The organism is Planomonospora antibiotica, from assembly GCF_014647955.1.
GTDB classification, from domain to species: domain Bacteria; phylum Actinomycetota; class Actinomycetes; order Streptosporangiales; family Streptosporangiaceae; genus Planomonospora; species Planomonospora parontospora.
Genome location: NZ_BMQE01000002.1, coordinates 226,675 through 282,377 on the forward strand (window position 1 = coordinate 226,675; position 55,703 = coordinate 282,377).

At 69.8% G+C, this 55,703-nt stretch carries 58 protein-coding genes and 1 tRNA gene (1 of these 59 running past the window's edge); 8 read left to right on the forward strand and 51 right to left on the reverse strand.

Annotated features, from left to right (window positions below):
* Positions 1-9: 9 nt before the first annotated feature.
* The 38 genes from rplO to IEZ06_RS03020 form a co-directional block, all read right to left on the reverse strand.
* Complete coding sequence (gene rplO, locus IEZ06_RS02835; RefSeq protein ID WP_068896550.1) at positions 10-465, reverse strand: 50S ribosomal protein L15; 456 nt, start codon at positions 463-465, stop codon at positions 10-12.
* 1 nt (position 466) lies between these two features.
* Positions 467-649, reverse strand: coding sequence for a 50S ribosomal protein L30 (rpmD, locus tag IEZ06_RS02840; RefSeq protein ID WP_068896549.1), 183 nt, complete (start codon positions 647-649; stop codon positions 467-469).
* Between the two features lie 3 nt (positions 650-652).
* On the reverse strand, positions 653-1,285 hold the full coding sequence (gene rpsE / locus IEZ06_RS02845; RefSeq protein WP_068896548.1) for a 30S ribosomal protein S5: 633 nt from the start codon (positions 1,283-1,285) through the stop codon (positions 653-655).
* Between the two features lie 61 nt (positions 1,286-1,346).
* Positions 1,347-1,730 carry a 50S ribosomal protein L18 gene (rplR, locus tag IEZ06_RS02850; protein WP_189235071.1) on the reverse strand — a complete coding sequence of 128 codons (384 nt, stop codon included), beginning with the start codon at positions 1,728-1,730 and terminating at the stop codon, positions 1,347-1,349.
* Positions 1,731-1,732: 2 nt separating this feature from the next.
* Positions 1,733-2,275, reverse strand: coding sequence for a 50S ribosomal protein L6 (gene rplF, locus IEZ06_RS02855; protein ID WP_068896546.1), 543 nt, complete (start codon positions 2,273-2,275; stop codon positions 1,733-1,735).
* A gap of 16 nt (positions 2,276-2,291) precedes the next feature.
* On the reverse strand, positions 2,292-2,690 hold the full coding sequence (rpsH, locus tag IEZ06_RS02860; RefSeq protein WP_068896545.1) for a 30S ribosomal protein S8: 399 nt from the start codon (positions 2,688-2,690) through the stop codon (positions 2,292-2,294).
* A 147-nt stretch (positions 2,691-2,837) separates the two neighbouring features.
* Positions 2,838-3,023, reverse strand: a complete 186-nt coding sequence (locus IEZ06_RS02865) for a type Z 30S ribosomal protein S14 (RefSeq protein ID WP_012887844.1) — start codon at positions 3,021-3,023, stop codon at positions 2,838-2,840.
* Between the two features lie 2 nt (positions 3,024-3,025).
* Entirely contained in the window at positions 3,026-3,595 is a 570-nt protein-coding gene (rplE, locus tag IEZ06_RS02870) for a 50S ribosomal protein L5 (RefSeq protein ID WP_068896543.1), read from the reverse strand.
* Entirely contained in the window at positions 3,595-3,885 is a 291-nt protein-coding gene (gene rplX, locus IEZ06_RS02875; RefSeq protein ID WP_196467823.1) for a 50S ribosomal protein L24, read from the reverse strand. The genes rplE and rplX overlap by 1 nt, the downstream gene beginning before the upstream one ends.
* Positions 3,886-3,894: 9 nt before the next feature.
* Entirely contained in the window at positions 3,895-4,263 is a 369-nt protein-coding gene (gene rplN, locus IEZ06_RS02880) for a 50S ribosomal protein L14 (protein ID WP_068896541.1), read from the reverse strand.
* A 265-nt stretch (positions 4,264-4,528) separates the two neighbouring features.
* Positions 4,529-4,810: a 30S ribosomal protein S17 gene (gene rpsQ, locus IEZ06_RS02885; RefSeq protein WP_068896540.1), complete on the reverse strand. Its 282-nt coding sequence runs from the start codon at positions 4,808-4,810 to the stop codon at positions 4,529-4,531.
* The gene (gene rpmC, locus IEZ06_RS02890) at positions 4,803-5,039 is read right to left on the reverse strand and encodes a 50S ribosomal protein L29 (protein WP_026214152.1); all 237 of its coding nucleotides are present in this window, start codon (positions 5,037-5,039) and stop codon (positions 4,803-4,805) included. The genes rpsQ and rpmC overlap by 8 nt, the downstream gene beginning before the upstream one ends.
* Positions 5,039-5,458 (reverse strand): 50S ribosomal protein L16, encoded by a 420-nt coding sequence (gene rplP, locus IEZ06_RS02895; RefSeq protein ID WP_068896539.1) that lies wholly within the window; start codon positions 5,456-5,458, stop codon positions 5,039-5,041. The genes rpmC and rplP overlap by 1 nt, the downstream gene beginning before the upstream one ends.
* A gap of 2 nt (positions 5,459-5,460) precedes the next feature.
* Positions 5,461-6,321, reverse strand: coding sequence for a 30S ribosomal protein S3 (rpsC, locus tag IEZ06_RS02900; protein WP_068896538.1), 861 nt, complete (start codon positions 6,319-6,321; stop codon positions 5,461-5,463).
* Positions 6,321-6,674: a 50S ribosomal protein L22 gene (gene rplV / locus IEZ06_RS02905; protein WP_068896537.1), complete on the reverse strand. Its 354-nt coding sequence runs from the start codon at positions 6,672-6,674 to the stop codon at positions 6,321-6,323. Before rplV ends, rpsC begins: the two co-directional genes overlap by 1 nt.
* A gap of 114 nt (positions 6,675-6,788) precedes the next feature.
* Positions 6,789-7,067 carry a 30S ribosomal protein S19 gene (gene rpsS, locus IEZ06_RS02910; RefSeq protein ID WP_068896536.1) on the reverse strand — a complete coding sequence of 93 codons (279 nt, stop codon included), beginning with the start codon at positions 7,065-7,067 and terminating at the stop codon, positions 6,789-6,791.
* An 11-nt stretch (positions 7,068-7,078) separates the two neighbouring features.
* Positions 7,079-7,915 carry a 50S ribosomal protein L2 gene (gene rplB, locus IEZ06_RS02915; RefSeq protein ID WP_068896535.1) on the reverse strand — a complete coding sequence of 279 codons (837 nt, stop codon included), beginning with the start codon at positions 7,913-7,915 and terminating at the stop codon, positions 7,079-7,081.
* Positions 7,916-8,004: 89 nt separating this feature from the next.
* A complete protein-coding gene (rplW, locus tag IEZ06_RS02920) occupies positions 8,005-8,304 on the reverse strand; it encodes a 50S ribosomal protein L23 (protein WP_189235072.1) in 300 nt (99 codons plus the stop codon).
* Positions 8,304-8,951, reverse strand: coding sequence for a 50S ribosomal protein L4 (gene rplD, locus IEZ06_RS02925; RefSeq protein ID WP_189235073.1), 648 nt, complete (start codon positions 8,949-8,951; stop codon positions 8,304-8,306). The genes rplW and rplD overlap by 1 nt, the downstream gene beginning before the upstream one ends.
* A complete protein-coding gene (gene rplC, locus IEZ06_RS02930; RefSeq protein WP_189235074.1) occupies positions 8,948-9,601 on the reverse strand; it encodes a 50S ribosomal protein L3 in 654 nt (217 codons plus the stop codon). Before rplC ends, rplD begins: the two co-directional genes overlap by 4 nt.
* A 14-nt stretch (positions 9,602-9,615) precedes the next feature.
* On the reverse strand, positions 9,616-9,924 hold the full coding sequence (gene rpsJ / locus IEZ06_RS02935; protein ID WP_030912931.1) for a 30S ribosomal protein S10: 309 nt from the start codon (positions 9,922-9,924) through the stop codon (positions 9,616-9,618).
* A 292-nt stretch (positions 9,925-10,216) separates the two neighbouring features.
* Positions 10,217-11,410, reverse strand: coding sequence for an elongation factor Tu (gene tuf, locus IEZ06_RS02940; protein WP_068896531.1), 1,194 nt, complete (start codon positions 11,408-11,410; stop codon positions 10,217-10,219).
* 93 nt (positions 11,411-11,503) lie between these two features.
* A complete protein-coding gene (gene fusA / locus IEZ06_RS02945) occupies positions 11,504-13,552 on the reverse strand; it encodes an elongation factor G (protein ID WP_229797745.1) in 2,049 nt (682 codons plus the stop codon).
* Positions 13,553-13,639: 87 nt separating this feature from the next.
* Entirely contained in the window at positions 13,640-14,110 is a 471-nt protein-coding gene (gene rpsG / locus IEZ06_RS02950) for a 30S ribosomal protein S7 (RefSeq protein ID WP_189235076.1), read from the reverse strand.
* 2 nt (positions 14,111-14,112) lie between these two features.
* On the reverse strand, positions 14,113-14,484 hold the full coding sequence (gene rpsL / locus IEZ06_RS02955) for a 30S ribosomal protein S12 (protein ID WP_012887826.1): 372 nt from the start codon (positions 14,482-14,484) through the stop codon (positions 14,113-14,115).
* A gap of 523 nt (positions 14,485-15,007) precedes the next feature.
* Complete coding sequence (locus tag IEZ06_RS02960; RefSeq protein ID WP_189235077.1) at positions 15,008-18,895, reverse strand: DNA-directed RNA polymerase subunit beta'; 3,888 nt, start codon at positions 18,893-18,895, stop codon at positions 15,008-15,010.
* Between the two features lie 26 nt (positions 18,896-18,921).
* Positions 18,922-22,392: a DNA-directed RNA polymerase subunit beta gene (gene rpoB / locus IEZ06_RS02965; protein WP_189235078.1), complete on the reverse strand. Its 3,471-nt coding sequence runs from the start codon at positions 22,390-22,392 to the stop codon at positions 18,922-18,924.
* 454 nt (positions 22,393-22,846) lie between these two features.
* On the reverse strand, positions 22,847-23,362 hold the full coding sequence (locus IEZ06_RS02970; protein ID WP_189235079.1) for a hypothetical protein: 516 nt from the start codon (positions 23,360-23,362) through the stop codon (positions 22,847-22,849).
* Complete coding sequence (locus IEZ06_RS02975; RefSeq protein WP_189235080.1) at positions 23,359-23,868, reverse strand: Rv1363c family protein; 510 nt, start codon at positions 23,866-23,868, stop codon at positions 23,359-23,361. The genes IEZ06_RS02970 and IEZ06_RS02975 overlap by 4 nt, the downstream gene beginning before the upstream one ends.
* Positions 23,869-24,107: 239 nt before the next feature.
* Positions 24,108-25,109 carry an ABC transporter ATP-binding protein gene (locus IEZ06_RS02980; RefSeq protein WP_189235081.1) on the reverse strand — a complete coding sequence of 334 codons (1,002 nt, stop codon included), beginning with the start codon at positions 25,107-25,109 and terminating at the stop codon, positions 24,108-24,110.
* A gap of 336 nt (positions 25,110-25,445) precedes the next feature.
* Entirely contained in the window at positions 25,446-25,838 is a 393-nt protein-coding gene (gene rplL / locus IEZ06_RS02985; RefSeq protein WP_068896524.1) for a 50S ribosomal protein L7/L12, read from the reverse strand.
* Between the two features lie 82 nt (positions 25,839-25,920).
* The gene (rplJ, locus tag IEZ06_RS02990; protein WP_189235082.1) at positions 25,921-26,445 is read right to left on the reverse strand and encodes a 50S ribosomal protein L10; all 525 of its coding nucleotides are present in this window, start codon (positions 26,443-26,445) and stop codon (positions 25,921-25,923) included.
* A 340-nt stretch (positions 26,446-26,785) separates the two neighbouring features.
* The gene (locus IEZ06_RS02995; RefSeq protein WP_189235083.1) at positions 26,786-27,640 is read right to left on the reverse strand and encodes an SCO4651 family lipoprotein; all 855 of its coding nucleotides are present in this window, start codon (positions 27,638-27,640) and stop codon (positions 26,786-26,788) included.
* Positions 27,641-27,788: 148 nt separating this feature from the next.
* The gene (gene rplA / locus IEZ06_RS03000) at positions 27,789-28,502 is read right to left on the reverse strand and encodes a 50S ribosomal protein L1 (RefSeq protein ID WP_189235084.1); all 714 of its coding nucleotides are present in this window, start codon (positions 28,500-28,502) and stop codon (positions 27,789-27,791) included.
* A gap of 86 nt (positions 28,503-28,588) precedes the next feature.
* Positions 28,589-29,020: a 50S ribosomal protein L11 gene (gene rplK, locus IEZ06_RS03005; RefSeq protein WP_068896520.1), complete on the reverse strand. Its 432-nt coding sequence runs from the start codon at positions 29,018-29,020 to the stop codon at positions 28,589-28,591.
* A gap of 115 nt (positions 29,021-29,135) precedes the next feature.
* Entirely contained in the window at positions 29,136-29,957 is an 822-nt protein-coding gene (gene nusG, locus IEZ06_RS03010) for a transcription termination/antitermination protein NusG (protein WP_189235085.1), read from the reverse strand.
* 85 nt (positions 29,958-30,042) lie between these two features.
* Complete coding sequence (secE, locus tag IEZ06_RS03015; RefSeq protein ID WP_068896718.1) at positions 30,043-30,291, reverse strand: preprotein translocase subunit SecE; 249 nt, start codon at positions 30,289-30,291, stop codon at positions 30,043-30,045.
* 75 nt (positions 30,292-30,366) lie between these two features.
* A tRNA-Trp gene (locus IEZ06_RS03020) sits at positions 30,367-30,439 on the reverse strand.
* A gap of 268 nt (positions 30,440-30,707) precedes the next feature.
* On the opposite strand from IEZ06_RS03020, the gene IEZ06_RS03025 reads away from it, so the two are divergent.
* Complete coding sequence (locus tag IEZ06_RS03025) at positions 30,708-31,913, forward strand: pyridoxal phosphate-dependent aminotransferase (RefSeq protein WP_189235086.1); 1,206 nt, start codon at positions 30,708-30,710, stop codon at positions 31,911-31,913.
* A gap of 154 nt (positions 31,914-32,067) precedes the next feature.
* Here the strand turns inward: IEZ06_RS03025 and IEZ06_RS03030 are convergent, their stop codons facing one another.
* Positions 32,068-34,023 carry an ATP-binding protein gene (locus tag IEZ06_RS03030; protein WP_189235087.1) on the reverse strand — a complete coding sequence of 652 codons (1,956 nt, stop codon included), beginning with the start codon at positions 34,021-34,023 and terminating at the stop codon, positions 32,068-32,070.
* A 115-nt stretch (positions 34,024-34,138) separates the two neighbouring features.
* Positions 34,139-34,447 (reverse strand): RNA polymerase sigma factor, encoded by a 309-nt coding sequence (locus IEZ06_RS03035; RefSeq protein ID WP_189235088.1) that lies wholly within the window; start codon positions 34,445-34,447, stop codon positions 34,139-34,141.
* 97 nt (positions 34,448-34,544) lie between these two features.
* Between IEZ06_RS03035 and IEZ06_RS03040 the strand changes: the two genes are divergently transcribed.
* Positions 34,545-35,579 (forward strand): adenosine deaminase, encoded by a 1,035-nt coding sequence (locus IEZ06_RS03040; protein ID WP_189235089.1) that lies wholly within the window; start codon positions 34,545-34,547, stop codon positions 35,577-35,579.
* An 84-nt stretch (positions 35,580-35,663) separates the two neighbouring features.
* On the opposite strand, the gene IEZ06_RS03045 is transcribed toward IEZ06_RS03040, so the two are convergent.
* Positions 35,664-37,751 carry an ATP-binding protein gene (locus tag IEZ06_RS03045; RefSeq protein ID WP_189235090.1) on the reverse strand — a complete coding sequence of 696 codons (2,088 nt, stop codon included), beginning with the start codon at positions 37,749-37,751 and terminating at the stop codon, positions 35,664-35,666.
* A gap of 423 nt (positions 37,752-38,174) precedes the next feature.
* Here IEZ06_RS03045 and IEZ06_RS03050 point away from each other — a divergent pair, with 423 nt between their 5' ends.
* From IEZ06_RS03050 to IEZ06_RS03060, 3 genes are all read left to right on the forward strand, one after another.
* Positions 38,175-38,885 (forward strand): class I SAM-dependent methyltransferase, encoded by a 711-nt coding sequence (locus IEZ06_RS03050; protein WP_229797735.1) that lies wholly within the window; start codon positions 38,175-38,177, stop codon positions 38,883-38,885.
* A gap of 105 nt (positions 38,886-38,990) precedes the next feature.
* Positions 38,991-40,868: an acyl-CoA dehydrogenase family protein gene (locus IEZ06_RS03055; RefSeq protein WP_189235092.1), complete on the forward strand. Its 1,878-nt coding sequence runs from the start codon at positions 38,991-38,993 to the stop codon at positions 40,866-40,868.
* A gap of 361 nt (positions 40,869-41,229) precedes the next feature.
* Complete coding sequence (locus tag IEZ06_RS03060) at positions 41,230-41,400, forward strand: hypothetical protein (RefSeq protein ID WP_189235093.1); 171 nt, start codon at positions 41,230-41,232, stop codon at positions 41,398-41,400.
* Between the two features lie 92 nt (positions 41,401-41,492).
* Here IEZ06_RS03060 and IEZ06_RS03065 read toward each other — a convergent pair whose 3' ends face one another.
* From IEZ06_RS03065 to IEZ06_RS03085, 5 genes are all read right to left on the reverse strand, one after another.
* On the reverse strand, positions 41,493-42,638 hold the full coding sequence (locus IEZ06_RS03065; protein WP_189235094.1) for an acetyl-CoA C-acetyltransferase: 1,146 nt from the start codon (positions 42,636-42,638) through the stop codon (positions 41,493-41,495).
* A gap of 133 nt (positions 42,639-42,771) precedes the next feature.
* Positions 42,772-45,111, reverse strand: a complete 2,340-nt coding sequence (locus tag IEZ06_RS03070) for a rhamnogalacturonan lyase family protein (protein ID WP_203871776.1) — start codon at positions 45,109-45,111, stop codon at positions 42,772-42,774.
* Between the two features lie 495 nt (positions 45,112-45,606).
* Positions 45,607-47,190: a DUF2079 domain-containing protein gene (locus tag IEZ06_RS03075; protein WP_229797736.1), complete on the reverse strand. Its 1,584-nt coding sequence runs from the start codon at positions 47,188-47,190 to the stop codon at positions 45,607-45,609.
* Entirely contained in the window at positions 47,187-48,167 is a 981-nt protein-coding gene (locus tag IEZ06_RS03080) for a class F sortase (protein ID WP_189235096.1), read from the reverse strand. Before IEZ06_RS03080 ends, IEZ06_RS03075 begins: the two co-directional genes overlap by 4 nt.
* Before the next feature lie 13 nt (positions 48,168-48,180).
* Positions 48,181-49,083 (reverse strand): hypothetical protein, encoded by a 903-nt coding sequence (locus IEZ06_RS03085; RefSeq protein WP_189235097.1) that lies wholly within the window; start codon positions 49,081-49,083, stop codon positions 48,181-48,183.
* 168 nt (positions 49,084-49,251) lie between these two features.
* On the opposite strand from IEZ06_RS03085, the gene IEZ06_RS03090 reads away from it, so the two are divergent.
* Positions 49,252-49,731: a hypothetical protein gene (locus IEZ06_RS03090; RefSeq protein WP_189235098.1), complete on the forward strand. Its 480-nt coding sequence runs from the start codon at positions 49,252-49,254 to the stop codon at positions 49,729-49,731.
* A gap of 180 nt (positions 49,732-49,911) precedes the next feature.
* On the opposite strand, the gene IEZ06_RS03095 is transcribed toward IEZ06_RS03090, so the two are convergent.
* Both IEZ06_RS03095 and IEZ06_RS03100 read right to left on the reverse strand, forming a co-directional pair.
* Positions 49,912-50,820 carry a class F sortase gene (locus tag IEZ06_RS03095; RefSeq protein WP_189235099.1) on the reverse strand — a complete coding sequence of 303 codons (909 nt, stop codon included), beginning with the start codon at positions 50,818-50,820 and terminating at the stop codon, positions 49,912-49,914.
* Positions 50,821-50,822: 2 nt separating this feature from the next.
* Positions 50,823-52,292 (reverse strand): hypothetical protein, encoded by a 1,470-nt coding sequence (locus IEZ06_RS03100; RefSeq protein WP_189235100.1) that lies wholly within the window; start codon positions 52,290-52,292, stop codon positions 50,823-50,825.
* Positions 52,293-52,571: 279 nt separating this feature from the next.
* Between IEZ06_RS03100 and IEZ06_RS03105 the strand changes: the two genes are divergently transcribed.
* The gene (locus tag IEZ06_RS03105; protein ID WP_189235101.1) at positions 52,572-53,717 is read left to right on the forward strand and encodes an acyl-CoA dehydrogenase family protein; all 1,146 of its coding nucleotides are present in this window, start codon (positions 52,572-52,574) and stop codon (positions 53,715-53,717) included.
* Between the two features lie 165 nt (positions 53,718-53,882).
* Here the strand turns inward: IEZ06_RS03105 and IEZ06_RS03110 are convergent, their stop codons facing one another.
* A complete protein-coding gene (locus IEZ06_RS03110; protein WP_189235102.1) occupies positions 53,883-54,410 on the reverse strand; it encodes a hypothetical protein in 528 nt (175 codons plus the stop codon).
* A gap of 150 nt (positions 54,411-54,560) precedes the next feature.
* Between IEZ06_RS03110 and IEZ06_RS03115 the strand changes: the two genes are divergently transcribed.
* Complete coding sequence (locus IEZ06_RS03115; protein ID WP_189235103.1) at positions 54,561-54,722, forward strand: hypothetical protein; 162 nt, start codon at positions 54,561-54,563, stop codon at positions 54,720-54,722.
* 72 nt (positions 54,723-54,794) lie between these two features.
* Here IEZ06_RS03115 and IEZ06_RS03120 read toward each other — a convergent pair whose 3' ends face one another.
* Positions 54,795-55,571, reverse strand: coding sequence for an alpha/beta fold hydrolase (locus tag IEZ06_RS03120; protein ID WP_189235104.1), 777 nt, complete (start codon positions 55,569-55,571; stop codon positions 54,795-54,797).
* A 68-nt stretch (positions 55,572-55,639) separates the two neighbouring features.
* On the reverse strand, positions 55,640-55,703 hold the 3' portion of the coding sequence (locus IEZ06_RS03125) for an ATP-binding SpoIIE family protein phosphatase (protein WP_189235105.1). It continues 2,177 nt past the right edge of the window; the window shows 64 of its 2,241 coding nt (coding positions 2,178-2,241); its start codon lies beyond the right edge, outside the window; it ends in the stop codon at positions 55,640-55,642.

The window sequence follows — 55,703 nt, forward strand, 5'->3', positions numbered from 1 at the left end:
GATTGATGCCTACAGCTCGGAGGCGGAGCCCCCGGCAGCGGCGATCTTCTCCTTGGCGCTGGCGGAGAAGGCGTGCGCCTGCACGTTCAACGCCACGGAGATCTCGCCGGTTCCCAGAACCTTCACGAGCTGGTTCTTGCGGACCGCACCCCGGGCGACCATGGCCTCGACGGTGACGTCGCCACCCTCGGGGAACAGCTCGCCGAGCCGGTCCAGGTTGACGACCTGGTAGGTCGTCTTGAACAGGGCGTTGGAGAAGCCCTTGTACTTGGGCAGACGGCGCTGGAGCGGGACCTGGCCGCCCTCGAAGCCGAGGGGGACCGTGTTCCGGGACCGCGTGCCCTTGGTGCCACGACCGGCGGTCTTGCCCTTGGACGCCTCGCCGCGGCCCTTGCGGACCTTCGACTTGTTGGCGCCCGGAGCCGGCCGCAGGTGGTGGATGCGGAGCGGAGTGTTCTCTGCCATGTCAGTCGACCTCTTCCACGGTGACCAGGTGCGTCACCACGGAGACCATGCCGCGGATCTCCGGGCGGTCCTCCTTGACGACGACGTCGCCGATGCGCTTCAGACCCAGCGAGCGCAGCGAGTCGCGCTGGTTCTGCTTGCCGCCGATCTTCGAGCGGACCTGAGTGATCTTCAGGCGTGCCATCGACTAGCTCACCGCCTTCGCCGCCGCGGCCTCTGCGATGCCCTCGGCGCGAGCCTTGAGCATCGCCTTGGGAGCGACGTCCTCGATCGGCAGGCCGCGACGGGCCGCGATCTCCTCGGGGCGGCTGAGGCCCTTCAGAGCGGCCACCGTGGCGTGCACGATGTTGATCGGGTTGTCCGAGCCGAGCGACTTGGACAGGACGTCGTGGATACCGGCGCACTCCAGCACGGCGCGCACCGGACCACCGGCGATGACACCGGTACCCGGCGAGGCCGGACGCAGGAAGACGACGCCGGCGGCCTCTTCACCCTGCACGATGTGCGGGATGGTGCCCTGGATGCGGGGCACCCGGAAGAAGTGCTTCTTCGCCTCTTCGACGCCCTTGGCGATGGCCGCGGGGACTTCCTTGGCCTTGCCGTAACCGACACCGACCATGCCGTTACCGTCACCGACGATAACCAGGGCGGTGAAGCTGAAGCGACGACCACCCTTCACGACCTTGGCCACTCGGTTGATCTTCACGACGCGCTCGATGTACGAGACGCCCTTGTCAGCGCTGCCACCGCGGCGGTCGTCACGACGACCGTCACGCCGCTCGCCACCGGCGGCGCCACCGCGACGCGGAGCTCCGGCCATCAGTGGTTCCTCTTCTCATTCGTCATACGGGCCATCAGGTGCGATCCTCGGGACGGAGTCATCAGAACTCCAGCCCGCCTTCGCGTGCGCTGTCCGCGAGGGCCGCGAGGCGGCCTGCGTAGCGGTTGCCACCGCGGTCGAACACGACCGCGGAGATACCGGCAGCCTTGGCCCGCTGAGCGATGAGCTCGCCGACCTGCTTCGCCTTGTCGGTCTTGGCGCCCTCGGCCGCGCGCAGCGAGCTCTCCATGGTGGAGGCGCTCACCAGCGTGTGGCCCTGGGTGTCGTCGACGATCTGCACGAACAGGTGTCGGGTGGAGCGGTTGACGACCAGGCGCGGACGCGCGGCCGTGCCGACCACCTTCTTGCGGACTCGGCCGTGGCGGCGGGCCCGCGAGACGGCGCGGGCGGCCGTGTGCTTGCCGAACGCAGTCTTGCCAGCCATGCCTACTTACCAGCCTTTCCGACCTTGCGGCGGATAACTTCACCCTGGTAGCGCACGCCCTTGCCCTTGTACGGGTCGGGCTTGCGCAGCTTGCGGATGTTCGCGGCGATCTCGCCGACCTTCTGCTTGTCGATGCCGTCCACGTGGAACAGCGTCGGCTTCTCGACGCGGAAGGTGACGCCCTCGGGGGCGTCCACGATCACCGGGTGACTGAAACCGAGGGCGAACTCGAGCTGAGTCGGGCCCTTGGCCTGGACGCGGTAACCGACGCCCACGATCTCCAGGGTCTTGGAGAATCCCTGGGTCACGCCCGTCACCATGTTGGCGATCAGCGTGCGGGACAGACCGTGGAGCGCACGGACCTTGTTCTCGTCGCTGGGACGCGTGACGGCGACAGTGCCGTCCTCCGCCCGAGCGACCTCGATCGGCTCCGCCACCGTGTGCGAGAGCGTGCCCTTGGGGCCCTTGACCGTGACATCCCGACCGTCGATGGTGACGTCGACGCCGCTCGGTACAGGGATGGGCAGCCGTCCGATTCTCGACATGCTGTATGCCTCCCTTCTACCAAACGTAGGCGAGGACTTCCCCGCCCACACCACGCTTGCCGGCCTGCTTGTCGGTCATGAGGCCACCGGACGTCGAGATGATCGCGACGCCCAGTCCGCCCAGGACTCGAGGCAGGTTGTCCTTCTTTGCATAGACCCGCAGGCCGGGCTTGGAAACCCGGCGCAGGCCCGCGAGCGAACGCTCACGGTTCGGCCCGAACTTGAGCTCCACCACGAGGTTCTTTCCGACCTTGGCGTCCTCGACGCTCCAGGCCTGGATGTAACCCTCCTGCTGGAGGATCTCGGCGATGTGCGCCTTGATCTTCGAGTACGGCATGGCCACGGTGTCGTGGTACGCCGAGTTCGCGTTTCGCAGACGCGTCAGCATGTCTGCGATCGGGTCGGTCATCGTCATGGCCGGTGGCCTTCCTCACCGCGGTTTCCCCAGGGGACCTACGGTGCGGTCATGGGCGCTTTCTTCGAACAGCGCCCGGTGAATATGACTTCTCTGGTACGGCCGGCGCCGCGCGGCCCCGCGACGGATCGCGGGGACCGCACGCGGCTACCAGCTCGACTTGGTGATGCCGGGCAGCTCGCCCCGGTGCGCCATCTCACGGAAGCAGATGCGGCACAGGCCGAACTTCCTGTACACGGCGCGGGGACGGCCACAGCGCGAGCACCGGGTGTAGGCCCGGACCTCGAACTTGGCCTTGCGAGCAGCCTTGACCTTGAGCGACGTCTTCGCCATGATCAGGCCTCCTTGAAGGGGAAGCCGAGGTGCTTCAGCAGCGCCCGGCCCTGGTCGTCGGTCTTGGCGGTGGTCACGACCGTGATGTCCATGCCACGCTGCCGGTCGACCTTGTCCTGGTCGATCTCGTGGAACATGACCTGCTCGGTGAGACCGAAGGTGTAGTTGCCGTTGCCGTCGAACTGCTTCGGCGACAGGCCGCGGAAGTCGCGGATACGGGGAAGCGCCAGGGACAGCAGACGGTCCAGGAACTCCCACATGCGGTCGCCGCGCAGCGTGACGTGCGCACCGATCGGCATGCCCTCGCGCAGCTTGAACTGGGCGATGGACTTGCGGGCCCGCACGACGGCCGGCTTCTGACCGGTGATGACCGTGAGGTCGCGGACGGCGCCCTCGATCAGCTTGGAGTCGCGGGCCGCCTCACCGACACCCATGTTCACCTTGATCTTGGTGATCGTGGGGATCAGCATGACGTTCTCGAACCCGAACTCCTCCTGCAGCTTCGCGGCGATCTCCTCGCGGTAACGCTGCTTGAGGCGAGGGAGCGTGCGCTCTTCAGAGGTGGCAGTCATCAGTTGTCCTCACCCGACTCGTCGGCCTTCTTGTCGGCCTTCTTGGCGGGCTTCTCGTCATCCTTGAGCTTCTTGACGTTGCTCACGTGGATGGGAGCCTCCATGGTCTGCACGCCGCCGGTCTTGGCGCCGCGCGGGCCCTGCAGGCTCTCCTTGGCGTGCTTCTTGATCATGTTGACGCCTTCGACCACCACGCGGTCCTCGCGCGGGAGGGCGGCGATCACACGACCCTTGGCACCCTTGTCCTTGCCGGCGATGACCTGGACCAGGTCACCCTTCTTCACATGCAGCTTCGACATTTACAACACCTCCGGCGCGAGCGAGATGATGCGCATGAACTTCTTGTCACGCAGCTCGCGGCCGACGGGACCGAAGATACGCGTGCCGCGAGGGTCACCGCTGTCCTTGATGATGACGGCGGCGTTCTCGTCGAAGCGGATGTAGGAGCCGTCGGGCCGGCGGCGCTCCTTGACAGTGCGGACGACGACGGCCTTGACCACGTCGCCCTTCTTCACGGTGCCGCCGGGAATGGCGTCCTTGACAGTGGCGACGATGATGTCGCCGATACCGGCGTAGCGCCGACCCGAGCCGCCGAGCACCCGGATGCAGAGGACTTCCTTCGCACCCGTGTTGTCGGCGACCTTGAGTCGCGACTCCTGCTGGATCACGTCTACTCCTGTTTGTCTCGCCGGTTCTCGCCTCAGGCGGGCGAGCCTTGCGGAACCTACTGTGGTCTTTTTCCCCCGGCGACAGTCCGTCCGCCCAGATCCGCCGCACCCCGCACCGCAGCCGGTCCGTCGTGTGACGCACCGGCCCGTCCGAGGCCCGGTCTCCCTGGCCGGCGACCGCCGCCGCAGGCGGTGCGGGGGCTGGCCCCACACCCTTGGACGCCGTCGTGGGGGGTGGACCTGCCACCCCCCACGAGGCGCGTTGCTACTTGGCCTTCTCGAGGATCTCGACGACCCGCCAGCGCTTGCTGGCCGACAGCGGCCGGGTCTCCATCAGGAGGACGCGGTCGCCGACGCCGCAGCTGTTGGCCTCGTCGTGCGCCTTGTACTTGGTCGTCCTGCGGATGACCTTGCCGTACAGGCGGTGCTTGACGCGGTCCTCGACGGCGACGACGACAGTCTTGTCCATCTTGTCGCTGACGACCAGACCCTCGCGGGTCTTGCGGTAGTTCCGCGCCTCGGTCGTGCTCTCAGTTGCTTCAGCCATCGCTCGACTCCTTCTCAACCGTCACAATGCCGAGCTCCCGCTCGCGCATCACGGTGTAGATACGGGCGATCTCGCGGCGGACGGCGCGCAGCCGCCCGTGGCTCTCCAACTGGCCGGTCGCGGCCTGGAAGCGGAGGTTGAACAGCTCCTCCTTGGCTTCCTTCAGCTTCTGGACCAGGGTGTCCTGGTCCTCCACCCGCAGCTCACCGGCGGTCAGGCCCTTAGCCATCACGCCTCACCCACTTCACGCTTAACGACCTTGCACTTCATCGGGAGCTTGTGGATCGCCCGCTTCAGCGCCTCACGGGCCACCGGCTCGGCGACACCGGAGAGCTCGAACATGACGCGACCGGGCTTGACGTTGGCGATCCACCACTCCGGCGAACCCTTACCGGAACCCATGCGGGTCTCGGCCGGCTTCTTGGTGAGCGGACGGTCCGGGTAGATGTTGATCCAGACCTTGCCGCCACGCTTGATGTGGCGGGTCATCGCGATACGAGCCGACTCGATCTGGCGGTTGGTCACGTAGGAGTGCTCAAGCGCCTGAATGCCGTACTCGCCGAACACGACGCGCGTGCCGCCCTTGGCGGCGCCGCTGCGGTCGGGCCGGTGCTGCTTGCGGTGCTTGACCCTGCGCGGGATCAGCATGGTCAGCTCCCTTCAGCACCCGGCTGCGCAGCCGGGCCGGTCTCGGGGGCGGCCTGCGAAGCCGCCTCGGTCCTGGGTGCACGGTCGCCGCGGCCGCCGCCACGACGGGGACGGTCGCCACCGGCGCCGCCGCCACGACGGGGACGGTCGCCACCGGCGCCGCCGCCACGACGGTCGTCACGCTCGCGACGCTGGCCCGCACGGGCGCCGGCGGCAGCCGCCTCACGCTCGGCGCGGCTGGTCGGAGCCTCACCCTTGTAGATCCATACCTTCACGCCGATGCGGCCGAAGGTGGTACGGGCCTCGTACAGGCCGTAGTCGATGTCCGCGCGGAGCGTGTGCAGGGGCACGCGGCCCTCGCGGTAGAACTCCGAGCGGGACATCTCGGCGCCGCCCAGACGACCGGAGCACTGCACCCGGATGCCCTTGGCGCCGCTCTTCATGGCCGACTGCATGGCCTTGCGCATGGCCCGCCGGAACGAGACACGGCTGGACAGCTGCTCGGCCACGCCCTGGGCGACGAGCTGGGCGTCGATCTCAGGGTTCTTGACCTCGAGGATGTTCAGCTGGACCTGCTTCTTGGTCAGCTTCTCGAGGTCGCCCCGGATCCGGTCCGCCTCGGCGCCGCGGCGGCCGATGACGATGCCCGGGCGGGCGGTGTGGATGTCGACCTGAACCCGGTCGGTGGTCCGCTCGATCTCGACCTTGGAAATGCCGGCCCGCTCCATGCCCTTCTTCAGCATGCGGCGGATCGCCACGTCCTCGGCCACGTACGACTTGTAGAGCTTGTCGGCGTACCACCGGCTCTTGAAGTCGGTCGTGATGCCGAGGCGGAACCCGTGCGGGTTGACCTTCTGACCCACTAGCGGGTCCTCCCCTTCGGCTCGCGGGACTCCACGATCACGGTGATGTGGCTGGTCCGCTTGTTGATCCGATAGGCACGACCCTGGGCGCGGGGACGGAACCGCTTCAGGGTGGGGCCCTCGTCGACCCAGGCACGGCTCACGACGAGCGTGTCACGGTCGAGGTTGAAGTTGTGCTCCGCGTTCGCAATGGCGCTGGACAGCACCTTGTACACGGTCTCGCTCGCCGACTGGGGAGCGAACTGCAGCACGGCCTGCGCCTCCGAAGCGGGCAGCCCGCGAATGAGGTCCACCACGCGGCGGGCCTTCATGGGCGTGTGGCGCGCGAATCGCACCTGAGCCCTGGCTTCCATCGCTTACTCCTCTTACCTTCTGCTTCGTATGGGGCGAGTCCGCCTCGCCTTGCCCCGACCGGTACGGCTCTCGCCCCCCGGCCGTTCCCGGCTCGGCTTCCTCTCCCCAGGCGCTTATCGCCGGCTGCGGCGGTCTTCCTTGACGTGGCTGCGGAAGGTCCGCGTGGGCGCGAACTCACCGAGCTTGTGACCGATCATCGCCTCGGTGACGAACACCGGGACGTGCTTGCGGCCGTCGTGGACGGCGATCGTGTGACCGATCATGTCGGGCACGATCATGGAGCGCCGCGACCACGTCTTGATGACGTTCTTGGTGCCCTTCTCGTTCTGAGCGTCCACCTTCTTCTGAAGGTGGTCGTCCACGAAGGGACCCTTCTTAAGGCTACGTGGCATTTCGGCTGCTCCTACCGCTTCTTCCGCTTGGTCCGACGACGGATGATCAGGCGGTCGCTGGCCTTGTTCGCCGCACGGGTCCGTCCCTCGGGCTTGCCCTTGGGGTTGACCGGGTGACGACCGCCGGACGTCTTGCCCTCACCACCACCGTGCGGGTGGTCGACCGGGTTCATCGCGACACCGCGGACGGTGGGGCGCTTGCCCTTCCACCGCATACGGCCGGCCTTACCCCAGTTGATGTTGCCCTGCTCGGCGTTGCCGACCTGGCCGATGGAGGCCCGGCAGCGCACGTCGACCTGGCGCATTTCGCCGGAGGGCATACGCAGCGTGGCGTACTGGCCCTCCTTGGCGAGCAGCTGGATCTGCGCACCGGCGGACCGGCCCAGCTTGGCGCCGCCACCCGGACGGAGCTCCACCGCGTGGATGAAGGTACCGGTCGGGATGTTGCGCAGCGGGAGGCAGTTACCCGGCTTGATGTCGGCCGCAGGGCCGTTCTCGATCTTGTCGCCCTGCTTGAGGCCGGTCGGGCAGAGGATGTAGCGCTTCTCCCCGTCGGCGTAGTGCAGCAGCGCGATCCGGGAGGTGCGGTTCGGGTCGTACTCGATGTGAGCGACCTTGGCCGGGATCCCGTCCTTGTCGTGGCGCCGGAAGTCGATGATCCGGTAGGCGCGCTTGTGACCGCCGCCCTGGTGGCGGGTGGTGACCCGGCCGTGGACGTTGCGGCCGCCCTTGCTGTGCAGCGGGGCGAGCAGCGACTTCTCGGGCGTGCTGCGGGTGATCTCGGCGAAGTCCGAGACACTCGAGCCGCGGCGACCCGGGGTCGTCGGCTTGTACTTACGGATGCCCATCTTTTTCGTTCATCCTTTGTCGGTTGATCCGGCCGAATGCCCCCGCCTCCCGGCGGGGGCGCTCGGCGCGTCACTTACTGGCGAGCGGTTCAGCCCTGACCGAAGATGTCGATCCGGTCGCCCTCGGCCAGGCTCACGATCGCACGCTTGGTGCTCGGGCGCTGACCGTAGCCGAACTTGGTCCGCTTGCGCTTGCCCTGGCGGTTGATGGTGTTGACGCTCGCCACCTTGACGCCGAAGATCTGCTCAATGGCGATCTTGACCTGCGTCTTGTTGGCCGTCTTCCGCACCAGGAACGTGTACTTGTTGTGCTCGTCGATCAGGCCGTAGCTCTTCTCGGAGACAACCGGCTTGATGATGATGTCGCGCGGGTCGGCGATCTTCTCCATCAGGCGTCTTCCTTCCCGCTCTTGCTCAGCCGCGTGACGACCTGGTCGTACGCCGCCTGAGTGAAAACGACGTCGTCGTAGCAGAGCACGTCGTACGTGTTGAGCTGCCCGGCGTCCAGCAGGTGGACCTCCGGGGCGTTGCGCAGGCTCATCCAGGTGAGCTCGTCGCCCTCGTCGACGACGACCAGGACGCTACGAGCCTGCGTGATCTTCCGCAGCGACTCGAGGGCCGCCTTGGTCTTGGGGGTCTCGCTGGAGACCAGGCCGCTGACCACGTGGACGCGGCCGCCGTTCGCCCTGTCGGAGAGGGCGCCGCGCAGCGCGGCGGCCTTCATCTTCTTGGGGGTCCGCTGCGAGTAGTCGCGCGGGACCGGGCCGTGGACGGTGCCGCCGCCGGTGAACTGCGGGGCGCGGGTCGAACCCTGGCGGGCGCGGCCGGTGCCCTTCTGGCGGTACGGCTTCTTGCCGCCACCGCTGACCTCACCGCGGGTCTTGGCCTTGTGGGTGCCCTGCCGGCGAGCGGCGAGCTGGGCCACGACCACCTGGTGGATCAGCGGGACGTTGACCTTGGCCCCGAAGATGTCCTCGGGCAGGTCGACCGAGCCGGCCTTCGTGCCGCTGGCGTCGAGGACGTCAATGGTGCTCACTTGGCAGCCCCCTTCTTGGCAGCGGTGCGGATGAGGACCAGGCTGCCGTTGGCGCCGGGAACCGCACCCTTGATGAGGATGAGGCCCTTCTCAGCGTCCACGGCGTGGACCTTCAGGCTCTGGACGGTGGTGCGGACGTTGCCCATCCGACCGGCCATGCGCAGGCCCTTGAAGACGCGGCCCGGGGTGGCGCAGCCACCGATGGAGCCCGGCGAGCGGTGCTTGCGCTGGGTACCGTGCGAGGCGCCCAGACCGCCGAAGCCGTGGCGCTTCATGACACCGGCGAAGCCCTTGCCCTTGCTCTTGCCCGTCACGTCGACGAACTGGCCGGCCTCGAAGGCGTCGGCCGAGATCTCCTGGCCGATGGTGTAGTCGGCCGCGTCGTCCGTACGGATCTCCGTGAAGTAACGGCGCGGGGTGATGTCGTGCTTGCGCAGGTAGTCGCCGAGCGGCTTGTTGACCTTCCGCGGGTCGACCTGTCCGAAGCCGAGCTGGACGGCGGAGTAGCCGTCCTTCTCGGGGGTGCGGACGCGGGTCACGACGCACGGACCGGCCTCGACCACGGTCACCGGGACCATGCGGTTGTCCGCGTCGAAGACCTGGGTCATGCCGAGCTTCTTGCCCAGGACGCCCTTGATCTGCTTAGCCATGTCAGTGCGTTCCCTCAGAGCTTGATCGAGATGTCAACGCCGGCGGGGAGGTCGAGTCGCATGAGCGAGTCGACCGTCTTCGGCGTCGGGTCGATGATGTCAATCAGCCGCTTGTGCGTGCGCATCTCGAAGTGCTCGCGGCTGTCCTTGTACTTGTGCGGCGAGCGGATGACGCAGTACACGTTCTTCTCCGTCGGCAGCGGAACCGGGCCCGCGACCTTAGCGCCAGTCCGCGTCACCGTCTCGACGATCTTCTTGGCCGAAACGTCGATGACCTCGTGGTCATAGGCCTTGAGCCGAATGCGGATCTTCTGTCCCGCCATAATGGCCTCGGTGTCCTTCGCTGTCGTCTGAAAAAGTTACATGCGGCCGGCGGCCGCTATATGCGGATCCGGGCCCGTCGCGCCTTCCGGCGGTCCGGCCCGTCTCCTGTCCCCACGTAGCAGACGTTCGAGATCTGCGCTTTCTTCCGTGATCTGGCAGTCGCTTCGGTCACATCCGGCCGAAGCAGCTGCGAGATCACGGTTCGTGGGTTGCGTGCGGGGCCACGGGAGCCCCGCGCGGCGCGGCGACCGGCTCGTTCTCGCGAGAGCCGGCCGCCGCCCCGTGGTCGTACTACTTGAGGATCTTGGTGACGTTGCCCGCACCGACGGTGCGGCCACCCTCACGGATCGCGAACTTGAGGCCTTCCTCCATCGCGATCGGCTGGATGAGCTGGACGGTCATCTCGGTGTTGTCACCGGGCATGACCATCTCGGTGCCCTCGGGGAGGTTCACGACACCGGTCACGTCAGTCGTACGGAAGTAGAACTGCGGACGGTAGTTGTTGAAGAACGGCGTGTGGCGGCCGCCCTCGTCCTTGGCCAGGATGTAGACCTGGGCCTCGAACTCGGTGTGCGGGGTGGTCGTGCCCGGCTTGATGATGCACTGGCCGCGCTCGACGTCCTCACGCTTGATGCCGCGCAGGAGCAGACCGACGTTGTCACCGGCCTGGCCCTCGTCGAGCAGCTTGCGGAACATCTCGACGCCGGTGACCGTGGTGGTGGTCTTCTCCTGCTTGATGCCGATGATGTCGACGGTCTCGTTGACCTTGACGATGCCGCGCTCGATACGGCCGGTCACGACGGTGCCGCGGCCGGTGATCGAGAAGACGTCCTCGATCGGCATCAGGAACGGCTTGTCGACGTCACGGGTCGGCTCGGGCACGTTCTCGTCGACGGCGGTCATCAGCTCGATGATGCTGTCGCCCCACTTCTGGTCGCCCTCGAGGGCCTTCAGAGCGGAGACGCGCACGACCGGCAGGTCGTCGCCCGGGAACTCCTGAGCCGAGAGCAGCTCGCGGACCTCGAGCTCGACGAGCTCCAGGATCTCCTCGTCGTCGACCATGTCGGCCTTGTTGAGGGCCACGACGATGTAGGGGACGCCGACCTGGCGGGCCAGGAGGACGTGCTCCTTCGTCTGCGGCATCGGACCGTCGGTGGCGGCGACCACGAGGATCGCGCCGTCCATCTGGGCCGCACCGGTGATCATGTTCTTGACGTAGTCGGCGTGACCGGGGCAGTCCACGTGGGCGTAGTGGCGCTTCTCGGTCTGGTACTCGACGTGGGCGATGGAGATCGTGATACCACGAGCCTTCTCCTCGGGCGCCTTGTCGATCTTGTCGAACGGGGTCGCCTCGTTGAGCTCAGGGAAACGCTCGTGGAGCACCTTGGTGATCGCCGCGGTCAGAGTGGTCTTGCCGTGGTCGATGTGCCCAATGGTGCCGATGTTTACGTGCGGCTTGGTCCGCTCGAACTTGGCCTTGGCCACTGGTCTGTCTCCTTAGAGATTCTGACTTGACTTTCGTCTTTTCACTCGGGTTCGGGGAGGCCGGCCTCCTTCGGAGACCGGCCTGGCAGGCAACTACTCGCCCCGGACCTTCGCGACGATCTCCTTGGCGATGTGCTGGGGCACTTCCGCGTAGGAGTCGAACTGCATGCTGAAGCTCGCACGTCCCTGCGTCTTGCTACGGAGGTCGCCCACGTAGCCGAACATCTCAGAGAGCGGCACGATCGCCTGGACGACACGGGCGCCTGCGCGCTCGTCCATCGCCCGGATCTGCCCGCGGCGACCGTTGAGGTCGCCGATGACGTCACCCATGTAGTCCTCGGGGCTGATGACCTCGACGGCCATCACCGGCTCCAGGATTACGGCGTCCGCCTTGCGCGCGGCCTCCTTGAAGGCCATCGAGCCAGCGATCTTGAAGGCCATTTCGGACGAGTCCACCTCGTGGTAGGCACCGTCCTGCAGGGTGACCTTCACCCCGACCATGGGGTAACCGGCGAGAACACCGAACTCGGCGGCCTCCTGGGCACCCGCGTCGACCGAGGGGATGTACTCCCGCGGGATGCGGCCACCGGAGACCTTGTTCTCGAACTCGTACCCGTCGTTGCCCTCGCCCAGCGGCTCAATGTCGATGATGACCTTGGCGAACTGGCCGGAACCACCGGTCTGCTTCTTGTGGACGTAGTCGACCTTCTCCACCTTGCGGCGGATGGTCTCCCGGTAGGCCACCTGCGGCCGGCCGACGTTGGCCTCGACCTTGAACTCGCGACGCATCCGGTCGACGAGGATCTCCAGGTGAAGCTCGCCCATGCCCCAGATGACCGTCTGACCGGTCTCCTCGTCCCGGCGGACCTGGAAGGACGGGTCCTCCTCGGCCAGCCGCTGGATGGCGGTGCTGAGCTTCTCCTGGTCGCTCTTCGTCTTGGGCTCGATCGCGACGTTGATGACCGGGGCCGGGAACGTCATCGACTCCAGGACGACCGGGTGGGCCGGGTCGCACAGGGTGTCACCGGTGGTGGTGTCCTTCAGGCCCATCACGGCGACGATCTGACCGGCGTGCGCGGACGGGCGCTCCTCGCGCTTGTTCGCGTGCATCTGGTAGATCTTGCCGATCCGCTCCTTCTTGCCCTTCACCGAGTTGACCACAGCGGTGCCGGTCTCGAGCGTGCCCGAGTAGATGCGGATGTAGGTGAGCCGGCCCAGGTGCGGGTCGCTCATGATCTTGAAGGCCAGTGCGGAGAACGGCTCGTTGACGTCCGCGTGACGCTCGACGAGCTCCTCCTCGTTGCCGGCCGCGTGGCCCTTGAAGGCCGGGATGTCGGTCGGCGCGGGGAGGTAGGCGACGATCGCGTCGAGCAGGGGCTGGATGCCCTTGTTCTTGAACGCGGTGCCGGTCAGGACCGGGTTGATGGCGCTGGCCAGCGTGGCGCGGCGGATGGCCGCGACCAGCTGCTCCTCGGTGGGCTCGACGCCCTCGAGGAAGAGCTCCATCAGCTCGTCGTCGTTCTCGGCGACGGTCTCGACGAGCTTGTCACGCCACTCGCGGGCAGCCTCGGCGTGATCCGCCGGGATGTCCACGACCTCGTACATCTCGCCCTTGGCCGCCTCGGCGCTCCAGAGCAGGCCCTTCATCTTCACCAGGTCGATGACGCCCTTGAAGCCGGCCTCGACGCCCCAGGGAAGCTGGATGACGGCGGGCGTGGCGTTCAGGCGGTTGACCATCATGTCGACACAGCGGTGGAACTCCGCGCCGACCCGGTCCATCTTGTTGACGAAGCAGATGCGCGGCACGCCGTAGCCGTCGGCCTGACGCCACACCGTCTCGGACTGGGGCTCGACACCCGCCACACCGTCGAACACGGCGACGGCACCGTCGAGGACGCGCAGCGAGCGCTCCACCTCGATGGTGAAGTCCACGTGACCCGGAGTGTCGATGATGTTGATCGTGTGGCCGAGCCATTCGCAGGTGGTGGCAGCGGAGGTGATGGTGATACCACGCTCCTGCTCCTGCTCCATCCAGTCCATGGTGGCTGCGCCCTCGTGGACTTCACCGATCTTGTACGTGATACCGGTGTAGAACAGGATGCGCTCGGTCGTCGTGGTCTTGCCCGCGTCGATGTGGGCCATGATCCCGATGTTGCGGACCTTGGCCAGGTCAAGAGCGGTCGTGGTGGCCACTTCTCTCGCGTCCTCGTCGTCTCGTCGAACCCGCTGTTACCAGCGGTAGTGGGCGAAGGCCTTGTTGGACTCGGCCATCTTGTGGGTGTCCTCGCGCTTCTTGACGCTCGCACCGAGGCCGTTGCTGGCGTCGAGGAGCTCGTTCATGAGGCGCTCGGTCATGGTCTTCTCGCGGCGGGCGCGGGAGTACTGCACCAGCCAACGCAGGGCCAGGGTGGTGCTGCGCGCGGCGCGCACCTCGACCGGGACCTGGTAGGTCGCGCCACCGACACGGCGGCTGCGGACCTCGAGGGTGGGCTTGACGTTGTCCAGCGCACGCTTCAGGGTGACGACCGGGTCGTTGCCCGTCTTCTCCCTGCACCCCTCCAGGGCGCCGTAGACGATCGACTGCGCGATGGAGCGCTTGCCGTCCAGGAGCACCTTGTTGATGAGCGCGGTGACCAGCGGCGAGTTGTGGACCGGGTCAGCCATGAGCTGACGACGGCCAGGAGAACCCTTGCGAGGCATTCTTACTTCTCCTTCTTCGCGCCGTAACGGCTACGGGCCTGCTTGCGGTTGCGGACACCCTGGGTGTCGAGCGAACCACGGATGATCTTGTAGCGAACACCCGGCAGGTCCTTCACACGACCACCGCGGACGAGCACGATGCTGTGCTCCTGGAGGTTGTGGCCGACACCCGGGATGTAGGCCGTGACCTCGATGCCGTTGGTGAGCCGGACACGCGCGACCTTGCGGAGCGCCGAGTTCGGCTTCTTCGGGGTCGTGGTGTAAACGCGCATGCAGGTGCCGCGTCGCTGGGGGCTGGCCTTGAGCGCCGGGGTCTTGGTCTTGGTGACCTTGTCCTGGCGGCCCTTGCGGACCAGCTGCTGAATCGTAGGCACCGCGTCTCCGTTCGTGCTTGCCGGTAATTCGAATGGTCGTTCATTTCGCAGGTACTGCCGGTGTCATGACCTGCTGGTTTTCCGTCCACTCCGACCCACGCGGTCGGGCGTGTCGCGCTCTTGTCGCGCCACTCCCGAGCTAGGCCGGCCCAGTGGAGGAGACCACACGGCGCCTCCGTCGACTCCCCGTGGGAAACCTGCCGACGCGCACGCGTGAGGGCCCATGAAGCCACGGGCACGAAGATAGAGACTACCCAGTCAAGCGCAACACGTCAAAACCGCTGCACCTGCCGGGCGCTGTCGCAAGCGTCCGAATCCGTGTCATGGCTCCCGCGACCGGTTTCCGGCCGATCGCTGTCGGGTCCCCACATGAGTTTACCCGTTGTGGACGACCTCTCCGGCCGTTCTCCTCATAACGTACAGCTTTCGCCGCAAAGATCAGGTCAAGCCGTACCAACGGACGCGGCGCCCGGGTCCCCGAAGGGACCCGGGCGCCGCTCAGGACCTGCCCGTGACCGAGAGGTCAGCGGTTGTACTGGCCGAAGTCGTACTCCTCCAGCGGCACGGCCTCACCCGAGCCCGAGCCGAAGGTGTAGTCCGCGGCCGAGCCGTCGTAACCGCCGACGGTGTACATCGCGGCCTTGGCCTCCTCGGTGGGCTCCACCCGGATGTTGCGGTACTGCGGCATGCCGGTACCGGCCGGGATGAGCTTTCCGATGATGACGTTCTCCTTGAGACCGAGGAGCGAGTCCGACTTGGCGTGGATCGCCGCGTCGGTGAGCACCCGGGTGGTCTCCTGGAAGGACGCCGCCGACAGCCAGGACTCGGTGGCGAGCGAGGCCTTGGTGATGCCCATGAGGACCGGACGGCCGGAGGCCGGCGTGCCGCTCTCCGCCACGCACTCGCGGTTCATCCGCTCGAAGCGCGGCCGCTCGACGAGCTCACCGGGGAGCATGTCCGTGTCACCGGACTCCAGCACGTTCACGCGCTTGAGCATCTGGCGCACGATGATCTCGATGTGCTTGTCGTGGATCGACACACCCTGCGAGCGGTAGACCTGCTGGACCTCCGCCACCAGGTGCAGCTGCACGGCCCGCGGGCCGAGGATGCGCAGCACCTCGTTGGGGTTGACGGCACCGGCGATCAGCTGCTGGCCGACCGAGACCCGCTGACCGTCGGAGACCAGCAGCCGCGACCGCATCGACACCGGGTAGGCGATCTCGTCCGAACCGTCGTCCGGGGTGATCACGATCTTCCGGGTCTTGTCGGTCTCGTCGATGCGGACCCGGCCCTCGGCCTCGCTGATCGGAGCGACGCCCTTGGGGATGCGCGCCTCGAAGAGCTCCTGCACACGGGGCAGACCGTGGGTGATGTCCGCACCCGCCACACCACCGGTGTGGAAGGTCCGCATCGTCAGCTGCGTGCCCGGCTCACCGATCGACTGGGCGGCGATGATGCCGACCGCCTCGCCGACGTCCACCAGCTTGCCGGTCGCGAGCGAACGGCCGTAGCAGGTGGCGCAGACACCGATCTTGGCCTCGCAGACGAGGGCGCTGCGGGTCCTGACGGTCTCCACACCGGCCTCGACCAGCGCGGTCACGTGGCTGTCGTTGATGTCGACGCCCGCCGGCACGATGACCTTGCCGTCCACCTCGACGTCCTCGGCCAGGATGCGGCCGTGCACGTTGCTCTCGGCGTTCTCCGCCTTGACGAGGTTGCCGGAGGCGTCGCGCTCACCGACGTGCAGCGGGACCGCGCGGTCGGTGCCGCAGTCGATCTCGCGGATGATGACGTCCTGCGCGACGTCCACCAGACGACGGGTCAGGTAACCCGAGTCGGCGGTCCGCAGCGCGGTGTCCGCCAGACCCTTCCGCTGTCCGTGGGTGGAGATGAAGTACTCCAGCACCGACAGGCCCTCGCGGAACGAGGCCTTGATCGGCCGCGGGATCGTCTCACCCTTGGTGTTGGACACCAGGCCGCGGATGCCGGAGATCTGGCGGACCTGCATCAGGTTTCCTCGGGCGCCCGACTGGACCATCATCCAGACCGGGTTGGTCTTCGGGAACGCCTTCTGCATGTCGTCGGTCACGTCACTGGTCGCGTGCGTCCAGATCTCGATGAGCTCCTGACGGCGCTCCTCGTCCGTGATGAGACCGCGTTCGTACTCCCGCTGGACCTTGTCGGCCCGGCGCTCGTACGACTCCATGATCTCGGCCTTGTTCGGCGGCGCGATGACGTCCTCGATGGAGATCGTCACACCGGCGCGGGTGGCCCAGTAGAAGCCCGCGTCCTTGAGCGCGTCCAGCGCGGCCGCGACCTCGACCTTCGGGTACTTCTCCGCCAGCTCGTTGACGATGACCGAGAGCTGCTTCTTGCCGACCTGGAAGTTCACGTACGGGTAGTTCGCCGGCAGCGTCTGGTTGAACAGGCACCGGCCCAGCGTGGTCTCCAGGCGGTAGGAGTCGCCCGCCTCCCAGCCCTCGGGAGCCGCCCAGCCGCGAGGCGGCGGGACGTCGCCCTTCATCCTGATCTGGATCTTGGCCTGGATGTCCAGCTCGCGCCGGTCGAAGGCCATGAGCGCCTCGGAGACCGAGCCGAAGACCCGTCCCGCGCCGACGGCGTTCTCGTCGTCGTCCTTGATCGTGGTCAGGGAGTAGAGACCAATGATCATGTCCTGGGTGGGCATGGTCACCGGCTTGCCGTCGGCCGGCTTCAGGATGTTGTTGGTGGACAGCATCAGGATGCGGGCCTCGGCCTGGGCCTCGGCCGACAGCGGCAGGTGCACGGCCATCTGGTCGCCGTCGAAGTCCGCGTTGAACGCGGTGCAGACGAGCGGGTGGATCTGGATGGCCTTGCCCTCGACCAGCTGCGGCTCGAAGGCCTGGATGCCCAGGCGGTGCAGGGTGGGCGCGCGGTTGAGCAGCACGGGGTGCTCGGTGATGACCTCTTCGAGGACGTCCCACACGACCGGGCGGGCCCGCTCCACCATGCGCTTGGCCGACTTGATGTTCTGCGCGTGGTTCAGGTCGACCAGGCGCTTCATCACGAACGGCTTGAACAGCTCCAGCGCCATCTGCTTGGGCAGACCGCACTGGTGCAGCTTCAGCTGCGGGCCGACGACGATGACCGAACGGCCGGAGTAGTCGACTCGCTTGCCCAGGAGGTTCTGGCGGAAGCGGCCCTGCTTGCCCTTGAGCATGTCGCTCAGGGACTTCAGGGGCCGGTTGCCGGGTCCGGTGACCGGACGGCCGCGGCGGCCGTTGTCGAACAGCGCGTCGACGGCCTCCTGGAGCATCCGCTTCTCGTTGTTCACGATGATCTCGGGCGCGCCGAGGTCGAGAAGGCGCTTGAGGCGGTTGTTCCGGTTGATCACCCGGCGGTACAGGTCGTTCAGGTCCGAGGTCGCGAACCGGCCGCCGTCGAGCTGCACCATCGGGCGCAGGTCCGGCGGGATGACCGGGATGCAGTCGAGGACCATGCCGTTGGGCGAGTTGCGGGTGTTCAGGAACGCGGAGACGACCTTGAGACGCTTGAGCGCGCGGGCCTTCTTCTGGCCCTTGCCGCTGCGGATCGTCTCGCGGAGGTTCTCGGCCTCGGCCTCGAGGTCGAAGTTGGACAGGCGCTCCTGGATGGCCTGCGCGCCCATGCCGCCGCGGAAGTAGCGGCCGAAGCGGTCGCGCATCTCGCGGTAGAGCAGTTCGTCGCCCTCGAGGTCCTGGACCTTGAGGTTCTTGAAGCGGCTCCAGACCTCGTCCAGCCGGTCCAGCTCGCGCTGGGCCCGGTCGCGGAGCTGGCGCATCTCGCGCTCGGCGCCCTCGCGGACCTTGCGGCGCTGGTCGCCCTTGGCGCCGGCGGCCTCCAGCTCGGCCAGGTCGGACTCGAGCTTCTTCTGCCGGGCCTCGACGTCCGCGTCCCGGCGCTGCTCGACGTGCTGGCGCTCGACGGAGATCTTCGCCTCGAGCGACGGCAGGTCGCGCTCACGCAGGTCCTTGTCGACGTGCGTGATCATGTAGGCCGCGAAGTAGATGACCTTCTCGAGGTCCTTCGGGGCCAGGTCGAGCAGGTATCCCAGCCGGGACGGGACGCCCTTGAAGTACCAGATGTGCGTGACGGGCGCGGCCAGCTCGATGTGGCCCATCCGCTCACGCCGCACCTTGGCACGGGTCACCTCGACGCCGCAGCGCTCACAGATGATGCCCTTGAAACGGACGCGCTTGTACTTACCGCAGTAGCACTCCCAGTCCCGGGTCGGGCCGAAGATCTTCTCGCAGAAGAGTCCGTCCTTCTCGGGCTTGAGCGTCCGGTAGTTGATCGTCTCGGGCTTCTTGACCTCACCGTGCGACCACTGGCGAATGTCGTCGGCCGTCGCGAGGCCGATCCGAAGCTCGTCGAAGAAGTTGACGTCCAGCACTTGTATTCCCCTCCTCAGCTTCTAGATCAGACCTCTTCGACACTGCTCGGCTCGCGCCGGGACAGGTCGATGCCGAGCTCTTCCGCCGCGCGGAAGACGTCCTCGTCGGTGTCCCGCATCTCGATGGACATGCCATCGCTGGAGAGCACCTCGACGTTCAGGCACAGCGACTGCATTTCCTTGATGAGGACCTTGAACGACTCGGGGATGCCCGGTTCGGGGATGTTCTCGCCCTTGACGATGGCCTCGTAGACCTTCACCCGGCCGAGGACGTCGTCGGACTTGATCGTCAGCAGCTCCTGGAGGGCGTAGGCGGCGCCGTACGCCTCCAGCGCCCACACCTCCATCTCGCCGAACCGCTGGCCGCCGAACTGGGCCTTACCGCCCAGCGGCTGCTGCGTGATCATGGAGTAAGGACCGGTCGACCGCGCGTGGATCTTGTCGTCGACCAGGTGGAGCAGCTTCAGGATGTAGATGTAGCCGACCGAGATCGGGTGCGGGAACGGCTCGCCGGACCGGCCGTCGAACAGCCGGGCCTTTCCGTTCTCGCCGACCATCCGCCCGCCGTCCCTGTTGACCAGGGTGCTGTCGAGCAGGCCGACGATCTCCTCCTCGCTGGCGCCGTCGAACACCGGGGTGGCGACGTTGGTGCGCGGGGCGACCTGGCCGAAGCCCTTGTCGCGCAGCCGCTCGGCCCACGCCTCCTCGATGCCCGAGATGTCCCATCCCCTGGCGGCGATCCACCCGAGGTGGGTCTCCAGGACCTGGCCGACGTTCATTCGGCCGGGCACGCCCAGCGGGTTGAGGATGATGTCGACCGGCGTGCCGTCCTCGAGGAACGGCATGTCCTCGACCGGCAGGATCTTGGAGATGACGCCCTTGTTGCCGTGGCGGCCGGCGAGCTTGTCACCGTCGGTGATCTTGCGCTTCTGGGCCACGTAGACGCGGACCAGCTCGTTGACGCCGGGGGGGAGCTCGTCGCCCTCCTCGCGGCTGAACACGCGGACGCCGATGACCTTGCCCTGCTCGCCGTGGGGCACCTTGAGGGAGGTGTCACGGACCTCGCGCGCCTTCTCACCGAAGATCGCGCGGAGCAGGCGCTCCTCGGGGGTCAGCTCGGTCTCGCCCTTGGGCGTGACCTTGCCGACGAGGATGTCGCCGGGGACGACCTCGGCGCCGATGCGGATGATGCCGCGCTCGTCGAGGTCGGCCAGGACCTCCTCGGAGACGTTCGGGATGTCCCGGGTGATCTCCTCGGGGCCCAGCTTGGTGTCGCGCGCGTCGACCTCGTGCTCCTCGATGTGGATCGAGGAGAGGACGTCGTCCTGGACCAGGCGCTGGGACAGGATGATCGCGTCTTCGTAGTTGTGGCCCTCCCACGGCATGAACGCCACGAGGAGGTTCTTGCCGAGCGCCATCTCGCCGTCGTCCGTGCACGGACCGTCGGCGATGACCTGGTTGACCTCGATGCGGTCACCCTCGGCCACGATCGGCTTCTGGTTGAAGCAGGTGCCCTGGTTGGAACGCTTGAACTTGGCGACCCGGTAGGTCGTGCGGGTGCCGTCGTCGTTCATGACGGTGACGTAGTCGGCGGAGACCTCCTCCACCACACCGGCCTTGTCGGCGGTGATGACGTCGCCGGCGTCGGTGGCGGCGCGGTACTCCATGCCGGTGCCGACCAGCGGAGCCTCGCTCTTGAGCAGCGGCACCGACTGGCGCTGCATGTTGGAGCCCATGAGCGCGCGGTTGGCGTCGTCGTGCTCGAGGAAGGGGATCATCGCGGTCGCCACGGACACCATCTGGCGCGCCGAGACGTCCATGTAGTCGACCTCGTTGGCCCGCAGGGACTCGAACTCGCCGCCCTTGCGGCGGACGAGCACGCGGTCCTCCAGGAAACTGCCGTCGGAACCGATCGGCGTGTTCGCCTGGGCGATGACGTACCGGTCCTCCTCGTCGGCGGTGAGGTAGTCGACCTGGTCGGTGACCCGCCCGTCGACGACCTTCCGGTACGGCGTCTCCACGAACCCGAAGGAGTTGACCCGGCCGAAGGAGGCCAGCGAGCCGATCAGACCGATGTTCGGTCCTTCCGGCGTCTCGATCGGGCACATGCGGCCGTAGTGCGAGGGGTGCACGTCACGGACCTCGAAGCCCGCGCGCTCACGGGACAGACCGCCGGGGCCCAGCGCGGACAGGCGGCGCTTGTGCGTCAGCCCGGCCAGGGGGTTGGTCTGGTCCATGAACTGCGACAGCTGGGAGGTGCCGAAGAACTCCTTGATCGACGCCACCACGGGGCGGATGTTGATCAGGGTCTGCGGCGTGATCGCCTCGACGTCCTGGGTGGTCATCCGCTCGCGGACGACGCGCTCCATACGGGCCAGGCCCAGGCGGACCTGGTTCTGGATGAGCTCCCCGACGGTGCGCAGGCGGCGGTTGCCGAAGTGGTCGATGTCGTCGGTCTCGACGACGACCTCCCGGCCGGAGGCGCCGTTCATCGAGACCTCGCCCGCGTGCAGCTTGACGATGTACTCGATGGTGGCGACGATGTCCTCTTCGGTCAGCGTCCCCTGCGTGATGTCGCTGTCGGCCCCGAGCTTCTTGTTGATCTTGTAGCGGCCGACCTTGGCCAGGTCGTAGCGCTTGGGGTTGAAGTACAGGTTCTCGAGCAGGGTCTGCGCCGACTCCCTGGTCGGCGGCTCGCCCGGACGCAGCTTGCGGTAGATGTCGAGCAGGGCGTCGTCCTGGCCGGCCGTGTGGTCCTTCTCCAGGGTGGCGCGCATCGACTCGTACTGACCGAAGCGCTCGAGGATCTGCTCGTTCGTCCAGCCCAGCGCCTTGAGCAGGACCGTGACGGCCTGCTTGCGCTTGCGATCGATGCGGACGCCGACGCTGTCGCGCTTGTCGATCTCGAACTCGAGCCAGGCGCCCCGGGAGGGGATCACCCTGCAGCCGTACAGGTCCTTGTCGGAGGTCTTGTCGATGCTGCGATCGAAGTAGACGCCCGGGGACCGGACCAGCTGGGAGACCACGACACGCTCGGTGCCGTTGATGATGAAGGTACCCTTCCCGGTCATGAGCGGGAAATCGCCCATGAACACGGTCTGGCTCTTGATCTCACCAGTGGTGTTATTGATGAACTCCGCCGTGACGAACATCGGGGCGGAGTAGGTCATGTCCTTGTCTTTGCACTCATCGACTGAGTACTTTGGCGGCTCGAACCGGTGGTCCCGGAACGACAGGGACATGGTTCCGGAGAAGTCCTCGATGGGACTGATCTCCTCGAAGATCTCTTCGAGACCCGACTGGGCCGGAACGTCCTTGCGCCCGGCCTGGCGAGCCGCCTCGACCCGCCCCTTCCACTTCTCGTTGCCGAGCAGCCAGTCGAAGGACTCGGTCTGCAGGGCGAGAAGGTCAGGAACTTCGAGCGGCTCCTGAATCCGTGCAAAAGACACACGACGGGGACCAGCGGGTACGGCGGAGGCGTTGCGCGAGGCTGCCAACAGATGTCCTTCCGAGGGCTCGCGGCGGACTGACTACACGCACGCCAGACGACCATGCATCAGAGCACCAAAAGAAGCGGGTCGTCAAAGGGCAGCGCAAAGGGGCAGTGTAGCCGAACGGCACACGCCTGTCCACTTCAGTCTCGCTGCATGCTCCACGTTGGTCGCAGCATCGCTCGTCGGAGCCGAAACGTCAAGCCCGGGATCCCGCCTTCCAGCCGTGGAACCGCCGGGACGCTGGGAGTTCTCCCCACCGGGCGGCTGGGCACACCGTCGGCTTCCAGACGATGCCCGCGCCCCGGAGAGGTTAACGCCCGGACGCCCGGCGGCTCGACCTCCGGCCGATAACCGACCGACGATCGACGCTGCCGTGGTGGGTGTACCCCTGACCGCAGGTTTCTCAAACACAGGATTTACCAACAATTGGGTAACGCGCCATGCCCGGACGGGGAGATCACGGCGGCGGAGGATCTCCGAGCAGCGTGGACAGCTCCGCGACCAGCCACCTGGAGCCCTGCTTCACCATCACGAAGCGGGCCCGGCTCTGACTGACCTGCCGGCGTGGCGTCTTCTCCCCCGCCGGGGTCTTCACCGTGTTCACGTTCATGAACAGCAGCACCTCGACCCGGTCGCCCCCGGCCGACTCCACCGCCGCGCCCGAGAGCGCCACCGACTGCACCGCCTGCTGACGCCTGGCCGTCGGCACCAGGGTCGTGGAGAGCCTCCTGTAGTGCTCGGTGAGCTCTCCCGTGGCGTAACCCGCGGCCCTCGCCAGATCCTGCTCGATCGTTCGGTGGTCGTAGGACAGCATGTCCGAGGCCACCGACCGGACCGCCGCGAGCGCCTCCCTGCCGGCCTCCTCCTCCGCGCGGAGCCGGCTCAGATCGACCAGCATGACGCCGACCGCCCCCGCGAGCACCAGCGCCACGGCGGTCAGTACCCCGCCGGCCACCAGGGAAACCCGCGTCACGGGACCAGCTCCGCCTTCGACACGAGCCACTTCCCTCCGGCCCTGGTGACTTCCATGGTCCAGCGGTAGAACCGCTCCTGTGGAGCGTTCTTGCTCCCGTCCCACTCGATCACGGCGTCCCCGACCACCATCACCCGGGCGGTGTCCCCGCTCAGCGAGACCAGCCCCACCGCGCGCAGGGCGCCGGTCTGCACCACCTTCTCCTCCGTCGTGGTCTTCCGCAGCGCCTCGGCGGTCCTGGTGTACTCGGCCCTGGCCGGTCCGGTGGAGGTGTCCAGGATGCGTGCGACGTCGGCGTCGACGGTCCGGTAGCCCACCGAGAGCAGGTTCATCGCGTGCGTCCCCGCGGCGCGCAGCGCCGCCTCCCGGTCGTCCGCCGCCGCCTGCGCGTCCCGCAGCTGCCCGCCGATCCACAGGGCCGCCGCCAGCAGCATGGCGATCAGCACGCCGAGCACGAGCCCGGCGACCCTCAGCGGGCGAGATGACCTGCCGGCCCCCACTGCCATGCTCGTCTCCCGTCACGCGGCCGGGCGGTGGACCGAGGTCGCGTACGGCCCCGCCGTACCCGACCGAAAGGTCCCCGATCGCCGGATCATAACCCGGCGGGCGGATCCTCATCGGACCTTTCCGAACCTCGCCCGCGCGGCGCGGCCGTCACCGCCCCGCCGGGGACACCGCTCCGCGGCGGGTGACCGTACCCCGCGCGGACGGCCGGGGGACGGCGCCCGCTCCCGGGAGGCCGGCGTCATCCCTCCCCGCGGGCACGGGCCGCGACGAGCCGCGGGTACTCCTCCAGCCAGTTGCGCCCGCGCTCGTCCACGAACGAGTTCGGCGGCGGGATGACGCCGTTGGCCGCCAGCCACGCGCCCGGGGGGCGCTGGGTGCGGCGCGTCCGGTTCCCGCTCGGCATGAGCTGCGGCGGGATCGGCGGCAGGACCCCGGGGTCCTGCCCCAGCTGCGCCTCGGCCTCCAGCTCGGAGACGTCCTTCTCCTCCGACATGCCGATCGGGCCGTGTCTGCGGGCGTTGAGGAACTGCCGCACCACCGGCTCGTCGCTGGAGAGCAGCATCTCCCGCGGCCCGAACATGATCAGCTCTCGCCGGAACAGCAGGCCGATGCCGTCGGGAACCGTCCGGGCGGTGTTGATGTCGTGCGTGACGATGAGGAAGGTCGCCTCGGTCTCCGCGTTGAGGTCCACGATCAGCTGGTTCAGGTAGGCCGTGCGGACCGGGTCCAGGCCCGAGTCGGGCTCGTCGAACAGGATGATCTCGGGGTCGAGCACCAGCGCCCGCGCCAGGCCCGCGCGCTTGCGCATGCCGCCGGAGATCTCTCCCGGGAGCTTTCCCTCGGCGCCGACCAGGCCGACGAGATCCATCTTCTCCATCACGATGCGGCGGATCTCGGTCTCGCCCTTGCGGGTGTGCTCGCGCAGCGGGAAGGCGACGTTGTCGTAGAGGTTGAGCGAGCCGAACAGCGCCCCGTCCTGGAACAGCACGCCGAACAGCCTGCGGAGCTCGTACAGCTTGCTCTCGCTGCAGTTGGCCAGATCGTGCCCGTCGATCCAGATGTGCCCGCGTTCGGGCCGCAGGAGGCCGACCAGGGACTTGAGGAAGACGGACTTGCCGGTGCCGGACGGCCCGAGCAGCACCGAGATCTCACCGGCGGGGAGCGTCAGCGTGACGTCCTCCCAGATCACCTGCCTGCCGAACGACTTCGTCAGGCCCTCGACCACGACTTCCACGCCCACGCGCCGTCCTCCAGAAGACCGGTCCGCCCACTCCGGCGGCGGGCCGCCCACCGGCCGGACCCGCCGGCCGCCCACCATCCGTTACGGCATGGCTATCAGACCATCAGTCCAACAACAAGAGGGGAAAGTCGTCGCCGCCCGGCCCCCGAGGGGACTCCTGGAACCGGACCGGGGACGCGCAGCCCGCGAGGGACTCCCGCCGGCTCCGGACCCGGGACGCGCAGCCCGCGAGAGACTCCGGCGCCCGGACCGCGACGCGCGGCGCCGCCACCGCGGACGCGAAAAAGGGCGGGTCCACCGGCACCTGGTGGACCCGCCCTCTTACGGTGAAGCGAATTACTTGACGCTGACGGTGGCGCCGGCGGCCTCGAGGGCGGCCTTGGCCTTCTCCGCCTGCTCCTTGTTGACCTTGTTCTCGAAGACCGGCTTCGGAGCGCCGTCGACCAGGTCCTTGGCCTCCTTGAGGCCCAGGCTCGTCAGGGCGCGGATCTCCTTGATGACCTGGATCTTCTTGTCGCCGGCGGCCTCGAGGACGACGTCGAACTCGTCCTGCTCCTCGGCCTCCTCAGCGGCGGCGCCACCACCGGCGGCGGGGGCGGCGGCAACGGCGACCGGGGCGGCAGCCTTGACGTCGAAGGTCTCCTCGAAGAGCTTCACGAAGTCGGACAGCTCGAGGAGGGTCATCTCCTTGAAAGCGTCGAGCAGCTCGTCGGTGCTGAGCTTCGCCATGATTTCCTCCGTATGGATCTAACTGATGAGAATTGGGACCGCGGTGCGTATGCGCTAATCCCCTGGGGCCGCGTGCGCGGACCTACTCGCCGGCCTCCGCGCGCTTCGCGCGCAGAGCCTCGGCCAGCTGAGCCATGTTGGTGGGCAGCGCGTTGAAGACAGCGGCCGCGTGGCCCTGCTTCGCCTTCAGAGCGCCGGCCAGCTTCGCGAGGAGGACCTCGCGCGACTCAAGGTCGGCAAGCTTGCTGATCTCGGCCGAGGTCATCGCCTTACCGTCGACGACACCGCCCTTGATGACCAGGAGGGGATTGGCCTTGGCGAAGTCACGCAGACTCTTGGCAGCCTCGACCACGTCGCCCTTGACGAACGCGATCGCCGACGGGCCCGCGAGCAGGTCGTCGAGCTGGCTGATCCCGGCCTCGTTGGCCGCGATCTTGGTCAGCGTGTTCTTCACCACGGCGAAATTCGCATTCTCACCGAGAGAAACGCGCAGCTGCTTGAGCTGGGCGACGGTGAGACCGCGGTACTCGGTCAGAACGGCAGCGCTGGAGCCTTCGAAGCTGCTCTTCAGCTCGGCTACAGCCGTTGCCTTTTCCGCCTTCGCCATGGGCCTCCTTCCAGATGTGCCGCCGGCAAAGGCCCATAAATGAGAACAAGCCCCGGCGCAGGCGCACGGGGCTCACATAAGGAAATCAATCCAGATGAAAACTCACATCACACCTGCGCAGGCCGTCCACTGATGTGGATCCTTGGGCCGCCAGGCCATGAGGCCCGACGACGACCGGCGGTCTTCGGCGTTGGACAGCTTACGCGTCCCGGGCAGGGATGCCAAATCGCGGAACCGGCCGGACCCCCGCCCGCTCCGGAACGGCTCCGGAACGGCTCCGGACACGCGTACGGCCCGCGCCCCGTCCGGACAGTTCCGGGGCGCGGGCCGTACGCGGGGCTCAGTTGCCGCCCGAGCCCTCCCGCGGCTGCTCGCCGAGGTCCTTCGGCAGGTCGCCCACCTGGTCGGCGGGCGGGGCCGCGATCGTCACCGGCTCGTTGAAGCCCTGGAAGTGCGCCGCCATGGTGAACGAGGCGCCCTGCTCGGCGCCGCTCAGCGTGACCTTCCGGGGCAGGCTCTGCGCGTCGGCCCACAGGTCGAACTTCACGTTCTTCGCCTCGGCGAACCGGCCCTGCAGCTGCTCGCGGTCGGCCGGGTCGAGCGCCTTCGCGGCCTCGGCCACCGGGAAGGTGCCGCTGTAGTGGGTCGTCTCCACACCGCCGACCGTCTCCGTGCCGACGGCCTTGACGTCCTTGGATGCCGTCAGCAGCTTGACCGTGCCGGGCAGGTCGAACTGCTGGGCCTGGTCCATGAGTCCGCGGACCTCGGCCTGGTCGCCGGCGTCCAGGTCGGCGGTCGACACCTTCACCCACGGCTTGGCACCGCCGGTGAACCGGGTCAGCAGGTCCGACTTCACGTAGACCGTGTCACCGAGCAGGATGGCCCGCGCCCCGCCGGGCACGTTCTGCTCGCCGAAGGAGATCACGTCCAGCGTGATGTCCGTCGCGAGCTGGGGCTTGCTCTGGTAGACCATGCGGCCCTGGACCTTGCCGGCGCCGCGCTCGCCGTCCTTGGCGTCGAACACCAGGTCGGCGGAGTAGGAGGTGACCTCCTCGGCCTTCTGGGCGCTCTGCTGAACCGCCTCGGCCGCCGCCAGTTTCACGTTTCCAAGGGATGCGGTGCCCTGCGCACCGCATCCCGCGACTCCGATCAGCGCGGCCGTTCCCAGCGCCAGCGCGGAAGCCAATCGGCGCATCCGTCCTCACACCCCTTCGTAATCCCCCATCGGACTTGTCTACGAGACTATGCGCCGGGGAGCCGGACCGCTTCGGCCACAAGAACGAAGAAGGGCCTCGACCGAATGGCCATTCGGTCGAGGCCCTCTACGACGGACGTCTGATAGATCAGGCGTCGAGGTCGGCGGTCATGCCGCGCGTCACGTTCGGGTCGACCGGGATGCCGGGGCCCATGGACGTGGAGAAGGTGATCTTCTTGAGGTAGCGGCCCTTGGCCGCCGACGGCTTGAGACGCAGCACCTCGTCGAGGGCGGCGGCGTAGTTCTCGATGAGCTGACGCTCACCGAACGACACCTTGCCGATGATGAAGTGCAGGTTCGCGTGCCGGTCGACACGGAACTCGATCTTGCCGCCCTTGATGTCGGTGACGGCCTTGCCGACCGCCGGGGTGACGGTGCCGGTCTTGGGGTTCGGCATCAGACCGCGCGGGCCGAGGACGCGGCCCAGACGGCCGACCTTGCCCATGAGGTCGGGGGTGGCGACGACCGCGTCGAAGTCGAGGCGGCCCTTGGCGACCTCGTCGATCAGTTCGTCGGCGCCCACGATGTCGGCGCCCGCGGCACGGGCCTCCTCGGCACGGTCACCGGTCGCGAAGACCAGGACCCGGGCGGTCTTACCGGTGCCGTGCGGGAGGTTGACGGTGCCGCGCACCATCTGGTCCGCCTTGCGGGGGTCGACACCCAGCCGCAGGGCGACCTCGACGGTCGCGTCGAACTTGGCGACGTTGGTCTCCTTGGCCAGCTTCGCGGCCTCGGCCGGGCTGTACAGGTTGTCGCGGTCGAACTTGGCCGCTGCGTTGCGGTGGCCCTTGCTGCGCTTCACTTGCTCACTCCTGTGGATCCGAGTGTCCGTGGTGCGGGCCAGCGCCTGGCCCCTCCACTCGCTTCGAGGTTGGTGGTGGTGAACGCCTAGTCGGCGATCGTGATGCCCATCGACCGGGCGGTGCCGGCGATGATCTTCTCCGCCGCCTCGATGTCGTTGGCGTTGAGGTCCTGCATCTTCGTCTCGGCGATCTGGCGCAGCTGCTCACGGGTGAGCTTGCCGACCTTGTCCTTCTGCGGGACGGCCGAGCCCTTCGTCACGCCGGCGGCCTTCTTGATCATCTCTGGCGCCGGGGGCGTCTTCGTGATGAAGGTGAAGCTGCGGTCCTCGAAGATGGTGATCTCAACGGGGATGATGTTGCCGCGCTGGGCCTCGGTGGCAGCGTTGTACTGCTTCACGAAGTCCATGATGTTGACGCCGTGCGGACCGAGGGCGGTACCGACCGGCGGAGCGGGCGTGGCCTGGCCAGCGGGAAGCTGGACCTTGACCAGTGCCGCGATCTTCTTCTTAGGAGGCATGGTTCTCTCCGGGTCCTAATCGGGGTGATGCGGCTCCCACGCAGATGCGGGGAGCGTGCCGACGGGCCGCGCTTCGCGAAGCGCGGCCGCCGAACGTCTTAGTTTATGTGACGGGTCAGATCTTCGAGACCTGGTTGAACGAGAGCTCGACCGGGGTCTCGCGGCCGAAGATCGAAACCAGCACCTTGAGCTTCTGCGACTCGGCGCTGATCTCGCTGACCGTCGCGGGCAGGGTGGCGAAGGGGCCGTCCATGACGGTGACCGACTCGCCCACCTCGAAGTCGACGGTCGCCGTGGTGGCCTTGGCGGTCGTCTTCTTGGTCTCCTCGCTGGGCTCGGGGGCCAGCAGCTTGGCGACCTCGTCGATGCTCAGCGGGCTCGGCTTGTTCGAGAGCCCGACGAAGCCGGTCACTCCGGGCGTGTTGCGCACCGCGGACCAGGACTCGTCGGTGAGCTCCATCCGGACCAGCACGTAACCGGGCAGCACGCGCTCCTTGACGAGCTGGCGCTTGCCGCTCTTCACCTCGGTCACGTGGTGCGTGGGCACCTCGACCTGGAAGATGAAGTCCTCCATGTTGAGGGACTGCGTGCGGGTCTCGATGTTGGCCTTCACGCGGTTCTCGTAGCCGGCGTAGGAGTGGATGACGTACCACTCGCCGTACTGGCCGCGCAGGTGGCGCTTGAACTCCTCGACCGGGTCGACGTCGGGAAGGACGTCACCGTCCTCGTCGACGGCGCCGGCCGGGGCCTCTTCGGCCTCGCTTCCGGCGTCGGCGTCGGCGGACTCGTCACGAGCCTCCCCGGACTCGTCGCGAGCTCCGGACTCGTCGACCTCTTCGGACTCGCCGAGCGAATCCTCCGCGGCGTCGACGGCCTCTTCCGGCTCGCCCTCCCACTCTTCGCGGGACTCGCCGGCCGACTGTGAAGACTCGGACACGGTGGCTCTTTCTCTTTTCGTCGATGGGCTGACTGGACTTGCGGAGGGGCTGGGGTCACGGCGGGACGACCCGCCGGATGCCGGCTCAGGCGCCGCCGAAGATCCTCAGCACGCCCTCGGTGAACAGCGCATCGAGCCCGGCCACGATCCCGACCATGATCAAAACGAAGACCAGGACGATGATGGTGTAAGAAATGAGTTCCTTGCGCGTGGGCCAGATGACCTTGCGCAGCTCGGCGACGATCTGCCGATAGAAGAGGGCGGGAGAAGTGCGCTTCGGCTTCTTCTCACCGCTCGGCTTGTCTGCGGTTTCGCCGCGCGTGTCGATCGCCACAGTCCTCACCTGATCCGTCGTATCCAACGCATGTCTGCGGCGCGCTAGACGCCCTGATGCGCGGACCGCTCCTCGCAGGGCACGAGGGACTCGAACCCCCAACCGCCGGTTTTGGAGACCGGTGCGCTACCAATTGCGCTAGTGCCCTAAGACATGAACCACCATACCCCGGTTGACCCGAAGTTTGTCCGCGGCTCACCGGTCTTGACCGCCGAACACGCATACGGCGGAAAGACCACGCCGGAGTCTACGGGGGAATGGGCCCCACGTCGAACCGGAAACCCGCATCGCAGGTCACAGGGAGGGTAACGGGACGGTCACGGGTTCTTCTCCCCGCCTGTGCGGAGCCGCCGCGGACGCGTCCGCATGATGGATGGAGGACGGAAACGAGGCGACGGGTCTGTAACCATGGAGGTATGACCCGTCCTCGCATCTCCGCCCGCATCTCCGCGATCTCCGAGTCCGCCACGCTCGCCGTGGACGCCAAGGCCAAGGCGATGAAGGCGGCGGGCCGCCCGGTCATCGGCTTCGGCGCCGGCGAGCCGGACTTCCCGACCCCGGACTACATCGTCGAGGCCGCCGTCGAGGCGTGCCGCACCCCCCGGTTCCACAAGTACACGCCGGCCGGCGGGCTCCCCGAGCTCAAGCAGGCCGTCGCCGACAAGACCCTCCGCGACTCCGGCTACCGGGTCGGCGCGTCCCAGGTCCTGATCACCAACGGCGGCAAGCAGGCGGTCTACGAGGCGTTCGCCACGCTGCTCGACCCGGGCGACGAGGTCCTGGTCGTGGCCCCCTACTGGACGACCTACCCCGAGGCGATCAAGCTGGCCGGCGGCGTCCAGGTCGACGTGGTGACCGACGAGACCACCGGCTACCTGGCGGGTGTGGAGCAGCTGGAGGCCGCCCGCACCGACCGCACGAAGGCCCTGCTGTTCGTCTCCCCGTCCAACCCGACCGGCGCGGTCTACAGCCCGGAGCAGGTCGAGGCGATCGGCCGCTGGGCCGCCGAGCACGACCTGTGGGTCGTCACGGACGAGATCTACGAGCACCTCACCTACGGCGACGCGACCTTCTCCAGCATCGCCACCGCCGTGCCCGAGCTGGGCGACAGGGTCGTCGTGCTGAACGGCGTCGCCAAGACCTACGCGATGACCGGCTGGCGGGTGGGCTGGCTGATCGGCCCCGAGGACGTCGTCAAGGCGGCGGCCAACCTGCAGTCGCACGCCACCTCCAACGTCTCCAATGTGGCCCAGGCCGCCGCCCTGGCCGCGGTCACCGGCGACCTGTCGGCGGTGGCCCGGATGCGGGAGGCCTTCGACCGCCGCCGCCGGACGATGGTCCGCATGCTCAACGAGATCCCGGGCGTGGTCTGCCCCGAGCCCAAGGGCGCCTTCTACGCCTACCCCTCGGTCAAGGGGCTGCTGGGCCGGGAGTTCGGCGGGAGGCGGGCGCAGACCTCCGCCGAGCTCGCCGAGATCATCCTGGAGGAGGCCGAGGTCGCGCTCGTCCCCGGTGAGGCCTTCGGCACCCCGGGCTACTTCCGCCTGTCCTACGCGCTCGGCGACGAGGACCTGGCCGAGGGGGTCGGCCGGGTGGCGAAGTTCCTGGGCGAGGCCCGCTAGCCGTACCGGCCGCCGCCGGGCCGGGACCCGCACGGTCCGGCCCGGAGGTCCCGGGCGGTCGCCGACGGCCGCGGGCGGCGCCCCGTACGGCGGTGCGGCACGCGGCCGGGTTCCCTCCGCCGGGCGGCGGGCCCCGCACCGGACGGCGGGCCCGTCAGAAGGTGAGCCCCTGGAGGGCGTGCTCCACGGCGGTCGGCAGGTCCGTCGAGCGCCCCGTCCCGATGAGCCGGTCGTGCTCCTCCTTGTCGTTGCGGGCGAGCAGCCTCGCCTCGGAGCGGCGGAGCAGCTCGGTCAGCACGGGCGAGCGCAGCGACGGCGTCCCGGCGTTCTCGCGGGCGGTGGCCGCCGCGCCGAGGAGGAACAGGGCGAGGGTGTCGTGCGCGTCGCCCTCGGCGATCACCGCGAACACCTCCAGGCCCTCGGTGAGGCAGACGCCGTCGTCGAACATCCGGGCGCCGCGGAGGGACTCGCGGACGGACGCGGTGGCCGCCGCGGTGTTGTCGAGGATGTGCTCGGCGAGCCCGAGGATCAGGTCGAGGCGGGCGAGGGTCCAGTAGTCGCGGTAGGAGGCGCAGAGCTCGCGGCCCTCCCGCAGGACGGTCGTCGCCCGCGCGTACTCGCCGGAGAGCATCATGCCGGTGGCCACGACGATGTAGGTCGGCAGGAACCCGGGGAAGACGTCGCCGGACGAGCGGTGGCGCTCCCGGGCGTCCTTGATGAGCCACAGGGCCTTGCCCACGTCGCCCCTGGCGACGGCCAGGTGCGACTGGAAGTGGCTGATGTAGGGGACCAGGTCCACGGCCCCCTCCCAGTCGCTCGTCGCGCACTCGGCGAGGGTGCGCTCCGCGTCCTCGACGTCACCGCGCTGGATCGACATCCAGGTCTGCACCCACAGCGCCTTGAGCCGCTCGGGGGAGGGCCGGCGCTCCAGGTCCAGGCCGCGCCGGAGCAGTTCGTACCCGAGCGCGGACCGGCCGCAGCAGACCCACAGGAACCACAGGTTGCCGACCAGTTCCAGGCCCTTGCGGCGCTCCTCGGGCCTGGCGTAGCAGTCCTCCACCGCCTCGCGCAGGTTGGCGAGGTCGGGCAGGACCCGGTGGTACCAGCCGAGCTGGTCGCTCCGCCAGCCCCCGGTGGCGCGCGCCGACAGGTCCAGGAAGTGGTCGCGGTGGCGGCGCCGGGCCTCCTCCGCCTCGCCGAGGTCCTCCAGCAGCGCGGCGCCGAACGCCCGGACGGTGTTCGGCAGGCGGTAGCGGACGCCGCCGCCGTCCTTCTCGCACAGCAGGACGGACTTGTCGGACAGGCCGCGGAGCGCGCCGAGGACCTGCTCGACGGTGAGACCTCCGTAGGCGCACACGTGCTGGGCCGCCTCGGCGTCGAAGCCTCCGGAGAAGACCGACACGCGGGCCCACACCAGGCGCTCCTCCCGGCCGCACCGGTCGTGGCTCCAGCCGAGCGCGGCGCCCATGGAGCCGTGCCGCCGGGTGTCCGGGCGGGCCGCGAAGAGGTCGGCCGCGGCGGGGTCGGGTGCCGCCGCGGCCAGCCCGATCGCCAGCGGGAGATTGTCGAGCCGCCGGCAGACCTCGGCCGGGTCGGCCCCGCCGAGCCTGTCGCCGGCCAGTTCGGTGAGCAGGTCGACGGCCTCGTCCTCCGACAGGCCGCCGAGCTGGTAGGTGTGCTCGCCGGCGAAGCCGAGCCGCTGCCTGCTGGTGGCCAGGACGCGCAGCACGCCGACCTCGCGCAGCAGCCGGTCCGCCAGGACCCCGGCGGTGCCCGCGACGCGGTCGCAGTCGTCCAGGACGAGCGTCCGCGGCCGGGAGAGCAGCTCCACGGCCACGGCGTCGAAGGCGGACGCTCCCGGGCGGACGCGGACGCCGAGCGCGCGGGCGAGCATGCCGGTCAGGCCGGGGAGGTCGTCCGGCGCCTCGGACAGGTCCAGGACGCACACGGATCCGGGGGACCCCTGCTCCATCGAGTCGGCCAGGCGCCGCGCGAGGGTGCTCTTGCCCGCTCCGGCGGCACCGGTCAGGGTGAGGTGGCGCCGCCTTCCGAGGAGGCTGCGGATCTCGGCCCACTCCGCGCGCCTGCCGACGAAAAGGTCCGCTCCCACCGCGTCTCCGGCACCGTCCCGACCACTCATGACGCCCCAACTCTCGCACGGGGCCGGGGCCCGGTGAAAGCATTCGGGAAATTCCGTGATCTTTTCTATCCGTCACGGTCCGCCGTCACCGCCCGCCGTCGCGGTCCCCCGCTCCGACGTGCGGCTCCGGCCCCAGTCCCGGCCGCGGAGCGGCGTCCGGATCAGTCGGCGGGCTATCGCGGTCGTGTCCGGGTCCGCGGTCGCCGTCGGGGGCGGGCGGCGCGACCGAGGTCAGCAGGACCCCGGAGCCGTCCGGGACCGTCTCCAGCGCGTGCTGCACCAGGTCCTCGGCGTCGTGCGCCGACGCCCCGCAGACCAGGATCGCGGTGCGCAGCAGCGCCGTACTCCGTGCGGCCAGGAACTCGTCGAAGGCCGCCTCGTCTTCTTCCGTCATCAGCGAGGTCCCCTTTCGCCCCTCCCAACGCACGGACACGCCCGCGGGTTGAGAGGGTCCGGCCCGCCGGACCGCGACGGTACGGCACCATATGGAAATGCCACGTCCGCTCAGCGCCCTGCCCAAGGCCCACCTGCACCTGCACTTCACCGGCTCCATGCGGCACGCCACCCTGATCGAGCTCGCGCGGGAGCACGGGCTGCACCTGCCGGACGCGCTGGTGCAGGACTGGCCGCCGAAGCTGCGGGCCACCGACGAGCGGGGCTGGTTCCGGTTCCAGCGGCTCTACGACATCGCGCGCTCGGCCCTGCGGCGTCCGGAGGACATCTACCGGCTGGTGCGGGAGACCGCCGAGGACGAGGCGGCCGAGGGCTCGGCCTGGCTGGAGATCCAGGTGGACCCGTCCGGGTACGCCCACCGGTTCGGCGGGCTCACCGCGACGATGGAGCTGATGCTCGACGCCGTGCACCGGGCCGCCGGGCACGCCGGGATCGGGATCGCGGTCGTGGTGGCCGCCAACCGGACCCGGCACCCGCTGGACGCCAAGACGCTCGCCCGCCTGGCCACCCACTACCTCGACCAGGGCGTCGTGGGGTTCGGGCTCTCCAACGACGAGCGCCGGGGCCGGGCCCGCGACTTCGACGGGGCGTTCCGGATCGCCCGGCGGGCCGGGCTGCTGGCCGTACCGCACGGCGGGGAGCTGCTGGGCGCGGCGAGCGTGGCCGAGTGCGTGGACGACCTGGGCGCCGACCGGGTGGGGCACGGGATCCGGGCGACGGAGTCGCCGCGGCTGATGGAGCGGCTCGCCGACCGGCAGATCACCTGCGAGGTCTGCCCGATGTCGAACGTCGGGCTGGGGGTGACCGAGCGGGCCGAGGACGTGCCGCTGCGGCGGCTGTTCGACGCCGGGGTGCCGATCGCGCTGGGCGCCGACGACCCCCTGCTGTTCGGCTCGCGGCTGCTGCCCCAGTACGAGCTGGCCCGGCAGGTGTACGGCTTCCGCGACGCGGAGGTGGCGGAGCTGGCCCGGCAGTCGATCCGGGCCTCGGCCGCCCCCGAGCAGGTGCGCAAGGACCTGCTGCAGAAGGTGGACGCCTGGCTGGCCGCGCCCGGCGATCAGCAGGGCGCGTAACCGGCCCCGCCGGACCGGCCGGACCGGCGGGGCCCGGGGTCCTCCGGCTCCGTCGGGGGGCGTATGACGTCGAGGGCGTACGACTCAGTCGAGCGCGTAGGCCACCGCGGAGTCGGGGTCGTCGTCGTGGCCCTCGGCGAAGACCGTGTCGTAGGCGTCGTCGCCGAGCAGCTGGCGGGCGGTGCGCTCGGCGACGGTCCGCGGCTCGGACATGCTCTCCGAGCCGAACCCCCGCAGCCCGAACGTGGCCCACAACCGCATGCCGGACCCCTGGAGCCGGGCCGTACGGTAGCCGTCGCCCTGGACGGCGGCGATGACCGCCAGCTGGTCGAGGGCGAGCGCCACGCCGGTGGTGTCCCGCAGGCGCCACTTGGCGGCGAGCGACTGGCGGGCGGCCAGCTCGGCCTCCTCCAGCCGGCCGAGGCCGAGCTGGGCGATGGAGAGCACGTAGTCGCCGGTGGCGCGGGCCCAGCGTTCGCCGTGGTCGTCGCAGAGGCGCTGCACCTCCTGCAGCACGGTGATGGCCTTGGCGAAGTCACCGCGCCACGTGGCCGCCATGGCTGCGGTCACCAGGGCGAGCGGTTCGCTCACGGTCATGATCTGTGCCCTCCGGAAGTACTTGATGACGAGCTTGACGCCGGGCTCCACCTCTTCGAGGGCCCCGACGCACAGCGAGCGGACCGCCAGGCGGAGCCGCGCGTGCCCCGCCGCCTCGTAGTCGCCCCACTGCAGGGCCACGGCCAGTGCGGTCTCGGCCCGGCGGCGGCCGGACTCCAGATCGCCCTGGGCCATGGCCACGCAGCCGTCGGCCCACAGGAGTTTGGGCAGGCCGGGGTCGGTGGGGGACGAGGCCTCGATCGCCCGCCGCATGTAGTAGCGGCCCTCGCGCAGGCGGCCCAGGCAGAACCAGAGGATCCAGAGCGCTCCGGCGAGCTCGACGGAGGCGGGGGCGGGGGCGGGGGCGGGGATCCGGCCGGAGGCCGCCGCCCCGGTGGGGGTGCCGGAGTCGAGGACGACCCGGAAGTTGGTGATCGCGGAGTTGAGCCGCCTGGCCCACGCCTCCTGGTCGGGGCCGTACCAGCCGGCGTCGGCCCTGCGGGCCAGGTCGAGGTAGTAGCAGCGGTGCCGCTCGGCCAGCCGGTCCTCCTCCCCGAGCCGGACGAGCTGCTCCCTGCCGTACTCCCTGATCGTGTCGAGCTGGCGGTAGCCGCCGGGGACCCTGATGAGCAGCGACTTGTCCACGAGGACGGCCAGCAGCTCCGGCACGCCGGCCAGGTGCTCGTCGCCGCAGACCCAGTCGGCCGCCTCGGCGTCGAAGTTCCCGGCGAAGACCGACAGGCGCGCCCAGAGCAGGCGTTCGGCCGGGGTGCAGAGCTCGTGGGTCCAGCCGACCGCGGTGCGCAGCGTCTGGTGCCGGGAGACGAGGGCCCGGTTGGCCGAGAGCGCGGCGAACCGGCCGTCCAGCCGCTCGGCGAACCGCTCCACCGGCATGCTCCGCAGCTGCCCGGCGGCCAGCTCGACGGCGAGGGGGATGCCGTCCAGCCGCCGGCAGATCCGGGCGGCGGCCTTCAGCCGCGCCTCGTCCAGGGTCAGGCCGGGCGCGGCGGTCCCGGCCCGGTCGAGGAAGAGCCGGAGCGCGTCGTCCTCCAGCCCCGCCCCCGGCCCCGCGGGGTCGGGTGTGCGGAACGGTTCGACGGACAGGAGGGTCTCCCCCTCCACGCCGAGGGGCTGGCGGGAGGTGGCGATGATCCGCACGCCGGGCGCGCGGGCCAGGATCCGGCCGAGGAGGTCGCGGCAGGCGGGCAGGAGGTGTTCGCAGGTGTCCAGCAGGAGCAGGAGCCGTTTCCCCGCCAGGAACTCCACCAGCACCTCCGTCTGGGAGCGGGTGGACTCCTCGCGGAAGCCCAGGACGGCCGCGACGGTGTGGGCGAGCAGGTCGCCGTTGCGCTCACCGGAGAGCTCGACCAGCCACACGCCGTCCAGGTAGGCGTCCCGGCACTCCTCGGCCGCCTTGACGGCGATCCGCGACTTGCCGACGCCCTCGGGACCGGCGACCGTGACCAGCGGCGCCTCGGCCAGGAGCTTCACCAGCTCTCTCACCTCGGTCTCGCGGCCGACGAAGCTGCTCGTCTCCACAGGGAGGTTCCCACGCCACCACGGGATGGATTCCATCGGTTCCAGCTCCTTCCGCGTACCAGGAATAACATCCGGTCAAGGTCACGGGCCGGACATGAAACCGTTTCGGGGTGCGGATTTTCCCCCCCGGAGGAAATCACCCCCCCATTGCGGGATTGAATCTTCTCCCGCGCGCCGAAATACTTATTGTTAACTTCATTTAAATGTCGATGACCACTAAATGCCCATAAATGACGCAAAAGGATAACCGTGATGATCGGTTCGGCCGAGGGGGGCTCACCGCCCTCCCGCCCGCTCCCCCGCGACCTCCCGCGCAGGGCCGCCGGATGTCCTCTTCGGGGAGTTTGGGGGGCCGGTCGAGGGGAACGGCTACTAGACTCTGCCTGTCCGTAGCCGTGGCCGCCGCGCCGCGGTCTTCTGCGAGCTGGACGGAACCGCATGTCTGGGTATGACCGCGTAGTGCAACCCGCGGCCGGCGACGAGGCCCTGGAGAACCACCTCGGTGGGGACGAGGCCAGAAACTATCGCCAGTACGAGTTCGACATGGTCGCCCCGCACGTGGGCCGCTCCATGCTGGAGATCGGCTCCGGCCTCGGCCACTTCGCCGAGCAGTTCCTGCCCCGCCTGGACCGGCTGGTGGTCAGCGACTTCGACCCCTACTGCGTGGAGCAGCTGAAGAAGCGCTTCACCGGGCGCGACGACATCGACGTGCTGCAGTTCGGCCTGCCGACCGAGATCCCCATCGGGGAGAAGGTCGACACCGTCGTCATGATGAACGTCCTGGAGCACATCGAGGAGGACGTCGAGGCCCTGCGCTCGCTCGCCGCCGTCACCCTGCCCGGCGGCCGGATCGTCATCTGGGTCCCCGGCTACATGCAGCTGTACGGCGACTTCGACCGCAAGGTCGGCCACGTCACCCGCTACACCCCCGCCACCCTGCGCAGCACGGTCACGAAGGCCGGCCTCGACATCGACGTGCTCAAGCCGATCAACTTCCTCGGCGGCATCGCGTGGTGGGCCGCCGTGCGGCGCGGCGGCGTCGGCTACCCCGACCCCCGGCTGGTGAAGATCTACGACCGCACCGTCGTCCCCGCCACCCGCTTCATCGAGCGGTTCGTCCGGCCTCCCTTCGGGCAGACCGTCTTCTGTGTGGCCCGCGTACCGCAGTAGCGCGGCCGCCGGGCCGCCCGCGGGGCGACGCCCCGGCCGCCGGTGTCTTCTCGGGCCTGCCGCCCCGGCGTAGCGTCGGAGGCATCCGCGTCCGAGGAGGTCACGATGACGACCGATTACGCCAAGGCACGTGCGGTGGCCGAGCAGGCCCGCGAGAAGGAGTGGACCCGGCCCAGCTTCGGCCGGCAGCTGTTCCTGGGCGACTTCCGCCTCGACCTCGTCCATCCCGCCCCGGCGCTGCCGGAGGCGGAGGTCCGCCGGGGTGAGGACTTCCTGCGCGCCCTGCGCGGGTTCCTGGACGGCAAGGTCGACCCCGCGCTGATCGAGCGGACCGCGCAGGTGCCCGACGAGGTCGTCAAGGGCCTGGCCGAACTCGGCGCCTTCGGCATCACCATCAAGCGGGAGTACGGCGGGCTGGGCCTGCCGTACCTCTACTACGGCCGCGCCCTGATGCTCACCGGCTCGTACTGCCCGGCGCTGGGCACGCTGCTCTCCGCGCACCAGTCGATCGGGGTGCCGCAGCCGCTGAAGCTGTTCGGCAGCGAGGAGCAGAAGCGCGCCTTCCTGCCCCGGTGCGCCAAGGGCGAGATCTCCGCCTTCCTGCTGACCGAGCCCGACGTCGGCTCCGACCCCGCGCGACTGGCGACCACCGCGGTCCGGGACGGCGACGACTACGTGATCGACGGTGTGAAGCTCTGGACCACCAACGGCGTCGTGGCGGACCTGCTGGTGGTGATGGCCCGCACCGGGTCGAAGATCTCCGCCTTCGTCGTGGAGGCCGACAGCCCCGGGATCACCGTCGAGCGGCGCAACGCCTTCATGGGCCTGCGCGGCATCGAGAACGGCGTCACCCGGTTCCACCGGGTCCGCGTCCCCGCCGCCAACCTGATCGGGCGCGAGGGCCAGGGCCTGAAGATCGCCCTGACCACGCTGAACACCGGGCGGCTCTCGCTCCCGGCCGCCTGCGCGGGCAACGCCAAGTGGGCGCTGAAGATCGCCCGGGAGTGGGCCGCCGAGCGCGTCCAGTGGGGGCGTCCGATCGGCGAGCACGAGGCGGTGGCGGGCAAGCTCGCCTTCATCGCCGGCACGGCCTACGCCCTGGAGGCGGTGATGGACCTGACCTGCCGGCTGGCCGACGACGAGAGCAACGACATCAGGATCGAGGCCGCGCTCGCCAAGCTGTACGCCTCGGAGCTGGCCTGGAAGGTCGCCGACGAGCTGGTCCAGCTGCGCGGCGGGCGGGGCTACGAGACCGCGGAGTCGCTGGCCGCCCGGGGCGAGCGCGGGGTCCCGGCCGAGCAGCTCCTGCGGGATGTGCGGATCAACAGGATCTTCGAGGGATCCACCGAGATCATGCACCTGCTGATCGCCCGCGAGGCGGTGGACGCGCACCTGTCGGTGGCGGGCGAGCTGGTCGACCCCGCCGCGGCACCGCGCGACCGCGCCCGCGCCGCGGCCCGCGCCGGCGGGTTCTACGCCCGCTGGCTGCCCACCCTGGTCGCGGGGGCGGGGAACCGGCCCGGCGCCTACGCCGAGTTCGGCCCCCTGGCGACGCACCTGCGCTACGTCGAGCGGACCGGCCGCAGGCTCGCCCGCTCCACCTTCTACGGCATGTCCCGCTGGCAGGGCGGACTGGAGCACCGGCAGGGGTTCCTGGGCCGGATCGTGGACATCGGCGCCGAGCTGTTCGCGATGACCGCGGTCTGCGTTCGGGCCCGCGAGGAGGAGGCCGAGCTGGGCCGGCGCCCCGCCGAGCTGGCCGACACCTTCTGCCGCCAGGCGCGGCTGCGCGCCGAGGCGCTCTTCGACCGCCTCTGGGACAACACCGACTCCGGTGACGTACGGCTGGCGAAGCACCTGCTGCGGGGCCGCTACGCGTTCGCGGAGGAGGGCATCCTGGACGCCTCCGTCGACGGGCCCTGGATCTCCCCGTCCGAACCCGGCGCCTCGGCCGCCGAGAACCTCCGCCGGCCGATCCACTGACCCTCGGCCGTCCTCTGCCCGGCCCGTGCGCTGACCCCGGCCGGGCGGAGGACGCCGGCCCGTCGGTCTCGGCCGTCCCGCCGCCGCCCCGTGACGCCGGTGCCGCTGCCGGTCCGGCGGCCACCGCGCCATGCGCCCGGAATCGATAGGAACAAACCGAAATTAAATGGCTTGCACCGGCCCGATCCTGGCGCGTACCGTCATCGTCATGTGGATTTTCTCCTAGAAGCCGGCATCGATCAGCCACCGACTGATCCGCCCGCACTCAGCCCTCTGGCCCCGTAGTCCTGACGCGGCAGCTGAGTTTCCGGCACGGCCCTTCACGGCGCCGCGTCGTCACCGTCTTCGAAGGAGAGTCCATATGCGAATTCGCGCGACCGCCAAGCGTTCCGGGAAGACCCGGACCCGCACCCCGCTCCCCGAGCGGACCCTGCCCTCCATGCCGCCAGTGCCCCGGCAGATGCCCAGACCGCACCTGCCGGTGAGGCCGACCCAGCAGCCGCGCCGGATCCCCGGCAAGGGCGGCCGCTGAAGGGAGGGCGCCGCGGTCCCTCCCACTAGGGGACCGCGGCGCCTTCTTCCGTCCGTCTCCGCCCGCGCCGTACGGCGCGGGCGCGTCCGCCCCTACAGGCGCTCGACGATGGTGACGTTGGCCTGGCCGCCGCCCTCGCACATCGTCTGCAGGCCGTACCGGCCGCCGGTGCGCTCCAGCTCGTGGAGCAGCTTGGTCATCAGGATCGCGCCGGTGCCGCCGAGCGGGTGGCCCAGGGCGATCGCGCCGCCGTTCGGGTTGACCTTGGCCGGGTCGGCCCCGATCTCCTTGAGCCAGGCCAGCGGGACCGGGGCGAACGCCTCGTTGATCTCGGTGACGTCGATGTCGTCGATGGACAGGCCCGACCGCTTCAGCGCCTTGCGCGTGGCGGGGATGGGCGCGGTCAGCATGTAGACCGGGTCGTCTCCGGCGAGCGTCAGGGTGACGATGCGGGCGCGCGGGGTCAGGCCGTGGTCGCGGACCGCCTGCTCGGAGGCGATCAGCAGCGCGCCGGAGCCGTCGGAGACCTGCGAGGAGGTGGCCGCGGTGATCCGGCCGCCCTCCTTCAGGGTCTTCAGGCCCGCCATCTTCTCCAGGGTGGTGTCGGGGCGGGGGCCCTCGTCGTCCTCGACGCCGCCGACCGGGGCGATCTGGTCCCTGAAGTAGCCGTTCGCGACGGCCTTGGCCGCCCGCTGGTGGCTCTCGTAGGCGTACCGCTCCAGCTCCTCGCGCGACAGGTCCCACTTCTCGCACATCAGCTCCGCGCCGCGGAACTGGGAGATCTCCTGCTTGCCGTACCGCTCGACCCAGCCGTCGCCGAACGGGAAGGGCATGCCCTTCTCCAGCGCGGCGGTGATGCTCGCCCCCATGGGGACGATGCTCATCGACTCCACCCCGGCGGCGACCACGAGGTCCTGGGTGCCGGAGAGCACACCCTGTGCCGCGAAGTGGATCGACTGCTGGGAGGAGCCGCACTGGCGGTCGATGGTGACGCCGGGGACGCTCTCCGGCAGGCCTGCCGAGAGCCACGCGTTACGGGCGATGTCCATGCTCTGCGGGCCGAACTGCATCACGCAGCCCATGATCACGTCCTCGACCGCGGACGGGTCGACGCCCGTACGGTCGATCAGCGCCTTGAGGGTGTGCGCGGCCAGGTCGGTGGGGTGGACGGCGGACAGCCCGCCCTTCTTCTTGCCGACCGGGGTACGGACCGCCCCCACGATGTACGCCTCTGCCACAGTGCCTCCTGGGTCCCGTCCCGATGAAACCGAGCATCATTCTGTCAGTAGGAGGTTACCTCAGAACCTCCGTCCGTGCCCGGCCGGGATTCCCGGGCCGGGCACGGATCCGGAAACGGGTCGCCGCGCGGGTTCAGCGCACGTAGACGTCGGGCCGGGGCGGAGTGGACATGCCGTCGCCGATGAAGAAGCCCGGGTGCGGCGGCTGGTTGTAGGCGGTGTTCTGCCAGGCGACCGCGGTGCGGTACTGCGGGTCGTGCATCAGGGTGTGGATGCGCCGGTCGGTCAGGTGCGGGGTGCTGTAGACGCGCAGGGCCCGGTTGTCGCCGGTGGGCCAGACGACCTCCTCGCGCCAGTCGCCGAACAGGTCGGCCGTCAGCGACGGGGTGGCCTTGGTGCCGTTGTTGGAGTGCACGCCGGAGGCGGTCAGCAGCCGGGTGTCGCCGCTGGTGCCGTACTTGTCGATGCGGGTCTGGTCGACCAGCTCGCGGACCGGGTCGCCGTCCCACCAGGCCAGGAAGTTGATCGAGGACGGTTCACGGCCCAGGGCGGCGCCGGTGGCGCTGCGCAGCGTGGTGTCGGCGGCCGACCACGATTCGGCGCCGGGGCTGCCGGCCCAGATGTCGGCGGAGACTCCGCGGCCGTTGTCGGTGCCGGAGGCGGTGGACCACAGCACCCGACCGGTGCGGGCGTCGGCGAACCACGAGCCGGGCTTGGATTTGTCCTCACTCACCTTGAAGTACTCCAGTCCCGGCCGGGAGGGGTTCAGGTCGCCCAGGTGCGCCGCGTCGCCGTGGCCCAGCTTGGTGGTCCACAGCCCGGAGCCGTTGTCGTCGACGGTCATCGCGCCGTAGACGATCTCGTCGCGGCCGTCTGCGTCGACGTCGCCCACGGTCAGGGCGTGGTTGCCCTGGCCGTCGTAGCCCTTGCCGGAGTTGGTGGAGCTGTTGGTGTCGAACGTCCAGCGGCGGGTCAGGGTGCCGTTGCGGAAGTCCCAGGCGGCGATCACGCTGCGGGTGTAGTAGCCGCGCGCCATGATCAGTGACGGGCGCTTCCCGTCGAGGTAGGCGGTGCCGGCCAGGAACCGGTCGACCCGGTTGCCGTAGGAGTCGCCCCAGGAGGAGACGGTGCCGCGGGCCGGCACGTAGTCGACCGTCGAGGCGGCCCTGCCGGTCCGCCCGTCGAACATGGTCAGGTACTCGGGGCCGGACAGCACGTAGCCGGAGGAGTTGCGGTGATCGGCCGAGGACGAGCCGATCACCGCGCCGGTGCCGTCGCGGGTGCCGTCGGCGGTCTTGGCCGCCACCTCGGCGTCGCCGTCGCCGTCGTAGTCGTAGACCTGGAACTGGGTGTAGTGCGCGCCTGCGCGGATGTTGCGGCCCAGGTCGACGCGCCACAGCCGGGTGCCGTCCAGCCGGTAGGCGTCGAGGAACACGTTGCCGGTGTAGCCGGACTGGGAGTTGTCCTTGGCGTTGGACGGGTCCCACTTCAACACGATCTCGTACTGTCCGTCGCCGTCGAGGTCACCGGCGCTCGCGTCGTTGGCGGCGTAGGTGTAGGCGACGCCGTCGGGGGTGGTGCCGCCGGACGGCGGGGAGATCGGCACGTCCAGGTAGCCGTTCGCCAGGCGCAGCGCGGGCGCGGAGGCCGCCTGCTCGGCACCGTTGATCACGGCCCGCACGGTGTAGGAGGCGTCGGCCGAGGCGCCGGTGTCCAGGTGGTTGGTGGAGCCGGTGACGGGGGTGGGGTTGACCTTGGTGCCGTCGCGGTAGAGGTTGAAGGCCACGCCGTCCGGGTCGGTGGCCAGCAGCCGCCAGGAGACCAGGTTGGCGCTGCCCGAGCGCACGCTGATCAGGCCGCGGTCGAGGTCCTCGACCTGCTTGGCGCCCTGCGGGATCACCGTCGCCGTCGGGGTCGGGGTGGGGGTGGGGGTGGGCGTGGCCGTCGGGGTCGCGGTGGGCGAGGGGCTCGCGCTGGTGGCGGGCTTGAGCGTCCAGCGCTTGCTGACCACCGAGTCGCAGGAGTTCTGCTGGACGGCGGCACCGGCGGCGGTGGAGCCGTCCTTGACGTTGAGGCACTTGGCGCTGCCGAGGTTGACGACCCGGTAGGTCGAACCGCTGACGACCTCCAGGTTCCAGCTCTGGAAGGCACCGGTCGAGCAGGCCTGCTGGACGGCGGCCTTGCCCGCCGAGGTGCTGTCGTCCTTGATGCCGACGCACTTGCCGCTGTGGGCGGCGGTCAGCCGCCAGCCGCCGGAGACGGCCGACAGCTCCCAGGTCTGGGCGGTGGCACCGTCGCAGCCGGACTGCACGAGCTGCGCGCCGTCGGCGGTGCTCTGCCCGGAGACGTCCAGGCACAGGCCGCTGGCGGCGTTGACCAGGGTGTAGGACCCGGCGGCCGGGGCGGACACGGCGGCCGCGGGGACCGCCTGCCAGCCGCCGACCGCCGTGCCCGCCGCCAGGACGGCCACCATGGCCGCCTTTCGGCGCGAACGGGACGGCGCTACTTTAAAACGTTTCATTTCCAGCTCCGATCTGAACCATGGGGGGATGGGCTCAGGGATCCGTCGGCCTCTCCGGCGCCTCCCGTCCGGGCCACGACGGCATGGATGGCCGGGAACAGGGAGGACGTACGGTCCGGTCCGCGTGGATCATCTCGACGATCCGCGCGCTCCCGGTGGAATGCGCTTTCCTAGCCTTCAGAAGGTAGAGCGTGCGGATGTGGGCGTCAATCGACAGGAGCGCCGGTTCACCTGGTCACGGCCATCGGATTGAAACGTGTCAGGTCAGATTCGTTCTCCAGGACGGGGGTCGCGAGGTCTTCCGGAGGGGCGTCTGAAAGTTTCAGCCCCGGCGACCAGATGCCCCGGCGGGGCCCGGCGACCGGATGCGGAGCCCGCGACCGCCGGTCACCTCGGCCCGGCCGCTCGAGGCGGCCCCCTCCTCGCCCCGGATCCCCGCTTCCCTCGTCAGGACGGCCGGTTCAGCACGATGTAGCCGTCCCTCTCGAAGACCGGGCGGTAGCCGCTGCGCAGGGCCTCGTCGACCCGCTGCCGCTGGAGCTCGTGGGCGCCGAACGGGAAGGACCAGCGGTCCACGTCGGCCACGATCCACGGCGCGTCGCGGGGCACGGGCCCCCAGAGCAGCACGGTCGTCCGTGAGGTGAGCGCGGGTCCGACGTGGTTCACCGCCTCGACGACCACCCCGTCCGGCACCGCGGACACCGCCTCCCGGGCCGCCGCGACGTGCGGATCGCCCTCGTAGAAGGACCACTCGACCAGGTTGCCGAGCGCGAAGCGCGGGATCAGCGTGATGGCGATCACGCAGACGCCGACCGCCCAGTAACGCCCCGCCTCACGTCCCGCGTGCCGGTTCCGCAGGCGCCGCCCCAGCCGGTCCGCACCGTCCACGCCCGCGCACAGCAGGGCCGCCACGATGAAGGCGTTGTAGTGGTGGTCCGGTCCCCACCACTGCGGCCGGTCGCCCAGGAAGCGTTCGGCGATCATCGGGACCGCCATCAGGGTGAGCGGCGAGAACAGCGCGGTCAGCAGCACCGGCCAGAAGAGGAAGGCCAGCGTGTCGACCTTGATCTCCGGGCTGACGAACTGCCACAGCGCCCCCAGCGGGTCGCGCGCGAGCCCGGCCGCCGCCTCGCCCACGGTCGCCCCCCACCGGCCGTAGGCCCAGTGGAAGCCCGCCTCGCCCGCCCCCGCCAGCGGCATCAGGACACCGCGGATCGTCACCAGCGCCGCGAGCGCGAGCAGGACGAACGCGGTCCCCTCCAGCCTGCGCCGTGTGACGAGCAGGTAGACGCCGAAGCCCGCGACGAGCAGGCCCATGTCCTCCTTGACCAGCAGCAGGCCCAGCGCGGCCAGGACCGCCACGCCCCGGCGGCCCGCGTCGAAGCGCTCGATCATGATCGCGCTCAGCAGCGGGACGAACGCCACCTCGTGGAAGTCGAACCCGGCGGTCTGCGCGACCGGCCACGACACCGCGTAGGCCACCGCGACCAGGTGCGCGGGGACCGGGCCGAGGCGGCGTGCGGCGTAGTGCCAGACGGGGACCGCGGCCAGCGCGAGCAGTACGGCCTGCGCGACGATCAGGGTCTGCGGCCCGTCGTGGATCCAGTACAGCGGGGCCAGGACGGCGAGGATCGGCGAGAAGTGGTCGGCGAGCTGGAGGAAGTCCATGCCCAGGCCGTAGTTCACGCCCACCGCGGGCGCCGTCGGCGGCCCGAGGCCCGCGTAGCCGCGCACGGCCTGGTCGAAGATGACCAGGTCGAAGATGCTCGCCCGGAAGGTGGCCAGCTTGACCAGCCCGAGCACGGCGTAGGCGCAGGCGGCCAGCACCACCGTCGCGCCCAGCCCCAGCGGGTGCGCCCGCCGCCGCAGGGACCCGTCGACGCGCCCCACGAACCCGTCGATGCGCCGCGCGAGCCCGGCGGCGCGCGCCATCAGTCCGGCGGCACCGGAATCCGGCCGGTCCCCCGCGTCGGCCGGGTCCGTCTCCTCCGCTCCGGTTCTCCCGGGCCCGGGGGTGGTGTCCGCGCTCATGTCCGGCGGGTGCCCGTCATCGTCGCGTAGGCGATCACGTTGTCGGTGTAGTGACCGGTCGCGTGGTCGTAGGTCCCGCCGCAGGTGATCAGGTGGAGCTGCGGCACGGCCGACTCGCCGTACACCCGCTGCGTCGGGAAGACCGACTTCTCCGCCTGCTCCAGCCCGCCCACGGTGAACACCGCGACCAGGCCGTCCTGGCGGTGCACCTCGATGACGTCCCCGTTGCGGATCTCGTGGAGGCGGCTGAACACCGCGCTCCCCCTCCGGGTGTCCTTGTGCCCCAGCATGATCGCCGGTCCCGCCTCCCCCGCAGTGGGGCCCGAGCGGTACCAGCCGACGAGGTTGGGGTTGCCCACCGGCGGCACCTCGATCGCCCCCTGCTTGTCGAGCCCGACGGACTTGATCGGTGCGTCGACGCCGAGCTTCGGGATGACCAGGCGGAGCGGGGTCGAGGGCTGCAGCGCCGGGGCCGCCGGCAGGCTCGGCTGCGGCGGCGGCACGGTGGGAGCCGCCTGGAAGTACTGCTCCGCCCCGGCCGCACTGGGCTGCACCCGCGGCGGCAGGGTGGTCCGCTGGTCGGCGAGGCCGTACTGCTCGGGCGCGGAGACCATGAGGATCATCCCCACGAGCACCGTGACCACCCCGGCGATCCCGGCCAGGATCAGCACCGACCGCAGCACCCGCCCGCCGGCGGGGTCGACGTACGGCTCGCCGTACCCGGGCGGAAGACCCGGCTCGCCGTATCCCGGCGGGAGGTGGCTCGCCTGCCCGTAGCCGGGCGGACGACCCGCCGGCCCGTACCCGGGCGACGGGTGGCCCGCCTGGCCGTATCCGGGCGACGGGTGGCCCGCCTGGCCGTATCCGGGCGGCGGGTGGCCCGGCGGGAGATGCCCGTACGGCTGCGCGGGCCGTCGCGGTCCCCCGCCGGGCGGGACGGGCCCCGGCCGCCGGCCGTCCGGAGTGGGCGTGGTCATCCGGCCACCCTTGTCAGCCCCGCTGCGTGGTACGGCGCCGCAGCACCAGCCCACCGGCTCCGGCCGCCGCGACCAGCAGTGCGCCGCTCAGCATGATCATGCGGGCGTCCGGACCGGCCTCGCCGCCCCCGCCCGTGGACGCCGCGCCCTCGGGCGTCTCCTCGATCTGCCGCGTCTTGGTGGTCTTGGTGGTCTTGGTGCTCTCCGTGGGCTCCGGCGTGATGGTGTGGGTGATGGTGATCGTCGGCTTCGGGGTCGTGGTGGTGTTCGTGGCCGAGGCCGACGGCGTTCCCGTCCCCGTGCCGGTGCCGGACGGCTTCACCGTGATCAGCAGCCCGGCGGCGGTGACCTCCGCCGGGGACGCGGGCGTGCAGTCGTACAGGTCGCCGACGGTGCCGGTGCCGCTGGTCGGGCCCACCGCCAGGATGAAGGAGCTGGGCTGGATCCCGATGACGCCGGTGGCGGTCGGCGTCATCGTGATGAACACGGTGGAGGTCGGCAGTGGGCTGCCCTGGGCCACCGCGCCGGGGGTGGACGAGGTCGTGGCGAGGACGGTCGAGGTCTGCGTGGGCAGCGGCGAGCCCGTGACCAGCGCCTCCGCCTCGACCACGAGGCGCTCGGTGGCGGCGACGGCCGAGGGGGCGAGCAGGCTCGGTTCGGGGGCGACGGGCTGGCCGATCTTCCAGGTCGCGACGACCGGGCCGTTCGGCGTCGGCGCCAGCGGGCCGGTCAGGTCCATCTGGAACTTGTAGGGGCTGGCGGCGCCCGTCTCCGGCTCGCAGTTGTAGGTCACCGCCTTGGGCGCCGCCGTCATCGACGCGATCGCCGGAACGGCTCCGAAGAGGACACCTGCGCCCACTGCGCCGATGGCGGCCGTCTTGACCGCGACGCGTCTGCGCGTCTTGGACTTCAGCACGGTCTCTCCCCGGTTGGATGCGGTTGCGCGGTGGGGTGATCGCCCGGGATTCCCACCGATGGTCAAGTCTTGTCATAGATCTTATGGAGACCGGACAGCGGGTGGGAACTTGTCGGCAAAACGGGCATAAATTCTCCCACGTCTCAGATCGCCTTCTACGAGGCGGTGATGCGCAGGGAGTGGACCCGGCTGGAGCGGGGGAACCGCGTCGCCGCCTGGAGCAACTCCCAGGCCACTTTCCTGGCGCAGGTCGTGGGACCGCACTTCGAGTGGCTGTGCCGGGAGTGGGCGATGGACGCCGGCCCCGACGTCTTCGGCGAACTGCCCGGAGAGGTGGCCGAAGGGGTGGTCGCCGACCCGGTCAACCGCACGCAGATCCAGGTCGACGTCGCGGTGCTGTCCTCGGCACCGCCCGGAGAGAGGCGCCGGGTCCTCTCCCTCGGCGAGGCCGAGTGGGACAAGCCGATGGGGCTGCGCCATCTCGACCGCCTCCGGCGGGCGCGCGACCTGCTGAGCGTCAAGGGCTACGACACCTCCGCCACCGTACCGGCCTGCTACGGCGGCGCCGAGTTCGACGCCGACCTCCACGCCGCGTCCGCCGCGGACCCCCGGGTCCTCCTGGTGGATCCGGCCACACTGTACGGCTGATGAGCTACCGCCGGAGAAGCGTCCGGACGCGGTCGACGCTCTGGTGGCGCTGACCGCCGGCTGACCGCCGTACGTCACGGCAGCGCCGCGGTGTTCACCAGCGACCCGGAAGACACGGCCGCCTGTCTGAAGGCGTTGGACGCGCAGGACGTGCGCCTCGTCACGGTCTGAACGCCCGGGTCAGCGCGAGGACGCCTTGCCGGTGGCGGAGAGGGTCGCGTAGACGATGATGTTGTCGGTGTAGTGGCCGGTCTTCTGGTTGAGGACGCCGCCGCAGGTGATCAGGCGCAGGGTGGCCTCGCCGGTGTTGCCGTAGACCCGCTTCGACGGGAACGCCTGCTTGCTGACCTGCTCGACCCCGTCGACGGTGAACTCCGCCACGGCCCCGTCCGAGCGCGACACCTTGATCTTGTCCCCGCGCCTGAGCTCCTTGAGGCGGACGAAGACCCCGGCCTTGCCGTTGCCGTTGACGTGGCCGAGGACGACCGAGGGTCCCTGCTGCCCGGGGACGGGACCGTGCTTGTACCAGCCCGCCAGGTGGAGCCGGTTCAGCGGAGGGGTCTGGACCCGCTGCTTCTTGTCGATCCCGAGCGTCATCAGCGACGACAGCACGCCGATCTTGGGGATGGCGATCCTGCGCGGGGTCACCCCCTCGCTCCTGAGCGGCTCCGGCGGCATCACGACGGGCAGCGGCGGCGCGGCCGTGGGTGCGGCGGCCGTCAGCGGGACCTCCAGCCCGCCCGGACCCACCTCCGCGGGTGCCCCCGCCGCGTTCTGGTCCTGCGGCTGGACGGGCTGCGGCTGGTTCTGCGCCGCCGCCTGGGGCACCGGAGGCCCGTACATCTCCTCCTCGGAGAGCGGGGCCAGGTAGGTGAGCAGCCCGGCCATGACCATCCCCACCCCGGCCAGCGACCCGGCGACCAGCAGGGAGGGGAGCAGCCACTTCCTTCCGCCGGACGCGGGCGCGCCGCCCGGGTAGACGGAACCGCCTGCCGGGTGGACGGAGTCTCCGCCCGGGGAGGCGGAGCCGTCATCCGGGCGGGGGGCGTGCCCCTCCCCCGGCGGCTCCGGGTACATTCCGGCGCCCATGCCTACTCCCCGCTCCGCGCGTGCGCCGCCCGGCGCCGGACGAGCACCGCACCGCCCAGCATCCCGCCGAAGACCACGGCCGACCCGGCTCCGACGAGGCCCAGGCCCGAGCGCTCACCGGGCCCGCCGCCCGTGTCCGCGCCCCCCTTGGGCGTCACCACGACCTGGGGGGTGGTGGGCGTCGCCCGCGTGGGCGTGACGGTGACGGTGGCCGTGACGGTCGGCTTGGGCGTGGTCGTGACGGTCTTCGTCGCGGTGGGTGAGGCGGACTTGCTGGTCTGCCCCTGGGGCGACGGAGTCGTGGGGCATACCGGAATGGGCGTAGGCGTGCGCGCAAGAGTCGGCGTCGGCGTCGGCGCCCGGGAGGGTAGAGCCTGAGGCGTGCACGAGGGAGCCACGGGCGGGAAGGTCACCGGGGGCGTGACGGAGATCGTCGGCGTCACCGAGATCGTCGGAGTGACGGACGTCGTCGGAGTGGACGTGACGGTGCCCGTCGGGTCGGGCGAGGGCGATCCGCCCGCACCTCCGATCGTGACGTCCACCGACACCGGCGCACTGTCGAGCGTGCAGACGGTCCTGTATTCGTCCGGCGGGTTCACCAGCTCCCTCGTGATCACCCGGAAGGCGTCGAGGGTCGCCTCCTTGCCCTCGTCCAGGTTCGTGACCTCGATGGTGTGCTGACCGTAGGCGAGACCGCGGAACCTCCAGAGCGTCAGCCCACCCTTGTCATCGTCGTTCGAGGCCGTGCCGTCGGGCAGCTTCGAGGCGTCCACGTAGGCCGGCGTGGCGTCCTGTCCGTTGATCTTGAATCCGATCCGGCCGGCGTCGCTGTCGCGCCGGGCGACGTACTCGATCCCGGTCCCGGTGAAGGTGAAGGTGGCCTTCGCCCCCGCCTTCGTCGTGTGGTGGACGTCGTGGTGGTGGTCGTTGTTGTTCTCCGGCTGGTCGTCGAGGCTCGCCCAGTCGCCGTCGTACTTCACATCCGGATGGTCGTCGTTGACCATGGCCTCACCGGCGGGCGGGGTGAAGTCCACGAACAACCTCTGGGGCGTCACTTTGACCTTCGCCGCCGCAGTGGTGTGGGCGGCGTCGGAGATCCCCTCGGGAAGCCTCAGAACGGTGCCCGGCTGGAGCTGGTTCGGCTGGTCCACGCTCCCCTTCGGCTGGAGGACTCCCTGCCAGCCGCCGGAGAGCTTCACGTTGCCGGTAACCGAGACCTTGCCGCCCGGAGCGAAGTAGGCCGGCGAGCCGAACCTGGCCGGAAGCTGGTTCCGGTAGCCGAGAGCCCAGCCGATGCTGAGCGGCTGGCCGACCGAGAGCGTCGTGGGAATCGACACCTTCGTCCTCAGGCTCACCGGACCGCTCTGCGTGAGGCCTCCGATGCAGGTGTAGTCGACCACCAGCTCGGCGTTGTTCGCGGAGGCCGTACCGGACGACAGCACGACCAGCGCGCCGCTCAGCAGCCCCAGCATCGGGACCGCAACCGCTGTACGGAGCCCTGTTGTCCACCGCGCCACTGGTCACTCCGCTCGTAAAACCTGGACACAGAAATGGTCATTTCATCACAACCGGTCCGGATCGTACTGGTATGCGGCAGCCCCCCGCAGGGGGTTCGGGGAGACTCCCAGGGCACTGTGGCGCAGTTGTGATCTCGCGAACGTTCCACGCGGGGAACCCGGCACCCCCGACCACCTGTACCTCCAGGTAACAGAATCGTATTCTGTTCCGCGGAGACCCTAAGGAGGCAGTCCATGCAGCGAGACCTCTTCGAGGAGGAGCACGATCTCTTCCGGGAGACCGTGCGCGAGTTCCTGGCCCGGGAGGTCGTGCCGCACCACGACCGGTGGGAGAAGGACGGCATCGTCCCCCGCGAGGTGTGGAAGAAGGCCGGCGAGGTCGGGATGTTCGGCTTCGGGGTGCCGGAGGAGTTCGGCGGGGCGGGGATCAAGGACTTCCGCTACAACGCGGTGATCGTCGAGGAGATCATCAGGGTCGGCGCGTCCGGCCTCGGCTTCTCCCTCCACAACGACGTCATGGCCCCGTACTTCGTCGACCTGACGAACGACGAGCAGAAGGCCCGCTGGCTGCCCGGGTTCGCGAGCGGCGAGCTGATCACCGCCGTCGCGATGACCGAGCCGGGAGCCGGCAGCGACCTGCAGGGCGTGCGGACCACCGCCGTGCGCGAGGGCGACCACTACGTCCTCAACGGCTCCAAGACCTTCATCACCAACGGCATCAACTCCGACCTGGTGGTGACCGTCGCCAAGACCGACCCGGCCGCGGGCGCCCGGGGCATCTCGCTGCTGGTCGTGGAGCGCGGCATGGAGGGCTTCACCCGGGGCCGCAACCTGGACAAGATCGGCATGCACGCCCAGGACACCGCCGAGCTGTTCTTCGAGGGCGTCCGCGTGCCCGCCGCCAACCTGCTCGGCGACCAGGAGGGCCAGGGCTTCTTCCAGCTCATGGGCAACCTGCCGCAGGAGCGCCTGTCGATCGCCGTCGCGGCGGTGGCCGCCGCCGAGACCGTGCTCAAGGCGACCATCGACTACTGCAGGAACCGCCAGGCCTTCGGGCGCAGCATCGGCACCTTCCAGAACACCCGGTTCGTCCTGGCCGAGCTGGACACCGAGGTCGAGATCGCCCGGCACTATCTGGACAAGTGCATCCTCGCCCTCAACGCGGAGCGGCTCACCGTCGTGGACGCCGCCAAGGCCAAGTGGTGGACCACCGAACTGCAGACCAAGGTCATCGACCGCTGCCTCCAGCTGCACGGCGGCTACGGCTACATGATGGAGTATCCCGTCGCCAAGGCCTGGATCGACAGCCGCGTCCAGACGATCTACGGCGGGACCACCGAGATCATGAAGGAGATCATCGGCCGCTCCTTCGGCTTCTGACCACTTCCCGCCGCTGATCGCCCCCGGCCGCCCTGGTCGCTTCCGGCGGCTGCCGGCGGCTGCCGGCGGCTTCCGGTCGCGGCCCCGTCCGCCGATCACACCCGCACAGCGATCACGCCCGCGCCGCGGGACATCCCGGTGCGGGCGTGATCGGCGGACGCCGGGTCAGTTCCTGACGAGCTCCTCGATCTTCACCGCCACTCCGTCCTTGATCGTCACCTTGGCGTACAGCGAGACGTCCGCCTTGAGCGCCTTCTTCAGCTGGTCCACGCTGCACCGGTGCGGGAGCTCCCCCTCGTCGCAGATGGCGCCCTGCACGTCGAACACCTCGGTGTACGGCAGGAGCTGCGCGGTGCGGTCGCCGGCGTCGTCCCCCGTGATCAGGATGGAATTCGCCCCCTTCATGGTCACCTGGCCCAGCACGTCCTCGTCGAGGCCCCTGCCGCCGGGGATGTCCGGACTCGACGGAGCCGAGGGCGAGGGCACCGGAGGCGACGCCTCGGCCGTCTCCGACGGCAGGGCCGGGGCCGGAGTGGAGACCGCGGGGGACGCGGTCTCCGTGGCGGACGCCGAGGCGGAGGGCGCCGCGGAGGTGGCGGACGGGTCCGAGCCGCCCTCCCCCGCGCAGGCGGAGAGGCACACGGCGAACGCCGCCGCCAGCAGGACACGCGTTGTCTTCGACGTTCTGTTCACGACGGCCACCCTGCCACGAACCACCGGACCGCACGCACCCGCCGTGTCCGGAAGGCGCTCACGGAACCTCCGCAGCCGTCGAACGGAACCTCCGCACCCGGCGATCGGACGGCGCATACTGGTCAGCGAGGCTTCCCCGAGGCGGTGACGATGGACAGCGGACTGATCCTGCTGGTCTTCCTGGCGTTCCTGTTCGCCTGGGGGCTGAACCGGGTGCGCCGGGCACTGCGGCTCGGCCCCCTCGCCTACGCGGGCGTCATGGTCGCGTTCGCCATCGTGATGCTCGCCGTCTGGGGACAGACCATGCGCTGACGCGCGGTGCGCCGTACCGCGCCGGACGTCACCGGGACAGACCGCGCACCGACGCGCTCCCGGCCCGCCGCGCTAACCGGCGGACGCCTCCAGCAGCACCCGGGCGACCAGTTCGGGATCATCGCTCATCGGCAGGTGGCCGCAGCCCCGCAGCAGCTTCACCCGCTGCCCGGACCACCGCGCCGCCCGTACGGCCTGCCGCCGGAGGAGCAGCCGGTCGTGCTCGCCCCAGGCGATCGTGACCGGCGCCTTGGGCGGCGCCGGGGGCATCAGCCACGCGAACGAGGCCAGCGTCTCGTCGAACCCCCCGGCGCCCCGCAGGGCCTCCCCGGCGGCGAGCACCGCCCCCTCGGAGAGCCTGCCCGGGTGCGCCACCATCAAGCCCGTCGACAGCGCCCTCGCGACCGGGTTCCGCGCCGTCGCCTCGGCCCGCTCCGGCGGGAGGGCCAGCGCCGCCGCCCTGGTCGCGCGGAGCACCGTCTGGAGGTACAGCAGCTCGCTCCGGCTCCAGAACCCCGCCGGGGACAGCGCCGCGGCCGTGCGGACGACCCCCCGGGAGGCGAGCTCCAACGCGACGTAGCCGCCGAGCGAGTTGCCCGCCACGTGCGGCTCGCGGACGCCGAGCATCCCGCAGAAGGACTCGACCGCGTCCGCGAGCGTCTCCGCGGTGTACGGCGTGCCGGGCGGCAGCGGCGGCGAGACGCCGAAACCCGGGAAGTCGACGGCGATCACGTCCCGCTCGGCGGCGAGACGGTCGAGCACGGGCAGCCACCCCTGCCAGTGGTGCCCGATGCCGTGCAGCAGGATCAGGGGCGCTCCCACCCCGCGCCGTTCGAAGGCCAGGTTCATACAGACCACTCAAGCACCGATCGGGGATCGGGCCTAGTCCCGGGAGCGCGCGGGGAGCGGTGGTGCGCTCAGCGCGACCGGGTGGGGATCTCGAACCAGACGGCCTTGCCCTCCTGCGTGGGACGGGAGCCC

What these genes read in the sequence shown, in the direction of transcription:
- rplO (WP_068896550.1), bottom strand. Translation starts at nt 465, where the DNA reads ATGGCAGAGAACACTCCGCTCCGCATCCACCACCTGCGGCCGGCTCCG.
- rpmD (WP_068896549.1), bottom strand. Translation starts at nt 649, where the DNA reads ATGGCACGCCTGAAGATCACTCAGGTCCGCTCGAAGATCGGCGGCAAG.
- rpsE (WP_068896548.1), bottom strand. Translation starts at nt 1,285, where the DNA reads ATGGCCGGAGCTCCGCGTCGCGGTGGCGCCGCCGGTGGCGAGCGGCGT.
- rplR (WP_189235071.1), bottom strand. Translation starts at nt 1,730, where the DNA reads ATGGCTGGCAAGACTGCGTTCGGCAAGCACACGGCCGCCCGCGCCGTC.
- rplF (WP_068896546.1), bottom strand. Translation starts at nt 2,275, where the DNA reads ATGTCGAGAATCGGACGGCTGCCCATCCCTGTACCGAGCGGCGTCGAC.
- rpsH (WP_068896545.1), bottom strand. Translation starts at nt 2,690, where the DNA reads ATGACGATGACCGACCCGATCGCAGACATGCTGACGCGTCTGCGAAAC.
- IEZ06_RS02865 (WP_012887844.1), bottom strand. Translation starts at nt 3,023, where the DNA reads ATGGCGAAGACGTCGCTCAAGGTCAAGGCTGCTCGCAAGGCCAAGTTC.
- rplE (WP_068896543.1), bottom strand. Translation starts at nt 3,595, where the DNA reads ATGACTGCCACCTCTGAAGAGCGCACGCTCCCTCGCCTCAAGCAGCGT.
- rpsQ (WP_068896540.1), bottom strand. Translation starts at nt 4,810, where the DNA reads ATGGCTGAAGCAACTGAGAGCACGACCGAGGCGCGGAACTACCGCAAG.
- rpmC (WP_026214152.1), bottom strand. Translation starts at nt 5,039, where the DNA reads ATGGCTAAGGGCCTGACCGCCGGTGAGCTGCGGGTGGAGGACCAGGAC.
- rplP (WP_068896539.1), bottom strand. Translation starts at nt 5,458, where the DNA reads ATGCTGATCCCGCGCAGGGTCAAGCACCGCAAGCAGCACCGGCCCGAC.
- rplV (WP_068896537.1), bottom strand. Translation starts at nt 6,674, where the DNA reads ATGGAAGCCAGGGCTCAGGTGCGATTCGCGCGCCACACGCCCATGAAG.
- rpsS (WP_068896536.1), bottom strand. Translation starts at nt 7,067, where the DNA reads ATGCCACGTAGCCTTAAGAAGGGTCCCTTCGTGGACGACCACCTTCAG.
- rplB (WP_068896535.1), bottom strand. Translation starts at nt 7,915, where the DNA reads ATGGGCATCCGTAAGTACAAGCCGACGACCCCGGGTCGCCGCGGCTCG.
- rplW (WP_189235072.1), bottom strand. Translation starts at nt 8,304, where the DNA reads ATGGAGAAGATCGCCGACCCGCGCGACATCATCATCAAGCCGGTTGTC.
- rplC (WP_189235074.1), bottom strand. Translation starts at nt 9,601, where the DNA reads ATGGCTAAGCAGATCAAGGGCGTCCTGGGCAAGAAGCTCGGCATGACC.
- rpsJ (WP_030912931.1), bottom strand. Translation starts at nt 9,924, where the DNA reads ATGGCGGGACAGAAGATCCGCATTCGGCTCAAGGCCTATGACCACGAG.
- fusA (WP_229797745.1), bottom strand. Translation starts at nt 13,552, where the DNA reads ATGGCCCACATCGACGCGGGCAAGACCACGACGACCGAGCGCATCCTG.
- rpsG (WP_189235076.1), bottom strand. Translation starts at nt 14,110, where the DNA reads ATGCCTCGCAAGGGTTCTCCTGGCCGTCGTCAGCTCATGGCTGACCCG.
- IEZ06_RS02975 (WP_189235080.1), bottom strand. Translation starts at nt 23,868, where the DNA reads ATGGCAGTGGGGGCCGGCAGGTCATCTCGCCCGCTGAGGGTCGCCGGG.
- rplL (WP_068896524.1), bottom strand. Translation starts at nt 25,838, where the DNA reads ATGGCGAAGCTCAGCACCGACGAGCTGCTCGACGCTTTCAAGGAGATG.
- rplJ (WP_189235082.1), bottom strand. Translation starts at nt 26,445, where the DNA reads ATGGCGAAGGCGGAAAAGGCAACGGCTGTAGCCGAGCTGAAGAGCAGC.
- IEZ06_RS02995 (WP_189235083.1), bottom strand. Translation starts at nt 27,640, where the DNA reads ATGCGCCGATTGGCTTCCGCGCTGGCGCTGGGAACGGCCGCGCTGATC.
- rplK (WP_068896520.1), bottom strand. Translation starts at nt 29,020, where the DNA reads ATGCCTCCTAAGAAGAAGATCGCGGCACTGGTCAAGGTCCAGCTTCCC.
- IEZ06_RS03025 (WP_189235086.1), top strand. Translation starts at nt 30,708, where the DNA reads ATGACCCGTCCTCGCATCTCCGCCCGCATCTCCGCGATCTCCGAGTCC.
- IEZ06_RS03035 (WP_189235088.1), bottom strand. Translation starts at nt 34,447, where the DNA reads ATGACGGAAGAAGACGAGGCGGCCTTCGACGAGTTCCTGGCCGCACGG.
- IEZ06_RS03040 (WP_189235089.1), top strand. Translation starts at nt 34,545, where the DNA reads ATGCCACGTCCGCTCAGCGCCCTGCCCAAGGCCCACCTGCACCTGCAC.
- IEZ06_RS03045 (WP_189235090.1), bottom strand. Translation starts at nt 37,751, where the DNA reads ATGGAATCCATCCCGTGGTGGCGTGGGAACCTCCCTGTGGAGACGAGC.
- IEZ06_RS03055 (WP_189235092.1), top strand. Translation starts at nt 38,991, where the DNA reads ATGACGACCGATTACGCCAAGGCACGTGCGGTGGCCGAGCAGGCCCGC.
- IEZ06_RS03060 (WP_189235093.1), top strand. Translation starts at nt 41,230, where the DNA reads ATGCGAATTCGCGCGACCGCCAAGCGTTCCGGGAAGACCCGGACCCGC.
- IEZ06_RS03070 (WP_203871776.1), bottom strand. Translation starts at nt 45,111, where the DNA reads ATGGTGGCCGTCCTGGCGGCGGGCACGGCGGTCGGCGGCTGGCAGGCG.
- IEZ06_RS03075 (WP_229797736.1), bottom strand. Translation starts at nt 47,190, where the DNA reads ATGAGCGCGGACACCACCCCCGGGCCCGGGAGAACCGGAGCGGAGGAG.
- IEZ06_RS03080 (WP_189235096.1), bottom strand. Translation starts at nt 48,167, where the DNA reads ATGACCACGCCCACTCCGGACGGCCGGCGGCCGGGGCCCGTCCCGCCC.
- IEZ06_RS03090 (WP_189235098.1), top strand. Translation starts at nt 49,252, where the DNA reads ATGCGCAGGGAGTGGACCCGGCTGGAGCGGGGGAACCGCGTCGCCGCC.
- IEZ06_RS03095 (WP_189235099.1), bottom strand. Translation starts at nt 50,820, where the DNA reads ATGGGCGCCGGAATGTACCCGGAGCCGCCGGGGGAGGGGCACGCCCCC.
- IEZ06_RS03100 (WP_189235100.1), bottom strand. Translation starts at nt 52,292, where the DNA reads ATGCTGGGGCTGCTGAGCGGCGCGCTGGTCGTGCTGTCGTCCGGTACG.
- IEZ06_RS03105 (WP_189235101.1), top strand. Translation starts at nt 52,572, where the DNA reads ATGCAGCGAGACCTCTTCGAGGAGGAGCACGATCTCTTCCGGGAGACC.
- IEZ06_RS03115 (WP_189235103.1), top strand. Translation starts at nt 54,561, where the DNA reads ATGGACAGCGGACTGATCCTGCTGGTCTTCCTGGCGTTCCTGTTCGCC.
- IEZ06_RS03120 (WP_189235104.1), bottom strand. Translation starts at nt 55,571, where the DNA reads ATGAACCTGGCCTTCGAACGGCGCGGGGTGGGAGCGCCCCTGATCCTG.